55 protein-coding genes and 5 pseudogenes (2 of these 60 only partly in view) are annotated in these 56734 nt (G+C 62.0%); 29 read left to right on the top strand and 31 right to left on the bottom strand.

The genetic code is table 11. From position 1 onward, the window contains the following. From QNJ43_RS11885 to QNJ43_RS11915, 7 genes and pseudogenes are all read left to right on the top strand, one after another. Nucleotides 1–2629 (top strand): annotated as a pseudogene (locus QNJ43_RS11885) (formate dehydrogenase subunit alpha); it begins 227 nt to the left of the window's first position. Between the two features lie 14 nt (nt 2630–2643). Beyond that, nucleotides 2644–3201, top strand: coding sequence for a formate dehydrogenase FDH3 subunit beta (fdh3B, locus tag QNJ43_RS11890; protein ID WP_300470228.1), 558 nt, complete (start codon nt 2644–2646; stop codon nt 3199–3201). Between the two features lie 83 nt (nt 3202–3284). Continuing rightward, entirely contained in the window at nt 3285–3482 is a 198-nt protein-coding gene (locus tag QNJ43_RS11895; protein WP_300470230.1) for a hypothetical protein, read from the top strand. Nucleotides 3483–3532: 50 nt separating this feature from the next. Then, entirely contained in the window at nt 3533–3979 is a 447-nt protein-coding gene (locus tag QNJ43_RS11900; protein WP_300470231.1) for a hypothetical protein, read from the top strand. 27 nt (nt 3980–4006) lie between these two features. Further along, nucleotides 4007–4777, top strand: a complete 771-nt coding sequence (locus QNJ43_RS11905; RefSeq protein ID WP_300470233.1) for a formate dehydrogenase subunit gamma — start codon at nt 4007–4009, stop codon at nt 4775–4777. A 39-nt stretch (nt 4778–4816) separates the two neighbouring features. Next, a complete protein-coding gene (locus tag QNJ43_RS11910; RefSeq protein WP_300470235.1) occupies nt 4817–4981 on the top strand; it encodes a hypothetical protein in 165 nt (54 codons plus the stop codon). A gap of 293 nt (nt 4982–5274) precedes the next feature. After that, nucleotides 5275–6078 (top strand): biotin/lipoate--protein ligase family protein, encoded by an 804-nt coding sequence (locus QNJ43_RS11915; RefSeq protein WP_300470237.1) that lies wholly within the window; start codon nt 5275–5277, stop codon nt 6076–6078. A 164-nt stretch (nt 6079–6242) separates the two neighbouring features. Here the strand turns inward: QNJ43_RS11915 and QNJ43_RS11920 are convergent, their stop codons facing one another. Further along, a complete protein-coding gene (locus QNJ43_RS11920; protein ID WP_346432949.1) occupies nt 6243–6866 on the bottom strand; it encodes an NAD(P)H-binding protein in 624 nt (207 codons plus the stop codon). Nucleotides 6867–7356: 490 nt separating this feature from the next. Here QNJ43_RS11920 and QNJ43_RS11925 point away from each other — a divergent pair, with 490 nt between their 5' ends. From QNJ43_RS11925 to QNJ43_RS11940, 4 genes are all read left to right on the top strand, one after another. Continuing rightward, nucleotides 7357–7800: a helix-turn-helix domain-containing protein gene (locus QNJ43_RS11925; protein WP_300470240.1), complete on the top strand. Its 444-nt coding sequence runs from the start codon at nt 7357–7359 to the stop codon at nt 7798–7800. Between the two features lie 146 nt (nt 7801–7946). After that, on the top strand, nt 7947–8471 hold the full coding sequence (locus QNJ43_RS11930; RefSeq protein ID WP_300470242.1) for a DUF6505 family protein: 525 nt from the start codon (nt 7947–7949) through the stop codon (nt 8469–8471). Then, entirely contained in the window at nt 8435–8737 is a 303-nt protein-coding gene (locus tag QNJ43_RS11935) for a DUF6352 family protein (RefSeq protein WP_300470244.1), read from the top strand. The genes QNJ43_RS11930 and QNJ43_RS11935 overlap by 37 nt, the downstream gene beginning before the upstream one ends. A gap of 11 nt (nt 8738–8748) precedes the next feature. Beyond that, nucleotides 8749–9309, top strand: coding sequence for a DUF6352 family protein (locus QNJ43_RS11940; RefSeq protein ID WP_300470246.1), 561 nt, complete (start codon nt 8749–8751; stop codon nt 9307–9309). Nucleotides 9310–9665: 356 nt separating this feature from the next. Here the strand turns inward: QNJ43_RS11940 and QNJ43_RS11945 are convergent, their stop codons facing one another. Beyond that, entirely contained in the window at nt 9666–9968 is a 303-nt protein-coding gene (locus QNJ43_RS11945; protein WP_300470248.1) for a hypothetical protein, read from the bottom strand. A gap of 4 nt (nt 9969–9972) precedes the next feature. Between QNJ43_RS11945 and QNJ43_RS11950 the strand changes: the two genes are divergently transcribed. The 3 genes from QNJ43_RS11950 to QNJ43_RS11960 all read left to right on the top strand — a co-directional run bounded on the left by QNJ43_RS11950 (nt 9973) and on the right by QNJ43_RS11960 (nt 11693). After that, nucleotides 9973–10176, top strand: coding sequence for a hypothetical protein (locus QNJ43_RS11950; RefSeq protein WP_300470250.1), 204 nt, complete (start codon nt 9973–9975; stop codon nt 10174–10176). Nucleotides 10177–10229: 53 nt separating this feature from the next. After that, nucleotides 10230–10481 carry a hypothetical protein gene (locus QNJ43_RS11955; RefSeq protein ID WP_300470252.1) on the top strand — a complete coding sequence of 84 codons (252 nt, stop codon included), beginning with the start codon at nt 10230–10232 and terminating at the stop codon, nt 10479–10481. 366 nt (nt 10482–10847) lie between these two features. Further along, complete coding sequence (locus QNJ43_RS11960) at nt 10848–11693, top strand: DMT family transporter (RefSeq protein ID WP_300470254.1); 846 nt, start codon at nt 10848–10850, stop codon at nt 11691–11693. Nucleotides 11694–11711: 18 nt separating this feature from the next. Here the strand turns inward: QNJ43_RS11960 and QNJ43_RS11965 are convergent, their stop codons facing one another. The 4 genes from QNJ43_RS11965 to QNJ43_RS11980 form a co-directional block, all read right to left on the bottom strand. Next, nucleotides 11712–13004: a methyl-accepting chemotaxis protein gene (locus QNJ43_RS11965; protein ID WP_300470256.1), complete on the bottom strand. Its 1293-nt coding sequence runs from the start codon at nt 13002–13004 to the stop codon at nt 11712–11714. A 214-nt stretch (nt 13005–13218) separates the two neighbouring features. Next, the gene (locus QNJ43_RS11970) at nt 13219–13407 is read right to left on the bottom strand and encodes a hypothetical protein (RefSeq protein ID WP_300470258.1); all 189 of its coding nucleotides are present in this window, start codon (nt 13405–13407) and stop codon (nt 13219–13221) included. A 248-nt stretch (nt 13408–13655) separates the two neighbouring features. Continuing rightward, on the bottom strand, nt 13656–14948 hold the full coding sequence (locus tag QNJ43_RS11975; RefSeq protein ID WP_300470260.1) for a 4Fe-4S binding protein: 1293 nt from the start codon (nt 14946–14948) through the stop codon (nt 13656–13658). Between the two features lie 3 nt (nt 14949–14951). Further along, nucleotides 14952–15608, bottom strand: coding sequence for a hypothetical protein (locus QNJ43_RS11980; RefSeq protein WP_300470262.1), 657 nt, complete (start codon nt 15606–15608; stop codon nt 14952–14954). Between the two features lie 271 nt (nt 15609–15879). Here QNJ43_RS11980 and QNJ43_RS11985 point away from each other — a divergent pair, with 271 nt between their 5' ends. From QNJ43_RS11985 to QNJ43_RS11995, 3 genes and pseudogenes are all read left to right on the top strand, one after another. Next, nucleotides 15880–16479 carry a DUF3305 domain-containing protein gene (locus QNJ43_RS11985; RefSeq protein WP_300470264.1) on the top strand — a complete coding sequence of 200 codons (600 nt, stop codon included), beginning with the start codon at nt 15880–15882 and terminating at the stop codon, nt 16477–16479. A gap of 16 nt (nt 16480–16495) precedes the next feature. Beyond that, nucleotides 16496–16798: pseudogene (locus QNJ43_RS11990) on the top strand (DUF3306 domain-containing protein); the annotation flags it as partial. A gap of 21 nt (nt 16799–16819) precedes the next feature. After that, the gene (locus QNJ43_RS11995; protein ID WP_300470266.1) at nt 16820–17113 is read left to right on the top strand and encodes a hypothetical protein; all 294 of its coding nucleotides are present in this window, start codon (nt 16820–16822) and stop codon (nt 17111–17113) included. A 225-nt stretch (nt 17114–17338) separates the two neighbouring features. Here QNJ43_RS11995 and QNJ43_RS12000 read toward each other — a convergent pair. The 3 genes and pseudogenes from QNJ43_RS12000 to QNJ43_RS12010 form a co-directional block, all read right to left on the bottom strand. Then, nucleotides 17339–17971: pseudogene (locus QNJ43_RS12000) on the bottom strand (LysE family transporter). A 182-nt stretch (nt 17972–18153) separates the two neighbouring features. Beyond that, entirely contained in the window at nt 18154–18318 is a 165-nt protein-coding gene (locus QNJ43_RS12005) for a hypothetical protein (protein WP_300470267.1), read from the bottom strand. Between the two features lie 107 nt (nt 18319–18425). After that, a complete protein-coding gene (locus tag QNJ43_RS12010) occupies nt 18426–18728 on the bottom strand; it encodes a TetR family transcriptional regulator (protein ID WP_300470269.1) in 303 nt (100 codons plus the stop codon). Nucleotides 18729–18871: 143 nt separating this feature from the next. Here QNJ43_RS12010 and QNJ43_RS12015 point away from each other — a divergent pair, with 143 nt between their 5' ends. Then, entirely contained in the window at nt 18872–19357 is a 486-nt protein-coding gene (locus tag QNJ43_RS12015) for a thioesterase family protein (RefSeq protein WP_300470271.1), read from the top strand. 183 nt (nt 19358–19540) lie between these two features. On the opposite strand, the gene QNJ43_RS12020 is transcribed toward QNJ43_RS12015, so the two are convergent. From QNJ43_RS12020 to QNJ43_RS12055, 8 genes are all read right to left on the bottom strand, one after another. Then, nucleotides 19541–20137, bottom strand: a complete 597-nt coding sequence (locus QNJ43_RS12020) for a L,D-transpeptidase (protein WP_300470274.1) — start codon at nt 20135–20137, stop codon at nt 19541–19543. A gap of 460 nt (nt 20138–20597) precedes the next feature. Then, nucleotides 20598–21959, bottom strand: coding sequence for an AbrB family transcriptional regulator (locus QNJ43_RS12025; protein WP_300470276.1), 1362 nt, complete (start codon nt 21957–21959; stop codon nt 20598–20600). Continuing rightward, nucleotides 21877–22197, bottom strand: coding sequence for an AbrB family transcriptional regulator (locus QNJ43_RS12030; protein WP_300470278.1), 321 nt, complete (start codon nt 22195–22197; stop codon nt 21877–21879). Before QNJ43_RS12030 ends, QNJ43_RS12025 begins: the two co-directional genes overlap by 83 nt. Further along, the gene (locus QNJ43_RS12035; protein ID WP_300470280.1) at nt 22185–22457 is read right to left on the bottom strand and encodes a hypothetical protein; all 273 of its coding nucleotides are present in this window, start codon (nt 22455–22457) and stop codon (nt 22185–22187) included. The genes QNJ43_RS12030 and QNJ43_RS12035 overlap by 13 nt, the downstream gene beginning before the upstream one ends. Nucleotides 22458–22714: 257 nt before the next feature. Then, nucleotides 22715–23218 carry an isochorismatase family protein gene (locus tag QNJ43_RS12040; RefSeq protein WP_300470353.1) on the bottom strand — a complete coding sequence of 168 codons (504 nt, stop codon included), beginning with the start codon at nt 23216–23218 and terminating at the stop codon, nt 22715–22717. Between the two features lie 407 nt (nt 23219–23625). Further along, nucleotides 23626–24552, bottom strand: a complete 927-nt coding sequence (locus QNJ43_RS12045) for a prephenate/arogenate dehydrogenase family protein (protein ID WP_300470282.1) — start codon at nt 24550–24552, stop codon at nt 23626–23628. Between the two features lie 338 nt (nt 24553–24890). After that, nucleotides 24891–26015: a histidinol-phosphate transaminase gene (locus tag QNJ43_RS12050; RefSeq protein ID WP_300470284.1), complete on the bottom strand. Its 1125-nt coding sequence runs from the start codon at nt 26013–26015 to the stop codon at nt 24891–24893. A gap of 87 nt (nt 26016–26102) precedes the next feature. Next, nucleotides 26103–26981, bottom strand: coding sequence for a chorismate mutase (locus tag QNJ43_RS12055; protein WP_300470287.1), 879 nt, complete (start codon nt 26979–26981; stop codon nt 26103–26105). 329 nt (nt 26982–27310) lie between these two features. Between QNJ43_RS12055 and QNJ43_RS12060 the strand changes: the two genes are divergently transcribed. Further along, entirely contained in the window at nt 27311–28528 is a 1218-nt protein-coding gene (locus QNJ43_RS12060; protein ID WP_300470289.1) for a homoserine O-acetyltransferase, read from the top strand. Then, nucleotides 28528–29148: a methionine biosynthesis protein MetW gene (gene metW, locus QNJ43_RS12065; RefSeq protein WP_300470292.1), complete on the top strand. Its 621-nt coding sequence runs from the start codon at nt 28528–28530 to the stop codon at nt 29146–29148. The genes QNJ43_RS12060 and metW overlap by 1 nt, the downstream gene beginning before the upstream one ends. 299 nt (nt 29149–29447) lie before the next feature. On the opposite strand, the gene QNJ43_RS12070 is transcribed toward metW, so the two are convergent. After that, nucleotides 29448–30236: a class I SAM-dependent methyltransferase gene (locus QNJ43_RS12070; RefSeq protein ID WP_300470294.1), complete on the bottom strand. Its 789-nt coding sequence runs from the start codon at nt 30234–30236 to the stop codon at nt 29448–29450. A 462-nt stretch (nt 30237–30698) separates the two neighbouring features. On the opposite strand from QNJ43_RS12070, the gene gloB reads away from it, so the two are divergent. After that, entirely contained in the window at nt 30699–31472 is a 774-nt protein-coding gene (gene gloB / locus QNJ43_RS12075) for a hydroxyacylglutathione hydrolase (protein ID WP_300470297.1), read from the top strand. A gap of 94 nt (nt 31473–31566) precedes the next feature. After that, nucleotides 31567–32003 (top strand): annotated as a pseudogene (locus QNJ43_RS12080) (cupin domain-containing protein). Between the two features lie 262 nt (nt 32004–32265). Here QNJ43_RS12080 and QNJ43_RS12085 read toward each other — a convergent pair. Continuing rightward, on the bottom strand, nt 32266–33804 hold the full coding sequence (locus QNJ43_RS12085) for a glucan biosynthesis protein (RefSeq protein WP_300470299.1): 1539 nt from the start codon (nt 33802–33804) through the stop codon (nt 32266–32268). A 277-nt stretch (nt 33805–34081) separates the two neighbouring features. Between QNJ43_RS12085 and QNJ43_RS12090 the strand changes: the two genes are divergently transcribed. Then, on the top strand, nt 34082–35302 hold the full coding sequence (locus QNJ43_RS12090; protein WP_300470355.1) for an argininosuccinate synthase: 1221 nt from the start codon (nt 34082–34084) through the stop codon (nt 35300–35302). Between the two features lie 308 nt (nt 35303–35610). Here QNJ43_RS12090 and QNJ43_RS12095 read toward each other — a convergent pair whose 3' ends face one another. The 6 genes from QNJ43_RS12095 to htpX form a co-directional block, all read right to left on the bottom strand. Beyond that, on the bottom strand, nt 35611–36321 hold the full coding sequence (locus QNJ43_RS12095) for an outer-membrane lipoprotein carrier protein LolA (protein WP_300470301.1): 711 nt from the start codon (nt 36319–36321) through the stop codon (nt 35611–35613). A 275-nt stretch (nt 36322–36596) separates the two neighbouring features. Continuing rightward, the gene (locus QNJ43_RS12100) at nt 36597–39215 is read right to left on the bottom strand and encodes a DNA translocase FtsK (RefSeq protein WP_300470304.1); all 2619 of its coding nucleotides are present in this window, start codon (nt 39213–39215) and stop codon (nt 36597–36599) included. A gap of 24 nt (nt 39216–39239) precedes the next feature. Further along, the gene (locus QNJ43_RS12105; protein WP_300470307.1) at nt 39240–40430 is read right to left on the bottom strand and encodes an aminotransferase class I/II-fold pyridoxal phosphate-dependent enzyme; all 1191 of its coding nucleotides are present in this window, start codon (nt 40428–40430) and stop codon (nt 39240–39242) included. A gap of 130 nt (nt 40431–40560) precedes the next feature. Next, nucleotides 40561–42336 (bottom strand): heparinase II/III family protein, encoded by a 1776-nt coding sequence (locus tag QNJ43_RS12110; protein WP_300470309.1) that lies wholly within the window; start codon nt 42334–42336, stop codon nt 40561–40563. A gap of 479 nt (nt 42337–42815) precedes the next feature. Beyond that, on the bottom strand, nt 42816–44243 hold the full coding sequence (locus tag QNJ43_RS12115) for a transcription antitermination factor NusB (protein WP_346432950.1): 1428 nt from the start codon (nt 44241–44243) through the stop codon (nt 42816–42818). A gap of 15 nt (nt 44244–44258) precedes the next feature. After that, on the bottom strand, nt 44259–45272 hold the full coding sequence (gene htpX, locus QNJ43_RS12120; RefSeq protein WP_300470312.1) for a zinc metalloprotease HtpX: 1014 nt from the start codon (nt 45270–45272) through the stop codon (nt 44259–44261). A gap of 265 nt (nt 45273–45537) precedes the next feature. Here htpX and QNJ43_RS12125 point away from each other — a divergent pair, with 265 nt between their 5' ends. Beyond that, nucleotides 45538–45753, top strand: coding sequence for a DUF1674 domain-containing protein (locus QNJ43_RS12125; protein ID WP_300470358.1), 216 nt, complete (start codon nt 45538–45540; stop codon nt 45751–45753). 347 nt (nt 45754–46100) lie between these two features. Further along, nucleotides 46101–47714, top strand: a complete 1614-nt coding sequence (gene purH, locus QNJ43_RS12130) for a bifunctional phosphoribosylaminoimidazolecarboxamide formyltransferase/IMP cyclohydrolase (protein ID WP_300470314.1) — start codon at nt 46101–46103, stop codon at nt 47712–47714. Nucleotides 47715–48134: 420 nt separating this feature from the next. Here purH and QNJ43_RS12135 read toward each other — a convergent pair whose 3' ends face one another. The 5 genes and pseudogenes from QNJ43_RS12135 to QNJ43_RS27100 all read right to left on the bottom strand — a co-directional run bounded on the left by QNJ43_RS12135 (nt 48135) and on the right by QNJ43_RS27100 (nt 53226). Then, nucleotides 48135–48401: a hypothetical protein gene (locus QNJ43_RS12135; protein WP_300470316.1), complete on the bottom strand. Its 267-nt coding sequence runs from the start codon at nt 48399–48401 to the stop codon at nt 48135–48137. A gap of 177 nt (nt 48402–48578) precedes the next feature. Beyond that, nucleotides 48579–49451 (bottom strand): annotated as a pseudogene (locus QNJ43_RS12140) (autotransporter outer membrane beta-barrel domain-containing protein). Nucleotides 49452–49713: 262 nt separating this feature from the next. Then, nucleotides 49714–51087, bottom strand: a complete 1374-nt coding sequence (locus tag QNJ43_RS12145) for a hypothetical protein (RefSeq protein ID WP_300470368.1) — start codon at nt 51085–51087, stop codon at nt 49714–49716. A gap of 764 nt (nt 51088–51851) precedes the next feature. After that, a complete protein-coding gene (locus tag QNJ43_RS12150; RefSeq protein ID WP_346432951.1) occupies nt 51852–52925 on the bottom strand; it encodes an MFS transporter in 1074 nt (357 codons plus the stop codon). Between the two features lie 19 nt (nt 52926–52944). Next, complete coding sequence (locus QNJ43_RS27100; RefSeq protein ID WP_346432952.1) at nt 52945–53226, bottom strand: hypothetical protein; 282 nt, start codon at nt 53224–53226, stop codon at nt 52945–52947. Between the two features lie 364 nt (nt 53227–53590). Here QNJ43_RS27100 and QNJ43_RS12155 point away from each other — a divergent pair, with 364 nt between their 5' ends. The 4 genes from QNJ43_RS12155 to QNJ43_RS12170 all read left to right on the top strand — a co-directional run bounded on the left by QNJ43_RS12155 (nt 53591) and on the right by QNJ43_RS12170 (nt 56395). Further along, nucleotides 53591–53899, top strand: coding sequence for a hypothetical protein (locus QNJ43_RS12155; protein ID WP_300470318.1), 309 nt, complete (start codon nt 53591–53593; stop codon nt 53897–53899). 38 nt (nt 53900–53937) lie between these two features. Continuing rightward, nucleotides 53938–54810, top strand: a complete 873-nt coding sequence (locus QNJ43_RS12160) for a hypothetical protein (protein WP_300470320.1) — start codon at nt 53938–53940, stop codon at nt 54808–54810. Between the two features lie 67 nt (nt 54811–54877). Then, nucleotides 54878–55360 carry an ATP-binding protein gene (locus QNJ43_RS12165; protein ID WP_300470323.1) on the top strand — a complete coding sequence of 161 codons (483 nt, stop codon included), beginning with the start codon at nt 54878–54880 and terminating at the stop codon, nt 55358–55360. 258 nt (nt 55361–55618) lie between these two features. After that, nucleotides 55619–56395, top strand: coding sequence for a hypothetical protein (locus QNJ43_RS12170; RefSeq protein ID WP_300470325.1), 777 nt, complete (start codon nt 55619–55621; stop codon nt 56393–56395). 171 nt (nt 56396–56566) lie between these two features. Here the strand turns inward: QNJ43_RS12170 and QNJ43_RS12175 are convergent, their stop codons facing one another. Beyond that, nucleotides 56567–56734: the end of an NAD-glutamate dehydrogenase gene (locus tag QNJ43_RS12175; RefSeq protein WP_300470327.1), read on the bottom strand. It continues 4671 nt past the right edge of the window; the window shows 168 of its 4839 coding nt (coding positions 4672–4839); the start codon falls outside the window, past its right edge — the gene reads right to left on this strand; its stop codon occupies nt 56567–56569.

A 56734-nucleotide genomic window follows, 5' to 3' on the forward strand; every position in this document is an offset into this window, starting at 1 on the left:
CTGTACCCACTGCTCGGTCGGCTGCACCGTTCTGGTGGAAGTGCAGGACGGCGTCTGGATCGGACTGGAGCCTGGCTTCGACAGTCCCTTCAATCTCGGCTCGCACTGCGCCAAAGGCGCCTCGGTGCGCGAGCATGCGCACGGCGAGCGGCGGCTGAAATAGACGACCAAGCTCGTCAACGGCAAATGGGAGCGCGTCTCCTGGGAGCAGGCGATCAACGAGGTCGGCGACAAGCTTCTGGAAATTCGCGAGAAATCCGGCCCCGACAGCGTCTACGGGCTGGGGTCGGCCAAGCACAAAAACGAACAGGCCTATCTCGTCCGCAAGTTCGCTGCCTTCTGGGGAACCAACAACGTGGACCATCAGGCCCGTATCTGCCATTCAACCACGATCGCCGGTGTCGCCAACACCTGGGGCTATGGCGCGATGACGAATTCCTACAATGACATCCACAAGTCGCGCGCCATCTTCCTCATTGGCGGCAACCCGGTCGAGGCCCATCCCGTTTCCCTAATGCACCTTCTGAAGTGCAAGGAACAGAACAACGCCCCATTGATCGTCTGCGACCCGCGCTTCACACGCACGGCTGCGCACGCCACCGAATATGTCCGCTTCCGCCCCGGCTCCGACGTTGCGCTGGTCTGGGGCATTCTCTGGCACATTTTCGAAAACGGCTGGGAAGACAAGGACTTCATCCGTCGGCGTGTGTGGGGCATGGACGAGGTGAAGCAGGAAATCGCCAAGTGGACGCCGGAAGAGACCGAGCGTGTCAACGGCGTTCCCGGCTCCCAGCTCCGGCGCGTCGCCCATACGCTTGCCAACAACCGGTCCGGCACCGTGATTTGGTGCATGGGCGGCACCCAGCACACTAACGGCAACAACAACATTCGCGCCTACTGCATCTTGCAGCTGGCGCTGGGCAACATGGGGCAGGCGGGCGGTGGCACCAACATCTTCCGTGGCCACGACGACGTGCAGGGCGCGACCGATCTGGGCGTCCTGGTCGATACGTTGCCCAGCTATTATGGACTGTCGGATGGCGCCTGGAAGCACTGGGCGCGGGTCTGGGACGTCGACTACGACTATCTCTATGGCCGCTTTTTTGCCAAGATTGGCGAGAAGGATGCCGACGGCAAGGGAACCTCCATGATCAACGAGAAGGGCATGCCGGTTTTGCGCTGGTTCGACGGCGTGCTGGAAGCGAAGGAGGATCTGGAGCAGCCCGACACCGTCAACGGCATGGTCTTCTGGGGGCATGCGCCCAATTCCTAGATGCGCCTTCCAGACATGAAGAAGGCGATGGAAAAGCTCGACATCATGGTGGTGATCGATCCGCATCCGTCGTTCTGTCGGACCGGACCGACGGCGTCTACCTGCTTCCCGCCTCCACCCAGTTCGAAACCCACGGCTCGGTGACGGCGCCGAACCGCTCGCTGCAATGGCGACGAGCCGCTGATCGAGGACGTGACCCGCGAATTCAACCGCGGCATGTGGACCATCGGCTATACCGGCCAGTCGCCGGAGCGGCTGAAGCTGCACATGGAAAACCAGTACACCTTCGACCGCACGACGTTGCGGGCCAACGGCGGACCGTGCGATGGCGATTTCTACGGTCTGCCGTGGCCGTCCTGGGGTACGGCGGAGATGGGTCATCCCGGCACGGCCAATCTCTACGATACCTCCATGCCAGTAACCGAAGGCGGCCTGTGCTTCCGCGCCCGTTTCGGCGTGGAGCGCAGCGGCGACAATCTGCTGGCCGAGGATTCCTGGCCGGTCGGCTCGGAGATCGAGGACGGCTATCCCGAATTCACCATGTCCATGCTGACCAAGCTCGGCTGGGATACGGATCTGACGCCTTATGAGCGCGGCATCATCGAATGGGTTGCCAGTCTGCGGGACGTCCGTCCGGATGACGGCGCCACGTCCCAGGCGCTCGAGCGTGCTGCCGACTACAACGATCGTGTCGGCGGAGTGAACTGGAAGACGGATCTGTCCGGCGGTATTCAGCGCGTTGCGATCAAGCACGGCTGCGCGCCCTTCGGCAACGCCAAGGCGCGTGCGGTGGTGTGGACCTTCCCCGATCCGGTGCCGCTCCACCGCGAGCCACTCTACACCGTGCGCCGCGACCTTCTCGACAAGTACGCGACCTACGACGACAAGACCTTCTGGCGCGTGCCGACGCTCTACAAGTCCATTCAGGAGAAGGACTATTCCAAGAACTTCCCGATCATCCTGACTTCGGGCCGTCTGGTGGAATACGAGGGCGGTGGCGACGAGACCCGCTCTAACCCCTGGCTGGCGGAACTGCAGCAGAACATGTTCTGCGAGATCAATCCGCATGACGCCCACAATCTCGGCATCCGCGACGGCGAGATGATCTGGGTGCACGGGCCGGAGGGCGGCAAGGTCATGGCCATGCTGACGGAACGCGTCGGCCGAGGCGTCGCCTTCATGCCGTTCCACTTCGGCGGCTGGTACTAGGGCAAGGACCTCAGATCCAAATATCCGACCGGCGCCGATCCGTATGTCCTGGGCGAGTCCACCAACACAGCCCAGACCTACGGCTACGACTCCGTCACCCAGATGCAGGAAACCAAGGCCACGCTCTGCCGTATCGAGCGCGCCTGAGGAGGAGCGAACCCATGGCACGGATGAAATTCCTGTATGACGCCGAACGCTGCATCGAGTGCAATACCTGCGTCACCGCCTGCAAGAACGAGAACGAGGTCCCCTGGGGCATTAACCGCCGCCGCGTGGTGACGATTCAGGACGGTCAGCCGGGCGAGCGGTCGATCTCTGTCGCCTGCATGCACTGTTCGGATGCGTCCTGCATGGCGGTCTATCCGGTCGTCTGCTTTTATCACACCGAGGAAGGCGTGGTGCTGCACTCCAAGGATCTGTGCATCGGCTGCGGCTACTGCTTCTACGCCTGTCTCTTCGGCATGCCGCAATATCCCAGAGCCGGAAACTTCGGTTCGCGCGGCAAGATGGACAAGTGCACCTTCTGCGGTGGCGGGCTGGAAGAAGACAATTCGGCCGCCGAATTCCAGAAATACGGCTGCAACTGGTTGGCGGATGGAAAGCTGCCGCTGTGCGCGCAGATGTGTTCCACGAGGGCGCTTTTGGCCGGCGACGGCGACGTGGTGTCGGCAATATACCGCGAGCGCGTGGTCACCCGCGGCTTCGGATCGGGCGCCTAGGGCTGGGGCACCGCCTACGAGAAGAAGGCGGGGCCGCTCTGAGACGGAGCCGAGTGAAGCCACGACAATCGAGAGGTGAGACGGTGCCGCCTGCTTTGACGACTGTCTTGAAGATAGCGGCGCTCGCGGCGATGGCTGCCGGGCTCGCCTCCTGTCGCGACCATGAACAGGGCCGTCCGCTCCACTACGAGCAGGGCACCTACGGCGGCAAGGCGGACACGCCGCTTACCGAGGAACAGCAGCGCGCGCTGAGATTGCGCGGACGCATGCAGGGTATGTGAACGCCAGTCGCCGCGCGCGGACGCGATCGTGGAGATCGGGAGGGGTACGGTTGATCCATCGGATTTGGAATGCATACCGCCGCATCGGCGCGAAGTCCGGATCGGGCAGGGCTGAGGGCTCCGGCCGGGCGCTGAAGCACCTCGCCGCGCTTTGCGTCGTGGTGCTGCTGGCCGGGTTCGTCGGTGCTGTATTCGCGGTCGATCCTGTCGCCGGCCAGAGTTCCATCCGTCCTCCGGTATCGGCAACCTTGCCCAGTTATCCTGGCTCTCCGAGTTCGATCGAGACCCATCCCGACCTGCGCCGGAACCCGACGCAGGGCCATGTGCCGGGCGGGGTTCTGGGCACGTCTTCGGATGCGGATCTGTGGCGGAAGATGCGCAGCGGCGTGTCGGGAACGGTCTCCATTCCGGACAAGAAGGCGGTGATCGTGATCCAGTCCGAGGGCGACAACTGGCGCGCCTTCAGGAACGGCCCGCTATCGACCTACGGCGCCTGAGCGATCTTCGGCACGTTGATCCTGCTGGTGGCGTTCTATGTCTTGCGCGGCCGCGTCATGATCGAGAAGGGCCCCGCTGGCGTCACGACCACCCGCTTCACCTGGATCGAACGCTCCGGCCATTGGCTGATCGCCGTTTCCTTCGTCATGCTCGGCACTACCGGCCTCAACATACTGTACGGGCGCTACGTGCTGAAACCGCTGATCGGCGCCGATGCCTTCGCCGCGATGACTTATTACGGCAAGTACCTGGACCATTTCCTGTTCTTCGCCTTCATGGCGGGGCTCGTCATGATCTTCGTGATGTGGGTCTCCCACAACATTCCGAGCCGCATCGACATCGCCTGGATCATGAAGGCGGGCGCGCTGTTTTCGAAGAACGTTCATTCGGACTCGCGCAAGTTCAACGCGGGCCAGAAGATCGTTTTCTGGGCCGTGATTGCGGGCGGGATCTCGGTCTCGGTGTCCGGCTGGTCGCTGCTGTTTCTCTTCACGATCCATTTCTTTTCCGGCACCTTCGAGATCGTGAACGCCGTTCTCGGCACGCAATTGCCGACCGATCTCGCCCCCATCCACGAACAGCAGCTCGCGCAAGGCTGGCACGCCATCATGGCACTGGGGCTGACTTGCATGGTGCTGACCCATATCTATATCGGCTCAGTCGGCATGGAGGGTGCGTTCGATGCCATGGGCTCCGGCGAGGTCGACCTGAACTGGGCCAAGGAGCATCACAATCTGTGGGTGGAAGAGGTTCAGGCGCGCGAGGTGGAAAGCGGCGCGGGCCAACCCACCGAATGATGGAGCCGACCATGCCGAGGCCAGTGACGGGGAGATTGAATGAAGGCGTTTCTGACGGGTGTCGCACTGTGTGCCGTCTTTGCCGTCGGGGTTTGGCTGATCCTTGACGTGATGCCCGATTTCTCGTCTGCCGCCATCTACCGCACCGATCCGGAAAGCGTCCGTCTCGACCCGGGTATGGGCCAGCGCCACGGCGACCATTAGCGCATCGCAATCGGTATTTTTGAATGTTTTACTATTTTTCTCGAATATCCCTCGAATTCGATTTGAAAATGTCGAACATTCAAATGCGCGCGCGGTTTTGCTGCAACGATGCGCTTCGGGGATAAGTGCTCCGGCCTCATTTTTCGCCGCCCCGACTTATCCCCGCCTCCGATCTCCGACAGACGGTCGGCGTTGAATCGGATCCTGAGGGACTTGAATCAGAACCTGAAGTTCCTGACTCTCTTCTTCAGCCGATGGACGCAAGGGATTTTGCGCATGAGAGAATTCCCGACATGACATTTCCCAGTCCCGCTCTGCCGCCCCTCCTGACCGGCCATCCGGGAACCTCGTCGCGGCGTTCGTTCGACGAGGCATGTCTGGGGGCGGTGTCCGGTCGGTTCGAGGCCGGCGATCTGGTCTGGAAGGTCGGTGGAGGCCGCGTCGAGGCCGCTCTGGTGCTGGAGTCGAGGGTGAAACCGCGCCGGGCGCGCGAGATGCTGTTCGTCGCGACCGTTGCGGCGGGCGATGCGATCGGCGCGCTGATTTCGCCGGAAGTCGCGATCACCTGGGACTGGCCCGCCACCCTGCACGCCAATGACGGGGCGACCGGTCATCTCGCGCTGGAGGTTTCCCGGGAGGTCGACGAACTCGGTGCGCCGAACTGGCTGACGATCGGACTGAGCCTGGCGCTGCGCCCTGCGCCGAACGTGACGGATTCGAGCCTCGATCCCGGCCATGATCCCTGGCGCACTACGCTTTATGACGAAGGTTGCGGCGCGATCCCGTCGGATGCCGTGATCAGCGCTTGGGCGCGATATCTGCTGACCTGGATCGACACCTGGCAGCAGGACGGCTTCGCTCCTGTCCGCGCCGCCTGGGAGTTCCGTGTCCGCGCCCGCGGCGAGGAGGTGGCGGTGTTGCGCAAGGGAGAGGGCCATCGCGGCCGCCTCATCGGACTTGACGATCATGGCGGCCTCGTTCTGGAGGGAGCCGAGGGCACCGTGGTGCTGGAGCCGCAGAACCTGGAAAGAGGCGATCCGGGCCCGGTTGGAGACAATGAGCCGGGCCCGGATCGCGGTCGGACCGTCAGGCCTTGAGGGCCTTGGCGATCGTCTGTGCATAGGGCGTCGTGGGGGCGTCCGAGCAGGGTCGATAGGTCGTGGCTGTCATCGAAGAGGCCGCCCTTGGCCGCACCCACATCGGAATCCGCCAGCATGTCGGCCACGGGCTCCGGTAGACCGACGGAGACGAGCGCTGCGCGTTATTCGGCCTCCGGCAGGCTCTTGTAGGCGATCACCTTGCCCGACTGGCGGGCCGCTTCGGCCACGAATTCCGACAACGTGAAGGGCTCGTCCCCCGCAAGCTCGAAGATCTTGCCCGACGGGACGCTCTTGTCCGCCAGAACCCGGGCTGCGGCCTCGGCATAGTCGGCACGCGGCACGGTGGTGAACTTGCCGTCTCCCGCCGCGCTCGCATAGACGCCGCTCTTGAGCGCGCCGGGCAGGGCGGCGGTGAGGTTTTTCGTGTACCAGCCGTTGCGCAGCAGCGCGTAGGCGAGACCGGAGGAGGCCAGCGCCTTTTCCGTCGTGTTGTGTTCGCCCGACAGGATTTTCAGAAGCCTCTTGTCGGTATTCAGCAAGCTCGTATAGGCGATGAAGCCGACCCCGGCCTTCTTTGCCGCCGCGATCACGTTGAGATGCTGGCTCTCGCGCTGGCCGACCTGGTTGGAGGAGGAGACGAGCAGCAGCCGATCGATCTCGGCAAAGGCGGCTTCCAGCGTCTCCGGCTTGTCGTAATCTGCGATCCGCACCTCGACGCCGAGCGCCTTCAGATCGGCCCCCTTCTCCGGGCTGCGAACGATGACCTCGACCTTGGCGGGCGACACGATCTTGATGAGAGCTTCAACGGCAAGGCGTCCGAGCTGTCCGCTGGCGCCGGTGACGAGATAGTAAGAAGTCTTGAAATGAGGTATGGTCTAAAATACAGACCGATAGGGACGAGCGAAAGAAGGCACTTTTCAGGAACGAGGGAACAGGCATGTGCCCTCTGGGCCGGATGGCCGGGAAATGCTTGGACCGGGGCAGAGGGAACTGCGGATGTCCATCCTTCGAGACGTCCGCTGGCGCGGGCTTTTCAGGATGACGTTATCGTGTTGTTATTGCGATGAAACCAGAAACGCACACAACGTCATCCCGAAGAGCCTTGCAATCCGACAACGTCATCCTGAGGAGCCGTCGCGAGATGGCGTCTCGAAGCATGGGCCTCCGCACCGGGATGACGTCGGAGGGGGACTTTTCCGGTCGGCCGGCCCGTTCAGGTCGACCTTGCCGCTCCGCCACATTGAATAGGGGCGGCCCAGAACGGAGACGGATACGATGAGCGCGAAAACTCCTGAGACCGCGCCTCAGGCAAATGAGACCGCACAGCAGGCGCTGGTGGCGCAGCTTGACGTCTGGGGTGCAGCGGGTGGCGGGCTTGAGCATTGTCCCGTGCGAAATGTGCTGAACCGCATCGGCGACAAGTGGTCGATGCTGATCCTGATGCGTCTTGCCAAGGCGTCGTCCCGCTTTTCCGCCCTCCATCGGCAGGTGCCGGACATTTCCAAGCGTATGCTGACCCTGACTCTTCGAAATCTGGAGCACGACGGCCTGATCTCGCGCACCGTCTTTCCCACCACCCCGCCAAGCGTCGAATATGCGTTGAACCCCCTCGGCCGCTCCATTCTGGGGCCGCTCGACGCGTTGATCCGCTGGGCGGGCGACAGTTTCGACGAGATCCGCGAGAACCGGACGCGCTATGATGAGGCGGCCGAAGGCTGAAAGCCATCCTGTGGGTTCGCGCTCGTCAATAGTCGCGATGCATCCCCGTCTTTGCTAAAGTGCGCGCCTCAGTGCGAAGGCCTGCCGTCGCCTGCATGCTCACTGCGCCGCAATCCTGTTTTGCCGCGCCTGTTCTGAGACCAGATATGCCGCATTTTCTGCGTACAATTCGCTTCGATGCCCCCGACACGCATGTTTTCGAGCGAGCGGCGGAGCCGGTCGAATGGGCGGTGTCCGGCGGATTCGCCTTTTGCGAGCTGGAGCCGGAGGAGATCACGGGCAAGCACCGACAGGCCTTCGCCAACGGGTTCCTCTCGCTTGAAAGTTTCGGTCGGGCCTCGCTGGTGAGCGTGGCGGAGATCGGCGAGAGCGAGATGCAGGGACTGGTGGAGTCCCTGGCGATGCATTTCGTGACCATGTACGGCGCCCCCGACATGGCCGCCGCCCTGCCTGTCGCGTGCGGCGAAATAGCCTTTGCCGGAGATTTGGCGCAAGGCCAGCCTGTCGGCATTCTGCTGGCGGTGGCGCGCGCACGACGAGACCGGCGGTATTCGCGAGAAATTCCGATTGGTGACGCAACCCGCCGTCAAGGACGGCGTGCATGCGCGGATCTGGGATGTGGTGGAAGAAGGCGATGCCTGATTTCTGGAAATCGGCGGACGCACATCTGACAGAGCGTACCGAAAACGGGTGGCTCGCGGTCACCGACGACTATCTGCGCGCCTATTACACGCGGCCCGAGCTTCACCCCGTCGAAGGCTTCTGCGCGGGCGAACACACGCTTTTCGAAAAGCTGATGGCCGCCCCGCGCGTCGAGGTGGACGCCTCCGAGATCGAGGCCATCATCGATGAGGACGCCGCCGACAGCTATCGTTTCATGTGGAAGGGGCCTATGCGGCGCTTTTCACGCGCGAGGCTCCGGCCCTGCCGTCCATGATCTAGGACCAGATGGTCCACCTCATCACGCACAACATCCTGGCTGAGGCGAGTGATCCGATGCGGGTTCGCGCGGGCGAGTTGCTCTTTCGTGAACAGACCGTCTCCACCGAAAACGGCCGGTTGATGCTGGCCGACAGCGAAGTGGTGGAGATACGGGCCCATGCGCAGGGTGCGGAAGGGGGCGGCACGCTGCTCGGCGCATCGGGGCTGGCAGCACTCGGCCTGCCGTTGCAGGATGTGTCGCTCGACATGCTGGATGACGACAACAAGGATCTTTACTGGGAGCGCTCCGACCGTTTCGACACGGCCGTCGATTTCCGCTTTACCCAGCTCGCGCTCGATGCCTTTGCCCGCGTTCTGGAGGCCTGGATCTTCCATTTCCATCGCCTTCGTGTGCGCATCCAGCCGCAGCTCTCGATCCGCGACCGGCACTGGACCTGGCATGTCGGCCTCGATGCCCAGGCAACCCGCCTCCTCAACGCCCTCTACGAGGGCCGCCGCCGGTCCCCGGCGATCTCGACCGCATCGTGGCGCTCTTCCGCCTCGATTTCGAGGATGGTGAGGCGGTGATCGAAACCATGCGCGGCAAGCCCGTCTGGCTCGGCCTCGCAATGACGCCGGACCACCGGGCCAAGGTGAAGCCCCAGAATCTGCTGACGAACCTGCCCCTGAAGCAGAAGGCCTGAAGGGCGTTCCGCGGGAGGTTCGTCTCCGCTCCCACTCCCACCGTCGTCATCCCCCGGCGAAGTCCGGGGGGCAACACGCTCCGCATGCGCCGCAGCCTGCTGGATTGCCCGAACTTCGCCGGGCAATGACGATGGAGAGGGAGGCTTTTTGAGCGGGGTTTGGGGGTGAAGGCGCGCGGTGGTCGCGATTTTCAGTCCGTCCCTGACGGATATCTCTGCGAGCTCCCGCACGCACCATCGTCATCCCCCGGCGAAGTTCGGGGGATCCAGCACGCCCCGCATGCTCTGGCCACCCGTTGGATTGCCCGGATTGCGCTGGGTAATGACGACGGAGAGGAACTCGAGAAAACCGACGCCATCACGCCCGGTTCTGCCTTTCCCCGATAGCTCGATTACGCGCGTAGTCGGGCGGATTTTTGTGGTCTGCTTCTTGCAGTTCAATGACACCAACAACGCCAAGCGCGAGGCGATGCCTACATGTTGCGCGGGGGACGGGACGTCTGAGCCGAAAATTGCCTTCCGATAAGGCAAGCACAGGATCATCGATATGCTCGTCCTCGCGCTCTCGGTCTGCCTCGCGCAATCGCCCGAGATCTGCAAGCAGGTCAACCTGACCTATCTCGCCCAAAACGCCACGCTCATGCAGTGCATGCGTTACGGCCAGCCTGAAATCGCCAAATGGCATCTGAGCCATCCCGATTGGCAAGTGAAGAAATGGCGCTGCGTCCCTGCCGACAAGCTGGGAAAGTAGGCCTGAGCCGGCTCGTTCAACCCTGTTCGTTCAACCGTGTTGAAGAGGTGCCCATGCTGATCCTTGCGCTGTCCGTCTGCCTCGCCCAGGAGCCCGCGACCTGCAAAGTCGTCCAGCTTCCCTTCTTTGCCGAGCACATCCCGGCCTCCGAATGCGCGCGCTACGGAGTACCGGAGGCAAAGCGCTGGCTGGAAAAGAACCCGCAATGGAAGAGGTCAGACGGTCGGCCTGCGTCACCTCCAATGCGCCGGAACAGGACGCCTGAGACATTTCAGGATCCAGGTTGTGCGGCCCATCCTTCGTGATAGCCTGCGGCCTCCTCAGGATGACGTTGTGCATGGTGCGCGCTTCTTTGAAGCCGACAACACGATAACGTCATCCTGAGGAACGCTCGCAAGAGCGCGTCTCGAAGGATGGGCGACACGACGGAGCTGTGCCAAGACTCGCGACACCGCTTTCCTTGACGGGAACACGGATCCTCCGCGATTCCGTCGTTCCGCTCCTTTTCCTCAGATTAGTCTCCGGCGGCACCTTGCCGCCGTCTGCTCATTGCGACTTCCCTTTATCTTTCGTCCCCTATAAAGGTTGGCGCCGGGTTGCCTCGCGGCTGGGGAGGCCGGATTGGGGCGTGCATGAGCGATTTTCGGGATAACGGTCGTGGGATCGCGGCGATGCTGGTGGCATCGGCGGGCTTCATTCTCAACGATTCCATGGTCAAATTCGTTTCCCAGGAATTGCCGCTTGGCCAGATCGTCTTTATGCGCGGGCTTTTCGCCTGCGTCCTGATCGGCACCGTCGCCTGGGTGATCGGCGCGCTTTCGCGTCCCGGCGTTCTGCTCCATCCCGCCGTCCTGCTGCGCGCCACCTCCGAAACCTTTGCCTCGGTCTTCTATCTGGCAGCGCTCGCACACCTGCCGATTGCCAACGCCACTGCCATCCTGCAGGCGCTGCCGCTGATGATCGTCGCGGCTTCCGCGCTGTTTCTGGGCGAGCATGTGGGCTGGCGACGCTGGGGCGCGGTGCTGGTGGGTTTTTGCGGCGTGCTGCTGATCGTGCGGCCGGGCTTTGCGGGTTTCGCCATCTGGTCCCTGTCGGCCATCGTCGGCGTCACCTGTATGTCGGCGCGCGATCTGGTCACCCGCGCGATCCCGGCGGAGGTGAAAACCTTCGCCGCCGCCTTCGCCAGCGTGTTGATGACCACCTTCCTGCTTGGCCCCGCTATGGCGCCTTTTGAAGAATGGGTCGTGCCGACGCCCGGGCTTCTGGCGCTGCTTGCCGGTGCGGCCGTGTTCATGATGGTGGGGTTCGTCTTCATCATCATCGCGGTCAGAACCGGCGACATGGTGGTCGTCGCCCCGTTCCGCTATTCCATCGTGATCTGGGCGATCTGCATCGGGTATCTCGTCTGGGGCGATGTTCCCGACTGGCCGACACTCATCGGCATCGCCATTCTGATCTCGACCGGCATCTACGCCTTCCTGCGCGAACGCGCGCTTGCCGCACGCGGCGCATCCTGAGAAAGGGGCAGGGCCTCCTCAGGCCGCGCGTAGCGTGGTCAGGAAACGGTCCAGTTCTTTGGTCAGAAGGTTCGACTGGGCACCGATGCTTTCAACCGTCGCGCGCACCTGTTCAGCAGACGCGCTTGAATCGGTCGTGCCCTGGCTGACGCCCGTGATGTTGGACGAGATATCGGAAGAGCCGTCGGCCACCTCGCTGGCGTTGCGTGCGATCTTCGCCGTCACCGCGTTCTGCTCTTCCACCGCTGAGGCAATTGCGGCGATCTGCTCGTCGATGGAGGAGATTGCCTTCACCACGCCGATGATGGCCTCCGCCGTCAGATTCGAGCCGGCCTGCATCTGCTGGATATGATTGCCGATATCTTCCGTCGCCTTGCCTGTCTGGGAGGCGAGGTCCTTGACCTCGGACGCGACGACCGCGAAGCCCTTGCCCGCTTCGCCGGCCCGCGCGGCCTCGATGGTGGCGTTCAGCGCGAGGAGGTTCGTCTGGTCGGCGATGTCGGAAATGAGCTTGATGACCTCGTCGATCTTTGCGGCGGAGGCTGACAGCCCCTCGACTGTTTCGTTGGAGGTGCGGGCCTGTTTGGTGGATTCGGCGGAAAGCGACAGCGCCTTGGCGACCTGACGGCTGATCTCCTCGATCGAGGCGGCCAGCTCCTCGGCCGCGGAGGCGCGCTCGCGGGTCTGCGTGGCGTTTTCCGCCATGCCCTTGGCGACGGCTGACAGTTCCTCCACCGCGGAGGAAAGCTGCATCGCGATCTCCTTGACCGTCTGCTCCAGTTCGTCGGCCAGCCGCATCATCGCGTCGCGCTTTTCCTGCTCGACGCGGGCCTCTTCCTCCGCAGCTTGCTTGCGCAGGCGCTCCACCTCGATCATGTTGGTCTTGAAGGTCTCGAATGCCTGCGCCACGCGGCCGACCTCGTCCTGACTGGAAACGTTGACGGTGACCGACGTGTCGCCGCGCGCCAGCTCATCGGAGACCGCGATCAACGGACGCGAAATGCCGCGCTTGGCGAAAAAGAGGGCAAGCGAAACGCTCAGCACGATGGAGAGAGCGGAGATGACGACGAGTTGCCAGAAGACGGAAGTTTCGTGGTCTTCGGCGTTCAGCGTGGCGTTCTTGGTGAATTGCTGAATGGAGACCAGCACCTCGATCAGGCGTTTGTCCAGCGCCTTTTCTTCCGCCTCGATCTGAACGGCGAGGTCTTCGGCTTCCTGCTGACGGCCTTCTTCGATCAGTCTGGTGATCTCCTCGACATGCTCGTCGAAGACCTTGTGGCTTGCTTCGATCTCCTTGAGCTGACCGAGCACTTGGCTGAAGGCGTTGCGAGCCTCCTCTGTGTCGGCCGCCTGCAGCCCCTTCTGCGCGATTTCGTGCCCTGCCGCGATGCCGTATCCACTTTCTTCGCAAGCTGCGAGAAGGACGCCTGGGCCTGCCGGAAATGCTCATCGGAATTCGGCGTTTCGATATGACCGAGACGCAGCATTCACTCCAGGAGAATGGCCTGCTCCAGCTGGCCGACGGTCACTTCGTTGACCGTCTGGGTAGGGGAATGTCGTTTTCCGCGATATGTTCGATCTCACCGCCGATCCGGGACATCTGAAAGACCTCGACCGTGGCCACGATGATGGTGAAGACGGTCACGACCTCCACGATCATCAGGATCTTGGTGGAGACCGACTTCACGGCAAATCCGGAGAGAAGACTGCTCATCAAAACCTCGCGACCGGCTTGAAATCGAAACGAAAGCGTGTGGGACAGTGCTCGCGCATCGACCGGCGTCCGTCAGGAGACGTCAGGATCTGGTCGAGAAGCTCTTAAAATTCTGACGTAAGGATAAAGAAGATAAAAATATAGCAATTAAGGTAGTGTAAAATAGACGGTTGACTTTTATTTTGTAAAATACTGATATATATAAATAAAAATAAAGCCATATATATTCATTTTATATAAAATACATATTAAATGAAAGCCTGGCTTCCTGCTTTCGGAATGCTGTTTCTCAGGCTTAGTTGCGCTTCAGGAAATTGTCGACCGTCAGCCCGGCCTTGTCTGCTTCGAGATAATCGGCGGTGGTGCATAGTTGCGGGCGCTCGCCGGACCGCAGGGGGGCTGTCCGGCATGCTCCACTGCGCGCTTACACGGCAATCGTCACACATGCGGATCAGCTTCATCTGGTCGGCGTTGCGATATATCCAGTGATTGCCCGAGAGCTTCTCGGCGATCCGGTTGATGGTAGATTGCGTGCCAAAGGGCTTGCCGCAGGAAATGCAGAGCGCCGATTCCTCCTCGTTGAGGGTGCGCGGGCTCATCGCCTCCGCCCGCCCGTCATAGCGCGGCTCCAGCGTGATGATCTTTTCCGGGCAGGTATCGGCGCATAGCTCGCATTGAACGCAGGAGCTCTCGGTAAACCGCAGTTGCGGGCGATCGGGATTGTCGGAAAGGGCGCCCGTCGGACAGGCGGAAACGCAGGAGAGGCACAGGGTGCAGCCATCCGTATCGACGACGACCTGTCCGTAAGGCGCGCCGGAGGGCAGGGCGATGACATCCGCCGGATCGCTCCCGGTTTCGCGCAACTGGCCGAGCACCGCATGCGCCATGTCGCGCTTTCCGGAAATGGTGGCAAGCCGCCGGGGCTTTGCGCCGGGCCGGGCGGGCAGACCGTAGAGCATCTCCTCCATCGCATCCGGATCTACGATCTCCAGCACATGCAGACGGCCGATCGCCTCGTGACCGAAACCGGCCAGCAGTGCCTCAGCCAGTTCGATCTGGGCATCGAGCGGGGGGCGTTCCTCCGCCTTGTGCGGATTGGCGAGCCAGACGATGTGCTCCGCGCCGTTCAGGATCGCCGCCAGGGTCGTCTCGTGCCCGGTCTGGAAGATCGAATGCAGCCCGAGCGGCAGGACGTTCGCAGGCAATCCGCGCCCGAACCGCGCGGCGGTGGCGATCAGATCCGCGCCGTGGGTCTCGTCATGCAGCAGTAGAACCGGGTGGGAGCCGTCCGCCTCGCCGTAGATCGTGACGAGCGTCTGGGTGCGCTGGGCGAAATCGGCCCGGCGCGGATAGGCATAGGAAACGGCTCCGGTCGGGCAGGAGGCCGCGCAGGATTCGCAGCCCGCGCAGATGCCGTGATCGTAGGCGACCGCGTCGCCCGCATCGCTCACCGCGCCCGCAGGACAGCGGCCGGAGCGCGAATGGGCGCAGATATTGGCGTCGTAGCTGACATAAAGCGGCTTCTCGAACGTGCCAACCATTTCCTAGGCTTCAAGCAGAATGCGGGTGACAGCGGTCGGGTCCTTCGGATCTGCGCGGAAACAGCCTTCGCGCTTTTCCCAACCTGTCAGGGGCGGCGTGCCGCTCGAGATATCGACCACGATCGCACAGTCCGATTTCGCCCCGTCGCGCGCCATTGCAAACTGCTGTTCGGCCCGCGAGGGCGGCAGGATCGGCGCGTAAGCATCGACGCTTACGCTGAATGCGCCGAGCGAACTGGACAGCGCGCGGATTTGGTCGGAATAGATCGCAACGTCCATCATCGACGGCAGGACGATGTCTGAGGTCTCGCTCAACAGAAGCGTGACGGAGAGTCGGGCATTGAGCATGCGCGCGGCATCAAGTGCCTGCTGGCCTGCGCCGTAGACGAGGCACAAGCCGGAACTCTCGATGGTTTTCAGCCCCGTCGGCTCCGCTTCGATCGTCGCTTCCTCGATCAGGGCGCGGATCTTGGCGTGCGGATCCTGATTGCGGGCAGTCCGGCCCGCGCGCTCGCGGGTGTTGAAGAAGGAAACCCGGTTTTCGGCGCCTGTATCTTGCGCGATTTCACGAAACAGCGGCGCTTCCTGCGTGCAGGCGACAAGAAGCGGCGCGCCGCCGCGGCAAGCGCCTTCTCGTAGGTCCCGATGCCTGCCCGGCATAGATGGCGGTGGATTGTCGGTGCGCCGTTTTCGTCCGCACTGGAGGCTAGTCGTTGGCCGTCCAGCGCCATTGTTCCTTCGCAGTTGCAGATCAGGATTTCGCGATCGCGAATTTTCACGAGAACTTCTTCAACGGGCGCATCAAGCTCGATGGTTGAAGATGTTTTGCGCGCATTCAACCATTATTTGCCGTATCATCCGTTCTAACTGGATGAACCCGCATTGCCAGTTATTTCACAAATATAAGTATTATCTGCAATCAGGTGAGACGATGACGGAACACATGGACGAGGACGGCGTGAAGGCGGAGGTTTCCATTCCCGTCGGCGCTGTCGTGGAGTGCAGGCGCGTCGATCACCCGTGGGCGGACTGGTCGTGGTGCCCGGTCGCCGCCGTCATCGATCCTCCGAAGATGGACGACTGGCACACCATGGTGAGTGAGGGCGATGTCACCCGCTTTCATGCCGGAACGAAGATGGTGACGCTGCACCGCAAGCTGGTGGAATCCTACCGTATCAACCTGGCGCTGGAGACGCCGAGCCTTTGGATCATGCTGGATGCCGTCGAGCCCGGCGAGGCCCAACCCTGGAAACTCTCCGCCATCACCGCCTGTCCCTATGACGCACAGGATCTGGCCGACAGCGGCGAGGGCATTCTGGAACAGGTTCCGACGCCGGAGGATCTGGTCGCCGTGCTGGTCGAGCTCGTCCGCGCCCACCCGCTGCCGGAAGAATTCAGAAAGTGGCGGCGCGACGAGGTGAAGGTGGAGGAACTAAAATTCGGCAAGGAGCCGATCTTCGCTAAGCGACCCGGCACGCCGCCCTCCGCAGGCGAGGCGCGCGGGGAGGGCGACGAGGGCTGCAAGGGCTGAGGAGCGTTTCCTTTCCCGCTGGGCCCGGCGCAAGAACGCGGCCGCGGGCGGGATCGAACAGGACGACGAACCGCTTGCCGAGGTGGAGGTCCCGGACGTCGTCGCCGAGGCCTTGGGCGATGCAGAATCGGTTGCGGACGAGGAGGCGGAGGCCAACCGGCTGGCCGCGGAGGCGGTGGATCTGGAGACCGTCGGCCCGCAGACGGACATGAGAGTTTTTATGAAAAGGGGCGTGCCGTTGGTTCTGAAGGCGGCGGCCTTGCGCAAATTGTGGAGTTCCGACCCGGTCTTTGCCTATCTTGATGGGCTGAACGACTAAGACACAGATTTCACCGGAAAGGTGGAGGCTGGAAAGGCCGTCGTGACCCGTTGGCAGATCGGCAAGGAGTTCGCGGAGTCCGGGAAGGGGAAGCCCGAGAACGCGGAGATGGAAGGCGAAGGGGCCTCGCCCGAGGCGGCAGAGGCAGCGCCGGAGCACCCGCAGGTCGAGCCGGTGCGAGAGGGGCCCGAGCCCGAAGAGGTTCACGACGCGGAAATTGCGGGTGAAGAAGAGGTCGTGCCGGGACGCGTCTCGCTGCGCGGACGACTGGCGCTCGACTGGTCCGATGCGGGGTCGGGGAACGAGGGGAATTGAGCGGGAAGCGCGTTGGGAGGAATGGTGCTTGGGGCCCATCCTTCGAGACGCCGTCTTGCGACGGCTCCTCAGGATGACGTTATCGTGTTGATATGGCGAAGAAGGTTAGCAACACGACAGCATCGTCCGGCCCTTCCACTCGGTAACGTCATCCTGAGGAGGTCGCGGAGCGGCCGTCTCGAAGGATGGGCTCCAGCCACGAACCCCACCGCGCGAGCTCCGTGATCACCCCGCCTTTTCGGCCGCCAGTTTCAGCCCGAAGCCGATGAAGATGGCGCCGCTGGCCCGGTTGATCCATTTGCCCGCGCGCTCAAAGGCTGCGCGCATTTTCGGCACGGTCTAGGACATCCCCACGAACCACGCGATCAGGCACGTCGCCATGACGAGGCCTTAGCACACCTTTACCGCCACCGGGGTCTCGTGACTGATCAGCGTGGAGAGGATCGACAGGAAAAAGAACACCGGCTTCGGGTTCAGCGCATTGGCGAGCAAGCCCAGCAGGAACGCCTTGCCCGCGCTTTGATCCGGACGCATGGCCTTTTCCAGCGCGTTGACGGCGATCACCGTTGTTCCGGCCCTGAGCGACTGGATGCCGATATAGATCAGATAGGCGACGCCGAGCCACTTAATCACGTTGAACAGCAGGATCGACTTGGAGATGATCAGTCCGAGCCCGAGGATCGTGTAGGTGACGTGGAACAGCAGCGACGTGCCGATACCAAAGCTCGTCAGAATGGTGGCGCGGCGCCCGTAAAGCATGGCCTGGCGCATCACCATCGCGGTATCCGCGCCCGGCGCCACGATGGCGAAGGAAAAGACCGCCATCAGCGAGGCAAGTTCGATCAGGTACTGGTGCATGGGACGTATCCGGCAAGAGGGTACCCTGGCACTCTAGGGCGGCATGTCTCGGAAGGGAAGCGGAAGGCGCGCTGCGCCTGCTTGTTGCGCTGGATTCCGGATTGGGCCATGCAGCTTTGCTGCAGGCCGTCCGGAATCCAGCGCAATGGACTGCGGTGAAGCCGCTCCGTTTCCGCTTCCCCTCACGCCTCCGACGGACACATCAGCGCCAGCAACGCATCGGTATCGGCTCTCAGCCGCGCCTCGTCGCCGTAGATTCTGTCGATGACCGCGAGTCCGCGGGTGAAGGTGACGATCAGCCGAGCCATCGCCGGAGCGGGCAACCGGCTTCCTTCTCTCTCGCACAAGGATTCAAGTCCCTCGACGAGGATTGTCTCCAACTCTGCGAGCAGATGTTTGAGCCCTGCGCGGGTCCTCTCCTGGTGCGCGTGATCCTCCAGTGCCATGCGGGTGGTCAGGCAGCCGCGTCGTTCTGCAATGCCGCGAATGCTGCGGCAAACACACCTTCCAGTGCATCTCTCAATGTCGATCTGTCCAGCGCCTGGCGGAAGCGGGCCAGCACCTCACGCGTGTAGTTCTCGAACGCCAGAATGTAGATCTCGTCCTTGTCGCCATAGGCGTTGTAGAGCGAGCCGCGCTGAACGCTGGTGGCCTGCGTCAGATCGCCCATCGTCGTGCCCGCAAGGCCCCGATCCGAGAACAGGCGCAACGCCTCTCTGATGACCTGCGTCTCGTCGAATTGTCGGATCCCGACCATGTGCGATTCCCTAGCGGCAGTTTTATCTTGACGATGATGTCAAATTTGATAGCCTCATCAAAGATGAGAGATTTTCTTGAAGATTTCACACGGCAAATGTCCGAGAATGTGCGGTTTTCGCGGTATCCGGAAAGGGTGGTGGCATGACGGAAGGGGCGGATAGTCTGACTGCTGAGACCGCCCGTGACTGTGCCTCCGGCGTCAATGCTGATCGCGAGCCGGGTGAACACGCCCGCAAGTGTTACGCCACCACAGACAAAATCCGCTATGGCGACACCGACCGGCAGGGCCACGTCAACAACGCCGTCTTTTCCACCTTTCTGGAGACGGGGCGTGCCGAGATCCTCTATGCGGAGGAGGCGCGCAGGCATTGTCAGGGCGCATCCTTCGTCATCGCCACCCTGACGCTGGAATATCTGAGCCCGCTGTTCTGGCCGGGCACGGTCACCATCGAAACCATCGTGATGCGGGTCGGTACCAGCTCGATCGAACTGTCTCAGCGGATTTTGCAGGACGGCACCCATGCCGCCAGCGGCCGCACCGTCATCGTTCAGGTGGATGATGCCACCGAGAAGGGCAAACCCCTTTCAGACGAGATGAAAGCATTTCTGAAACAGTACCAGACTTGATGACCATCAAAGAATTCAAGAGCCGGTAGAACCGCCGCTGCCATTGCTGCACGTTCCCAGTTCGACTTCGTGAAAGCAGGAACGGCGCCCATACCCCGACACCTCCGGGCTAGAAACGAAGAAGCCGCGGGGCCCGACCGTGATCGGAGTCCACGGCTTTCAACAAACCGGAGTGAGGCGCGCTCAGTGCTTGATGATCACCTTGGCGCCGGCCTCGACGCGGTCGTAAAGGTCGATGACGTCGTCATTGGCCATGCGGATGCAGCCCGAGGAGACGGCCTGACCGATGGTCCAGGGCTCGTTAGACCGGTGGATGCGGTAAAGCGAGCCGCCCAGATACATGGCGCGCGCGCCGAGCGGGTTGTTCGGTCCACCTTCCATGTAGGCCGGCAGCTTGCGGCCCTTGCGGTGTTCGCGCGCCACCATCTGCCGCGGCGGGTTCCAGCCCGGCCATTCCGCCTTGCGCGCGACATGCTTGATGCCCGCCCACTGGAAGCCCTCGCGGCCGAAGTCGATGCCGTATTTCATGGCGCGCCCTTTATCCATCACGTAGTAGAGCCGGCGCTCGCCCGTATCGATGATGATCGTGCCGGGCTTCTGGTGGCCGTAATAGGAAACGACCTTCTTGCGGATCGGCGACTTGCCGCTATGAGCACCCGGTCCGATTTCCATCCACGTCTTCGTCGCCGGATCGAAGATCTTCGTATTCGCCGCACTTGAAGACGCCGCCGCAAGGCTGCCAATCATCAAAGCTGCCGTAATCGCGAGAAGCTTGCGCATCCCAATCCCTTTCACGTTCGTCCATCACCGCCTTGCCGTCGGATGATCTTGCCTCAATCATCATCGAACGGCAGGAATTCACACCCGCTCCCCGGCCAAGGGCATCCGGTCGAAATGTACGTCTGTGCTCAGGTCGCACCGTACCGAATGTTTCATCCCAAGAGACACAGGTCTCCGTTTCGTGCCCGAGCTCTCGATCCGGATCGGAAAGGGGCGGCCCGAAATACGCGACTAACTCAACTCAAACGGATGAAACGACGCTAGGCCGTGTCAGGTTGCGATGATGTTAACGTTCTCGCGCCTTAGCAAGCCGTGATGCGGGTCACGTTCCTGCGGATTGGCGGGAAACCGCGCTCCTGTTTTCGTCCCCCCACATGGAACGCAGGCGAAGCTACGTAGTATCACGCGATGGCGAGGGATTTCGCGGCCGCGAAGTTCTCAGCGAACTCTATCCGGGAGGTCAAGCCCATCTGCTCCAGAATCGCATGCGGCTGCTGCTGGATGCCAGAGATGAGCACCCTCGTGCGCCGCGCGCCGCGCAGCGCTCCACGAACTGCGCCAGCGCTCCCACACCGCTGGAATCGATCAGCCGCACCTCGCGCATGCGTAGGATGAAGATCGGCGGTGTCGGTCCCGCCCGCTCCAGAACCCCGCCGAGCCGCGAGACCGCGCCGAAGAACAATGGTCCGCGAAGCTGGAAGAGCTCCACTCCTCCGGGAAGTTCCAAACGCTGGTCGTCGGTGGGAAGGGGGCTTGCGAAATCGTCCACCTCCTCCTCGATTGCCTGAATGCCGAGCCGGACCGCGACCGCTTGCGACATGCGGTGCATGAAGGCCATGGCGGCCATCACCACGCCGACCTCGATGGTGGCGGTCAGATTGACGATCACGGTCAGCGCCAGGGTGACCAGCAGGATGATGCGTTCGTCGAAAGGCGCGCGCAGGAGCTGCCGCATCTTGTCGATCTTGCTCATGTTCCACGCGACGATGACGAGAATGGCGGCGAGAGAGGCGAGCGGAATGAAATCGGCCAGCGGCGCCAGAAACAGCATGAAGGCCAGTACGAACACCGTGTGCAGAATGCCGGAGACGGGCGAGCGGGCGCCGGTGCGGATGTTGGTGGCGGTGCGTGCGATGGCGCCGGTGGCGAGCAGTCCGCCGAAGAAAGCGGACCGGGTGCTCATAGCGGCAAGTCGCCGATCCGCAAGAAGGTCGTTTCCTATGATGGCCACCAGAAGCCCGGCACGATCAGCACGAAGCGGGCGATCTGCATCGACATGATGAAGGGCACGTCGATATTGGTCGGCCCGGAGGCTGCGATGATGGCGATGGTGTCGGCTCCGCTGGGGCTGGTGGCGAGATAGGCTGTTAGCGGGTCCACCCCGGTCGTTACCACCAGGATTGCTGCTATCCCGCCGCACAAGGCCGACGAGACAGAAGATGGAAACGAGAATGCGTGGTGTGGCGCGCGCGGCGTGCTTGAGCACCGCCACGTCGAAGCGCAGGCCGATCGCCCAGCCGATCGCGACATAGGCGGCGGTCAGCAGAAGCGGCGGCAGCTCGATGGTCACCAGTCCCACATCCTGCACGAGCGTGCCGAAGACCATCGGAAAGACGAAGGAAAGAGAGGGCAGGCGCACGAACCGGTGCACGACGAGCGTGGCAACGACGAGCAGCGGCGTCAGTCCGAATTGCGGCCAGTCGGGCGCGGTGAACATGTGCGTCGCGCCGGTCGCGTTTTCACCGAGATCCGCCCAGATGCGCGCAACGGCTGCCGCGCAACCGGCAACGATGATGACGCGCGTGTACTGTATGAACGCCACCAGCCGGATGTCGGCATTGAAATCCTCCGATATTGATGGTCATCACCTGCGCTGCCCCGGGAGAGGGTCCCCAGATGGCGGTGGCGCCGGGCAGAACGCCGAGCCGGGCAACCGACCAGCCGAGCAGCGCCGCGATTACGATCACCGAGATCACACCGCCCGCAAAGACCGGCCAGTCGGAGGCGACTTCGTGCAAAACGGGCAGCGTCAGCGAGCGGGCGATCATCAGTCCGACCACGGCCTGCGCCGCCAGATAGGGTAGCGGGGAACGGCGAGCCGCGCATTCCTGAGCGCCACGACGATGGCCGCCAGCATGGCGCCCAGCAGCATAGCCGCGGGCAGGCCGACCGCCTCCAGCAAGGCGATGATGACAAGCGACAGCAATGCCAGCCACAGCCAGTTGATGGGCCGTCCGGAGGGAGAGGGATCCGGTTGCCGCTCCACAGCGGATGCGGAAAGGTCATCCGCCGGATCGCCTTGGCCGTGTTTATTCAGCATGTATGTATTGGCTTCTCTGGTAGGTGTCCGTGTGGCGCCCGACTGTCATGGGGTAGGTGGCAGCGTGGGAGGGACGGAATGCGGGGCCCATCCTACGAGATGGGCCTGATGGTTCCCTCAAGATGATGTCGTGCATGTTGCATGTTTTTTAAAATATAACAACACGATAACGTCATCTTGAGAAGGTCGCGCCGGCGGCGGCCGCGAAGGATGAGACCTCCGTTGTGACCTGCCCTAGCGAGACCTTAGAGGCCTCGTTACACGAGCTGTGCGATGATTTCCGCACTCGTGCTGGTTTCCGCCAGACGCGGAAAGATGCGCGTGATGCTGTTTTCGTGCGCTTCGAGGCTGGTGTCAGTCATGGCGTCGGTGGCGATCGTCACGTTGAGCCCGGCCTCGTGTGCCTGTCGTGCGGTCGATTCCACGCCCGTGGAGGTGGCGATGCCCGCGATCACCACCTGGATGACGCCGATGGCATTGAGATAGTCGCCAAGCCCGGTGCCGGTAAAGGCGCCCCAAGTCTTCTTGCTGACCTTGTGGTCGCTGGACTGAACGTTGAGTTCGGGCGTGACCTCGGCCCAGTCGGCCGGCGGCGTGGCGGAAGAGAGCTTCTGATCGGTGCGGCCCGACGCGCGGTCGGTCACGGTGACGATCACCACCGGTAGATCGCGGGTGCGGAAGGCATCGGCGAGTGTCACCACGGGACCGGTCGGGTGCACTGTGTCGAGGGCGAGAATGCCCTTCTGCAGGTCAATGAGAATGAGAGCGGTGTTCTTTTGTCGAGTGTCGTGATGGACGTGACGCGAGCCTTTCGAAGGTCGTCTTCGAGTGCGTGTCAGGTCGTATGACGGAGGTCCGCCCTGGCGCCCCGCTTGTCGATGGTCCGCATGACGTGATCGAGAGCGGACGCGACCGGGCGTGGGCGGGAAGTTCCGCGCGAAAAGGCGAGGCAACGTTCTTCGTGGGAGGCACGATGGCCGCGAAGGACGGGAGGCGGAGAGACAGGAAGGAAAACGCGACGCAGCCTGACGGAGATTGTGAACTCGCCTGCGTAGTTAGGCGTCGCATCGGGGGCGGTCAAGGTCGCGAATCTGCCAAGGGGCGGGGGCGATCCGGCGGTTTCCCGCCGCCGGATCGCATTGTTTTGCGGTAAATTGCGCGTGTGCGCCTACTCGCCCGCATCTTTTACGTGGCGGCCGAAATCGGGCTCTGCCGTTTCCTGACCGGCCTCGATGATGTTGCGCCGGATATAGCGGGTGCGTTCGAACGCCTTGTAAAGCGCTTCTCCGTCACCCCACCGGATCGCACGCTGAAGAGCGGCAAGCTCTTCGGAAAAGCGGCCCAGCATTTCCAGAACGGCGTCCTTGTTGTTGAGAAAGACGTCGCGCCACATGGTCGGATCGGAAGCCGCCAGGCGGGTGGAATCGCGGAAACCACCGGCGGAGAACTTGATCACTTCCCTCTGCGTCACCGTTTCGAGGTCGTGGGCGGTCCCCACCAGATTGTAAGCGATCAGATGTGGCAGGTGCGAGGTGATGGCGAGTACGCGGTCGTGACGATGTGCATCCATTTCCTCAACGTTGGAGCCGAGCGCGGTCCAGAACTCGTGGATCCGGGCGACCGCCTGCTCGTCGCTGCCCGGAAGGGGCGTCAGCAGGCACCAGCGGTTTTCGAACAGCTCCGCAAAGCCCGCATCGGGGCCGGAATGCTCCGTGCCGGCGATGGGGTGGGCGGGCACGAAATGGACGGTGTCGGGCAGATGCGGCTGCATCGCATTGATCACGACCTCCTTGACCGAGCCGACGTCGGAGACGATGGCGCCGGGCGCAAGGGAGGGAGCAATCCATTTGGTGACGGCCTCGCACGCGCCCACCGGCACGCACAGGATGACCAGATCCGCGCCTTCCACGGCTTCGCCCGCATCCAGATAATATCGGTCGCCGAGTTCCAGTTCGCGGGCGCGCTGCAGCGTCGCCTCTGTGCGTGTGGAGATGACGATCTCTTCCGCCAGTTCCTTGCGGTGAGCCGCAAGCGCGATGGAGGAACCGATCAGGCCGATACCGATCAGGGTGAGACGTTTGAAACGCAGTGTCATGGGTCCGTTCGTTCGTGTTGATGTGACACCCGCACGGCGGCGGGCATGGGGGGCCTTAAACGTTGCGGCGGCATCTGGCTAGGATAAGTTGTGCCGGACGCTAGGGAGGGTGAACGGAAGGGATGAGGGAGGCGCTTTAGTGCCTGCTTGTTGCGCTGGATTCCGGATCAGCGTTCGGCTTTGCCTCACTTGTCCGGAATGAGGGAGTATGAAGCTGAGTTGTAACCACACGCCAACGCCGCATGCCGCTCACACACCAGTTGCGTGTGCTTACAACTCTCCCCTTGGCCCTCATTCCGGGCGGTCTGCGGCGAAGCCGCGCCTCGTTTCTTCGACGCTCAGCGCCCGAAGAATTCCTTCAGCACGTCTACGACGACGCGGTTGGCTTCTTCGGTGCCGATGGTCATGCGCAGCGCGTTCGGCAGGCCGTAATTTTCGACCCGACGCAGCACGCAGCCGCGTGACAACAGGAAGCGATCCGCATCGGCCGCGCGCTTTCCCTCCTCGTCGGGGAAATGGATCAGCACGAAGTTGCAAACGCTCGGCGTCACCGTCAGCCCCAGCGCTTCCATTTCCTTGGTCACCCAAGGCAGCCACGTCTCGTTATGTGCGGCGGCGCCTTCCATGTAGGCCTGGTCTTCCACCGCCGCGATGCCCGCCAGTATGGCGGATTCAGTGACGTTGAAGGGGCCGCAGATGCGGTTCAGCGCATCGATGATCGCCTCCGGGCCTAAGCCCCAGCCAAGCCGCAGCGCCGCCAGACCGTAGATCTTGGAGAAGGTGCGCGTCATCACGACGTTGTTCGAGGTCGCGGCCAGTTCCATGCCCGCGGCGTAGTCGTTGCGGCGCACATATTCCGAATAGGCGCCGTCGAGCACCAGAACCACGTTGCCCGGAAGCCCGGCATGCAGCCGCCGGATCTCGTCGAAGGGCACATAGGTGCCGGTCGGGTTGGCCGGATTGGTCAGGAAAACCATGCGGGTGCGGTCCGTCACCGCCGCCAGAATGGCGTCCACGTCGACGGTCAGGTTCTTCTCCGGCGCCACGACGGGCACCGCACCGCAGGACCTGATGGCAATCGGATAGACCAGAAAGCCGTGCTCGGGATAGATCGCCTCGTCGCTGTCGGAGAGATAGGCGCGCGCAAGCAGGTTCAGGATCTCGTTCGAGCCCGCGCCGCAAATGATGCGGTCGGGATTGATGCCATGCACGCGGCCGATCGCCTCGCGCAGCGCGGTCGACGCACCGTCGGGATAGATCTCCAGGTGGTCGGCGCCCGACCGGTAGGCCTCGATCGCCATCGGGCTCGGGCCCAGCGGCGTCTCGTTGGAGGAAAGTTTGTAGGTCTTGCCGCCGTTCGTGCCTTTGTGCTTGCCGGGAACGTAGGGGGCAATGTCGAGAACGCCCGCACGCGGGGTGGGGCGAAGGGAAGCCGGCTCGGTCTTGATGTCCGCAGTCGTCATGATGGTGTCTTGCTCCGGATGGCGCCGCTCAACAAGCGGCCCGTCGCCTGACAGTCGGGCTGAAAAGCCGGATCTGCCGGATCAATGTCAGAAATCGTCGTCTTCGCTCTCTTCGAGATCGAGGGCCGCGGCATAGCCGCCGACCTCGCGGAGCGGACCAGATTCAACGCTCGCTCCTTCCAGAAGGCTTGCGACGGCCTTGGAATCCATGTCTCCGGGCACCGCGATCAGCGCATCGGTGCCCTCGCCGGTATGTTGTGCCAGGATCTCGATCCCGGCCTCCGGCAATGCCGCATCCGGCCGTCCACCTGCCGCCCATTGAGCGGAAAAGACGCGGATGTCCGGCTCGCCCGGCTCGCTGACCGGGGGCGAGACCACCAGGGCGGGAAGATCCGCCGGCCGTCCCGGCACCAGCAGGAAGGGCAAGCGGGTCAGGATATGCGGGCCGTCACCGCCGAGCGCCCGCCACCACGGCGAGTCCGCTGCGCGATTGAGGGCGATCACGCCGAGATCGGTGGTGGAATCCGCCACCGCCGCGACCACGGCATCCGGATCGTCTTCGTCCACCAGATCGAGTGTGAAGCCGAAATAGAACCGTGCCGCATCGCGCATGACGATCGGGTCGGCGCCGCCGTCCAGATGGACCACGTAGTCGGCCTGAAGGCGCGTGAAGGTGGAAATGATCTCGCGCCAGATGTGTTCCACGGTGGTGATCGGCAGCGAGCTTGCGTGGCGCTCCACCAGGCGGCGCATCATGTCCGCCTCGCGCAACGGGCGGAAGGCGACGCCCGACGGCGTGGCCGAACCGTTCGTCTGCGTGCCCTTGAGCTTGATCAGGGCATCGATGATGCCCGAGCGCTCCATCAGCAACTCATGCATCTGCTCATCGATCGTGTCGATGTGGGACCTGAGTTCGGCGAGCCGGTCTGTCGCGAGCGTCGGCGCGTCGAACGAGAAGATGGGCATGGGGCGTTCCGGTTTCATTGTCGGGAGTTTCGATTGTCTGTCCGGCCCGCCGTCCAGCGGCGTGTCGGGCCGGGGCTGCGATATCTCGCGCCTATCGACGGCTCTTTCATAGGCAAGGCGGGCGGCGAAATCAAAAGGAAAACGGCAAAGCTTCGCCGAGCGGGCAGTGTAGGACGCTCATCGGCGCCACGTCGTCCCCGGGGTGACCATAGGAGGTGATCCTTGTTGACACCGCGCACCACCCATCCTACCTAAGCGACCGCTTTTTTTTCGGGACGTCTTCCCAAGGGACGGGCCTGACCTTTCGTAACGCGGGGTCCTGTACCACGATGACATCGCATGACGGCGACGACCTCACTGCCGCGGCCAGGCTGCGCGAGGCCGACGAACCGTCGAGTCCGGTCATACGTTTTGGCAAGGACCGACCGCTCAGGCTCGATGCGGGCGTCGATCTCGCCCCCTGGCAGATCGCCTACCAGACCTACGGCACGCTCAACGCCGACAAATCCAACGCCATTCTCGTCTGTCACGCGCTGACGGGGGACCAGCACGTCGCCTCCAAAAATCCGCTGACCGGCAAGTCGGGCTGGTGGTCGATGATGGTCGGGCCGGGTCGACCACTCGATACCGACCGCTTCTTAGTCATCTGCGCCAACGTTCTGGGCGGCTGCATGGGCACCACCGGGCCCGCCTCCACCAATCCGGAGACCGGCAAGCCCTACGCACTCGACATGCCGCTGGTGACCATCCGCGACATGGTGCGTTCGCAGGCCATGCTGGTCGACGAACTGGACATCGACACGCTGTTTGCTGTCGTCGGCGGCTCCATGGGCGGCATGCAGGTGCTGCAATGGGTGGCGAGCTATCCGGACCGGCTGTTTTCGACCGCCGTCCTGTGCGCCGGCGCGCGCCATTCCTCGCAGAACATTGCCTTCCACGAAGTCGGTCGGCAGGCTGTGATGGCCGACCCCAACTGGTGCAACGGCAAGTATCTGGAATTCGACGTCCGTCCCTCCAAGGGGCTGGCGGTTGCGCGCATGGCCGCGCACGTCACCTACATGTCGGACGAGTCGCTGCACCGCAAATTCGGCCGCTCCCTGCAGAACCGCGACCACGTCACCTTCGGTTTCGACGCCGATTTCCAGATCGAGAGCTACCTGCGCCACCAGGGCATGACCTTCGTCGACCGCTTCGACGCCAATTCCTATCTCTATGTCACGCGAGCGATGGACTATTTCGATCTGGCTGCGGAATACGGCGGGGTGCTGGCCCATGCCTTCCAGGGCTCCAAGACGCGGTTCTGCATCGCCTCGGTCAATTCCGACTGGTTGTTTCCGACCTCGGAAAGCCGGGTGGTGGTGCATGCTCTGAATGCGGCGGGCGCCAACGTCTCCTTCGTGGAGATTGACAGCCCGCGCGGTCACGATGCGTTTCTGCTGAACGAGCCGGAGCTTTTCACCATGATACGCGGCTTCCTGACGGGAGCTGCGGGTGTGCGCGGTATTCTGCCGCCGGCACTTGCTGACGACTGGGAGGCGCACGTCTGATGTCCGATGCTCCCATGACCGAAATCCGTATCGATCACAAGGTGATCGCGGAACTGGTGGAACTCAATTCGCGGGTGCTCGATGTCGGCTGCGGCGACGGCGAGCTGCTGCAGCTTCTGGCGACTCAGAAGGGAGCCGATGCGCGCGGCATCGAGATCTCGCAGATCGGCGTGAACTTCTGCGTGGCGCGCGGCCTCTCCGTGATCCAGGGCGATGCGAACGAGGATCTCGCCGCCTATCCCGACGGCGCTTTCGACTACGTGGTCCTCAGCCAGACGCTGCAGGCGACCTGGGACCCGAAAGAGGTGATGACCCGGCTCCTGCGCATCGGGGAGCACGTGATCGTCTCCATTCCGAATTTCGGCTACTGGCAGAACCGGCTGCACCTGATGTTCAAGGGCCGCATGCCGGTGACCGACTACCTGCCGCATTCCTGGTACAACACGCCGAACATCCACTTCTGTACGTTGCGCGATTTCGTGGACCTGACGAAGGAAGTGGGCTGCACGGTGGACAAGGCCGTGGTGCTCAACGGCATCGGCCAGCGCATCCCCATCCAGGCGCCGTGGTGGCTGTGGAACTTGTTTGGCGAACAGGCCGTGTTCCTGCTGAAGGAGTAGCTGTCCGGGGAAGCGGAGGTGGAGGCGCTTTCGCGCCGCTTCTTGCGCTGGATTCCGGATCAGCGCTCGGCTTTGCCTCACTTGTCCGGAATGAGGGAGGTCGGGCTGAATTGTAAGCACACGCTCGCACCGAATGCTGCGCGTACAACAGTTGCGTGTGGTTACAAGTCGCCCCTTGCTCGTCATTCCGGACGGTCTGCGGCGAAGCTGCATGGCCAGATCTGGAATCCAGAAATCAGTGCGGCAAGGCCGCTCCTTCTCCCTCTCCGCTCTTCCCCACAGCTTTGCGCCGCGATGTCTCAGCCGTACCGCGCGGCGGGCCGGCCGTCGGTGACGAAGACGGGGCGGAACAGGCGGGTGGCAGCCTTTCCCGGTTCCTTCGGGGTGGTCTGGTAGACCTGCTTTTCCGCCTCCACCACCAGAACGCTGGCAAAGGCCGGCCAGAGTCGGTGACCGACGCGCTCCCAGCCGCTTGCGGAGCGGATCAGCAGGTGCGAGCGGAAGGGCGGGACGTAGAGCGCGCCTTCGGCCGCCGTCGGCTTGAAGCGGGCCTCGCGCAGGAAGGCGGAAAGCTGTCCGCGCGAAAACGGGCGGCCGTAGCCGAAGGGCGATGTTTCGAACTGCGCCCAGAGCGAACGCCGGTTCGGCACCACCGCCAGCATCCGTCCCCCCGGAGCCAGCACCCGCCATACCTCGCGCAGCACCGCCAGCGAGTCGTTGGACTGATCGAGCGTGTGGACGAGCAGGGCGCGGTCGATGCAGGCATCGGGAAGCGGCAGATTGTATTCGTCGACCAGCGTGGCCCTGTTGGGCCCCTCCGGCGGCCAGACCATCACGCCCTGCTGTGCGGGCATGGCGGCGATGACGCGTTCGGCCTGGTTGAGATAGGGGCTCAGATACGGTGTCGTGAAGCCCAGCGATAGCACGCGCATGCCCGACAGGTTCGGCCACTGCGCATGAATTCGCTGACCGACCAGCGTGCGCACGACCAGCCCCAGTCGCTGTTCGTAGAACCGCTTCATGTCGAGCACGTCGAGATACATCGTATCCCCCGCTAGCGCTTCCCGCGTTCCCGTGAACGCGAACAAGATGCTCCAGAACCGAGAGGTTGGGCAACGTTTCCTTCCCCGGATGGTTCCATCCGAAGCCCGGTCGCCCCCAGGCGATTTCGACGGTCCGGGCCGGTTGCGGCGCGACGGATGCGCCCCGGCCGGATCATCACGCGCGCCGGACAGGTGATTCTGCTTCCCGGCCGCGACGGCGACGATTGAAACGGCTTGCGCGCGCACATGCAATCATCTCCTGACCGCGGCAAGGCGGGAAGCGGAACGGGGGCAGGATTGCGCGCTCCGTCGCCCGTGCGACAACTTTTCCGTGCTTTGCGCATTTGGTCCGGTAGACGGCGGCGCCTGCCCCCGGTTCGCCCTAACGTTAAGAGGGAGGTCGCCAGGGGTGTTCGACGTCGTTATTTCCTGCATAATGCCGATTCTGCATCATACCGGGGCGGGCCCGGCTAATATACGTCATGCGTCAAACTAGGGAGAGCGGACATGAGCGATCTGGAAATCCGCCAGTTCATGTGTCTCAACGACAATTTCGGCGTGTTGGTGTACGACCCCGCAAGCGAAGCGACCCTGGCAGTCGACGTCCCCGATGCCGAAACGGTGGACGGGGAGCTTGAAAAGGCGGGGTGGACGCTGAGCCACATCCTCATCACTCACCATCATGCCGATCACGTCCAGGGGCTGAAGGCGCTCAAGGACAAGACCGGCGCGCAGGTGATCGGGCCGGTGAAGTCGGCTGCCCAGATCGGTGACATCGACGAAAGCGTCGATGACGGCGCCACGGTGAGCTTCGGCGACTATGAAATCCGTTGCATCGCAACGCCCGGCCATACGCTCGACCAGATTTCCTACTGGATCCCCGAAGGCGGCGTGGCCTTCACCGGCGACACGCTTTTTGCCATGGGCTGCGGGCGCCTGTTCGAAAGCTCGCCCGCGATAATGTGGTCCTCGATGCAGAAGCTGATGAACCAGCTTCCGCCGGAGACCCGGATCTATTGCGGACACGAATATACGTTCGCCAATGCGCGTTTTGCGGTGAGCGTCGATCCCGCCAATTCCGCACTCGCCGATCGGTTGGTGGAAGTGGAGAGGCTGCGCGCTGCCGACAAGCCGACCCTGCCCACCACCATGGCACTGGAGTTGCAGACGAACCCCTTCCTGCGCGTCGAAGATGCAGGCATTCGCGAAACCGTTGGACTGGTCGGCGCTCCAGCGGCCGAGGTTTTTGCGGAAGTGCGTCGCAGGAAAGACAGCTTCTGAGGCGATCTTGCGGGAGTGTCTCTCTCCCGCTTCCACTTAAGTGCTGCGGTGCCCGGTAAGGCCCGCATTCGTGCGCAACGGAGGTAAGACGCAGATGCTCGAACCGTATCTGGGATTGAGTGCGGAGGAGGTGGTCAAACGCCTCCGCCTGACGCCGCATCCCGAAGGCGGTTATTTCCGCGAAACCTTCCGCGATCAGGCCAAAGCGGGTGGCCGGGCGCGCTCCACCGCAATCTATTTATTTCCTGCTGCCTGCGGGCGTCGTCTCCGCCTGGCACAGGGTGGGTGCGGTGGAGATCTGGCACCACTACGCCGGAGCGCCGCTGACGCTGTCGAACGGCGAGGGCAAGCAGGACATCATCCTCGACCCCAACATCCTGACCGGCCAAGCAACCGCAGGCCGTGGTGCCGGAGGGCGTCTGGCAATCGGCGGAGTCGCTGGGAAGTTGGACGTTGGCGGGGAGCACCGTGGCGCCGGGCTTCGAGTTCTCCGGCTTCGAAATGGCCATGGAAGGCTGGGAGTCGGGCTGAGGCGCGGGCTGTCGCTGGAAGGGTAAGGAAGGGCAAGCGGAGCGGCTCCGCCGCAGCTTGTTGCGCTGGATTTCGGGGCTGGCCGTGCCGCCTTGCGGCAGACAGCCCGGAATAAGGCGCGCGGGGAGGGGAACCACACGCCAACGCCAAACTCCCTCATTGCGGACAAGTGAGGCGCCGACCGAGCGCTGATCCGGAATCCGGAAATCAGCGGCGCGTCAGCGCCTCCCTTGGTTCTTCGCCCTATTTCTGCTCCACCAGATTATGCGTAAAGCTGGCCGAGCCACGTCTCGCTCAGGACGTAGTAGCCGCGCTTAAGATAGACGCGTGCCTCCACGGGGCCGTCCGAGGACGTCTTGGCGTCGAAGATGAGCCGCCAGCGGTCGGTGCCCACCACGGGCAGGGCGTAGGGATTGGTCGCCTTGTCCTTCGAAAGCTTCACCACCGGCTTCACGCCGGACTGCTGCGTCAGGCCTTTCAGCGCCGGGCCTTCGAAATCGATGACCACCTTGATCTGGTCCTTGGGGCGCGGCTGGCTGGGAACTCCGCCCTGGCCGACGCGGGTGGCGACCACCTGCGAATTCGTGTCCGGGATCGGATGATGGTCGGCCCAGGTCATGCGATAGGAGAAATTGCGTTCATCGCCCGCCTTGGGCTGAACCTTCGGCGTCCAGTAGGCGACGATATTGTCGAAGATCTCGTCGTCGGTGGGTATCTCCACAAGCTGCACCGAGCCGGGGCCGAAGGGCTTGCGCGGTTCGATCCAGACCGAGGGACACTTGTTGTAGAAGATGCCGTCGTCCTGGTAGTCCTCGAACTTGTGGTCGCGCTGGGCGAGGCCGAAGCCCTTGACGTCCGGAGCGGCGAAGGTGGAGGTGCGCACCGTGTCGGGATTGTTGAGCGGGTGCCAGATGTGCTCGCCCGTGCCCGACAGGATCGCGAGACTGTCCGTGTCATGCACCTCCGGGCGCCAGTCGAGCGCGGTGGAACGGTTCGTCTCCAAATACCAGTACATCGAGGTCAGCGGCCCGACGCCGAGACGCTCCACCGCCTTGCGGAAGAACAGGCGGCTGTCGACGTCGATGATCTGGCCTTTGCCGTCCTTGTTTGTGAGCGCCATCTTGTAGGCGCCGGTCACCGAGGGAGAGCGCATCAGCGCATAGATGATCAGCGTCTGGCCCTCATGTTCGGGCGGAGCGAGCCAGAAATCGGAAAAGCGGGGGAATTCCTCCGGCGTGGAAAGCCCGGTATCGATCTCGAGCCCGCGGGCCGACAATCCGTACTGGCGCGACTGGCCGTCGGTGCGGAAATAGCTGGCGCCCAGGTAGGAAATCCAGTCGGTCTTGAGGTCGGCGCGCATCACGCGGAGACCGGCAAAGCCGATATCGTGAGGCAGCGTCTTTGCCGGGCTGTCGTCGGGCATCTCGAAGGCGTCCGGTGAATAGAGAATCTCGCGTGCCTTGCCGTCCTTGACGGAATACATACGCACCGGATCCTTGAAATAGCGCCCCATGTGAAAGAACTGGATAGGCGCATCCTTGCCGATGGTGATCGTTTCCGACGGCCCGAACTTGATCTTCCAGTGGGCGTCGTAGTCGATCTTTTCTAGGGTATCGGCGGTGCGCACCGGTTCTGCCATGTAGGGCTGGGCAGCCAGAGCGCGGGCACGCTCGATCACCGTGTTGAAATCGAAAGGCTGGAGCGTGCCGAGTTTCGGCGCTGGTTCGCTCGTTTGAGCGTAAGCGACAGGGGCCGCCGCGGCGGCGATGAAAAAGGCAAGGCCGGAGAGAATGCGAAGCATGAAAAGGGTTTCTGTCCTGTTCGCGGAAAGGGAACGGCGGCATAGGAACCGGGCCATCATGGCCGCAGCAAGGCGAAGCTGCGTACTTCGTTACCGATAGCACTTTCTGGCCCGCTCCTGATCCCTCCAAACGTACGGGGAGGGACTTGGTTCCGGCCGCGGCGTTTTTTGCCGCATGACATCACCCTCTTGCACCATCGCCACGCTCGGCTACAGTGCGGCCGATTTTCTCAAGTCTGGGGCGGACACAGCGCCCTCATCAGATCGGACGAACTTCATGGCGCATGGCGACATCAAGAAGGTTGTGCTGGCCTATTCCGGCGGGCTCGATACTTCCATCATCCTGAAATGGCTTCAGACCGAATACGGCTGCGAGGTGGTGACCTTCACCGCGAACCTCGGACAGGGCGAAGAGCTGGAGCCGGCACGAGCCAAGGCCGAGATGCTCGGCATCAAGGAAATCTACATCGACGACCGGCGTGAGGAGTTCATCTCCGATTTCGTCTTCCCGATGTTCCGCGCCAATGCCCTTTACGAAGGCGTCTACCTGCTCGGCACCTCCATCGCCCGTCCGCTGATCTCCAAGCGGCTGATCGAGATCGCGCACGAGACCGGCGCCGATGCGATCGCCCACGGCGCCACCGGCAAGGGCAACGACCAGGTGCGCTTCGAGCTGTCGGCCTATGCGCTCGACCCGGACATCAAGGTCATCGCCCCGTGGCGCGACTGGACCTTCAAATCGCGCTCCGATCTGATCGAATTCGCCGAGAAGTACCAGATCCCGGTTCCGCACGATAAGCGCGGCGAGGCGCCGTTCTCCGTCGACGCCAACATGCTGCACTCCTCTTCCGAGGGTAAGGTTCTGGAAGACCCGGCCGAGGAGCCGCCCGCCTACGTCTACCAGTGCACCGTCTCTCCGATGGAGGCGCCCGACGAGGCGACCGAGATCGAGATCGGCTTCGAGAAGGGCGACGCGGTTTCGCTGAACGGCGAGAAGATGTCGGCTGCGACGCTCTTCGCCAAGCTCAACGACTACGGCCGCGACAACGGCATCGGCCGTATAGATCTGGTGGAAAACCGCTTCGTCGGCATGAAGAGCCGCGGCGTCTACGAGACCCCGGGCGGCACGATCCTTCTGCAGGCGCACCGCGCGATGGAATCGATCACGCTCGATCGCGGCGCCGGCCACCTGAAGGACGAGCTGATGCCGCGCTACGCCGAGCTGATCTACAACGGCTTCTGGTTCTCGCCGGAGCGCGAGATGCTGCAGGCCGCCATTGATCTGAGCCAGCAGAAGGTGACGGGCACGGTCAAGCTGAAGCTCTACAAGGGCAACGTGATCGTCGTCGGCCGCGCTTCGCCGTATTCGCTCTATTCGGAGGAACTGGTGACCTTCGAGGACGACCAGGGCGCCTACGACCAGAAGGACGCCGCAGGCTTAATCAAGCTGAACGCCCTGCGCCTGCGCACGCTTGCCAAACGCGACCGGATCAAGTAACGCACGGATCACGTGTCGAGATTTGGAAAGGGCGGTCGAAAGGTCACCCTTTTTTGTTTGAAGGGAAGGGGAGGAAGGGGAATGGAGCGGCTTTGCCTCACTTGTCCGGAATGAGGAGGGTGGGCTGAGCTGAAACCAGACGCTGGTGCCGATGTGGGCGCAACACACTCAACATCAGGCGTGTACTTACAGCTCTCCACTTGCGCGTCATTCCGGGCCGATCTGCCGCAAAGCGGCATGGCCAGACTCGGAATCCAGCGCAACGAGCGGCGCGCAAGCGCCACCTTTTCCGTTCATTGAGATAAAGCCTAGCGCCCGCTCTTCTGCCGCGTATTGGCCAGATAGTCGATGACGAACATCTTGTTGTTCAGCGCCACGTCGTCCTTGACGTTGTAGATGGCGACGGAGGTGTCGAGCCCCTGTTCGTCGGTGACGGTCCACTGCTTCAGTTCCTGGGTCTGCGCATCGAAGATCAGCGTCAGCTTGCCCTGAACGAAGGTGCCGTCCTCGGTGATGATCACGGTGACGAGATCCGGTTCCACGGACACGCTGGTCACGTTGGCATCGCTCGTCAGGTCGATCTTGTTGGACAGCAGGAAGCGCAGCGGCGTCTTCGACAGCGGCCAGATATCCTGGGTCTGCAGCTTGCAGTCCTTCACCGAGATCGACTGGCCGTCGGCGATGATGTCGATGCGGGCCGGCGGCTGGTAGTGGAAGCGGATCTTGCCCGGTCGCGAGAGATAGAACTGACCTTCCGCGCGCTCGCCGTTGGGACCAAACTCAACGAAATCGCCTTCCATGGTGTAGATGGAATTGAAGTAGTCGTTGATCTTGGCAAGCGTGGTCTGCTGCTTGTCGGTTAGCTGCGTCTTGGCCTCGGTCGTCGGCGCGCCGGGCATTCCCAACAGCGCGAACGCAACCGCTCCCGCCAGGAAGGCCAGGCCCGATCTGCGCGTGAAATGCCCCGGCTTCGTCTGCTTGGGTTGGGTCCGTGGTGACCGGAATGCCCACGATGTCATGAATGTTCTCTCCATCTGCGTCGATCTTCAGGACGCACATTCAAGGCCGCTAGCAACGGCCTGTGGCGAATCTGCGGCGGGACGCCGATTGTGCCGCCTGACCACGCGTCTGTCGCGTGTAAACGGATCGGCGCGGCGAAGGGTTCCGAAAGGACGAAAGTCGCGCCGCGGCCGACATGGTGGCGGGGGAGCGAGTCCATAGTGTGGTGAGGGCGCTAGGGGAGGTGTTCTGCGAAGGATGGGCATCCCGAAGAACACCCATCCCAAACTTTGCCTCAGATTTCTTCTTCGCCGGGAAGCAGGACCTCGCGCTTGCCCGCGTGGTTGGCTTCGCTGATCACGCCTTCCTGCTCCATGCGCTCGATGAGCGAGGCGGCGCGGTTGTAACCAATCGACAGGCGGCGCTGGATGTAGCTGGTGGAGGCCTTCTTGTCCCGGATCACGATGGCCACGGCCTTGTCGTAAATATCGTTGCTCTCGTCGCCGGACCCGCCGCCGAACATGTCGCCCGAGCCGCCCTCGCCATCGCCGTCATCCTCGGTGATGTTGTCGAGGTATTTCGGCGTGCCTTGCGTCTTCAGATGCGCGACGATCTCTTCCACCTCGCCGTCGGAGACGAACGGCCCGTGCACGCGCTGGATGCGCCCACCGCCGGCCATGTAGAGCATGTCGCCCATGCCGAGGAGCTGTTCGGCGCCCTGTTCGCCCAGGATCGTGCGACTGTCGATCTTCGACGTCACCTGGAAGGAGATGCGGGTGGGGAAGTTCGCCTTGATCGTGCCGGTGATGACGTCCACGGAGGGGCGCTGCGTCGCCATGATGAGGTGGATACCCGCCGCACGCGCCATCTGCGCAAGCCGCTGGATCGCGCCCTCAATGTCCTTGCCCGCGACCATCATCAGGTCGGCCATCTCGTCGACCACGACGATGATGTAGGGCATCGGCTCCAGGTTCAGCTCTTCCTCCTCGAAGATCGCCTCGCCGGTCTCGCGGTCGAACCCGGTCTGCACCGTGCGCCGGATGACTTCGCCCTTATTGGCGGCCTGCGCCACGCGGGTGTTGAAGCCGTCGATGTTGCGCACGCTGACCTTCGACATGTTCTTGTAGCGCTGTTCCATCTCGCGAACGGTCCATTTTAGCGCCACGACGGCCTTCTTCGGATCGGTCACAACCGGGGTCAGCAGGTGCGGAATGCCGTCATAGACGGAGAGTTCCAGCATCTTCGGGTCGATCATGATCAGCTTGCACTGCTCGGGATTGAGCTTGTAGAGCAGCGACAGGATCATGGTGTTGATGGCGACCGACTTGCCCGAACCGGTGGTGCCCGCAACGAGCAGGTGCGGCATGCGGGCAAGATCGGCGATCACCGGCTCGCCGCCGATGGTCTTGCCGAGCGTCAGGCCGAGCTTGGCCTTCGTCGTCTCGTAATCGTGCGAGGCGAGCAACTCGCGCAGGAAGACCGTCTCGCGGCGCTGGTTCGGCAATTCGATGCCGATGGCGTTCTTGCCGGGAATGACCGCAACGCGCGCGGAAATCGCCGATATGGAGCGGGCGATATCGTCCGCCAGTCCGATGACGCGCGAGGACTTGATGCCCGGTGCGGGCTCCAGCTCGTAAAGCGTGACGACCGGGCCGGGGCGCACGTGGATGATCTCGCCGCGCACGCCGAAATCCTCCAGCACACCTTCCAGGATACGGGCGTTCTGTTCCAGCGCATCGCTTGAAATGGTCTGGTTGCGGCCGGGGGCCTTGGGCTCGGTCAGAAGCGCCCGCGGCGGTAATTCGTAGGCTTCGAGACCGAGGAAGGAGGTCTGCGCCTCGCGCACCACCCGCTTGCCCGGACGAGGGCGCGGAGCAGGAGCTGCAACGCGCTGGTGCGTCTCCGGCGCAGAACCAGGGCCAGCAATGCCCACCGGCGTGTGCCCGACAGTCGCCGCATCCGGCTCGTCCGCCTTGTAGTCGTAGCCGTCATCCTCGTCGTCGAAGGCGGCATCGGCGCGCGCCAGCGCCTCGCTCAGGCCCCCGCGCGGCTCGTGGCGATCGTCATAGGCGTAGATATCGTCTTCCTCGCTCAGGATCTTGTCGGCAAGCCAGCGACGGAAGGAGCGGCGCGGACGGGCGTCCTCATAAGCTTCTTCTTCATAGAGGATTTGTTCCTGATGCGCATGACGCCGGCGGCCGGATAGGCGGCGGAACGCGGCATCCATCATGTAGCCCCAATGGGCCACGTGACCGAAGAACGTCGCGAAACGCCCGTCGCCGTCGTCCTCATCCTCGTAGTCGTCTTCCTCGTCCTCATAGAGGGGAGCGGCGACATCCGTCTCGAACTGGTTTTTGCCGCGCCGCCGGTCGATCCAGCCCGCTGCATGCAGCATGAGGAGAACGGCGGGGATGCCGAAGCCGAAGGCGCCGACGAGACCCTGAAGGCCGGGCGAAAGGAAACCGGACAAGGCAGCGGGTAGGGCGCCCAGCAGATCGCCGAAGACGCCGCCGAGACCGGTCGGCAGCGGCCAGGTGGAGGGAACTGGCAGGGAGGCGAGCGCACCGGCGGCGCACAGCGTGCCGATGAACCACGTCAGAACCCGCTTGCGGCGGATGCCGAGGCTCTTGCCGGCCACCAGCCGCCAGCCCCAAAGAACGACGGGAAACAGGAAAATGGCGGAGGAAAGCCCGATCACCTGCATGATCAGATCGGCCACGACCGCGCCCGGCGCGCCGAGTGCATTGCGCACGGGGGCATCGGTTGCGTGCGACAGGCTCGGATCTTCCACCGACCATGTGGCGAGTGCTGCAGCAAGTGCGGCGGTGACCGCGATCAGGATGAGCCCGCCCGCGCCCGCAATATTGCGTTTCAGGAGCCGCCGGATACGGTCCTCAGGTTCGACGAATCCCATTGTGGCTCGCGTCGTTCGCATGCGCTATTCCCCTGCGACGTCCGGTACGCCGGCTGTGTTGGACCCCGCCATCGCGGCAATGCGCGACAGGGCGCGCCGCGTCGTGTCGATATCTTCAACCATGGCAATGCGGATGAAATTCGTTCCCGGATTGGTGCCGTCGGCGTGCGTTCGGGCGAGATAGGTCCCCGGCACCACCTTGACGCCCATCTCCAGCCACAACCGCCTGGCCACTTCCACACCGTCGCCCCAGCGCGAGACGTCCAGCCAGACGAAGAAGCCGCCATCGGGCCGCTTGTAGTGGAAGGACGGCCCCAGAATGACTTCCGCCGCATCGAACTTGGCGTTGTAGAGGCGACGGTTCTCCTCCACGTGCGTCTCGTCGGAAAGGGCGGCGACGGCCACGGCCTGCGTGGGCATCGGCACCTGCGGCGCGGCCGAATTGCGGAATGTCGTCCATTCCGCAATGAAGGCCGGGTCTCCGGCTGCAAACCCGCAGCGCAGGCCCGCCAGATTGGAGCGCTTGGACAGCGAATTGAAGGCGATGATGTTGGAGATATCCCCGCCAAGCCCGCGTGCCGCCTGCAAAACGCCCGGCGGCGGGGTGTCGCGATAGATCTCCGAATAGCATTTGCCCGCAAAGACATAGAAGCGATGCTTCCGGGCTAGCTCGATCAGCTTGCACCAGTAGTCGAGCGGCGCGACCGCCCCTTGCGGGTTGGCGGGCGAGGCGAAATAGAACGCGACCGTTCGATCGAGCAGCTCAGGAGCGAGCGCATCGAGATCGGGCAGGAAGCCTGTTTCGGCCGGCGCGCCCAGATAAACGACCTCGGCCTTCGCTTTCGCCGCTCCCAGCGAATAGGGGTGGTAGTAGGGATTGGGCAGCAGGATCGCCGGATTGTCCTTGGCTATCGGCAGGATACATGTGTCGGGATCGATCATCCCGCCCAGCCGATAGCGCCGGTTGAGCCATTGGGCCGCGGCCTTGCGGAAATCTTCGGTTCCGCGAATGGGCGGATAGCGTCGGAAATCGTCCAGATTGGCGTTGAGCACCGGCCCGACGAAGGGCCGCAGCGCATGTCGCGACTCGCCGACGGTGAGCACGATCGACTCCTGACCGGGGTCTAAACTGGCAAGAAGGGCATTGAGGCGCTGAAAGGCGGTGGCCGATTCGGGATCGCGCGTGCGCGAGGACGTGGCCTTTGCTGGTTTCATGGATGAACCGGGACGCAAGTGTTGAACGATAGGCCCAACGCTAGCCCGGAGTGGTTAAACCCGCATTAACCGAGGGCGAGAGCGGGAGGGAGATGGAGCGGCTTGGCTCCCATTTCCCTTCCCCCACAACCTAAAGCAACGTCTCCACATCACCTTCTCCCTCACTCCCGCGGCGGCGTTGGGGCTTGGCGGTGGCAGTGCGGCGGAAGGCCCAGGTGACGTCGGCGCGGTGGCGCAGGCGTTCGTGGATGACGATCTGTTCGGTGTGGCGATGGCCGTGCACGTCGGAGAGGTATATCGATTCCTCCAGCGAAACCTGACAGTCCGGCGCGGTGAATTCCCACGCCTCGCCGTCCGCGCACATCACAAGAACCGCTCCACCGCCACGCACGAGGCTTGCCTTGACGGCCGGGTGCAGATGAAAGCGCACAACGTAGCGGTCCTGATCGCTGGCAGGCGGCGTGCCGACGGGCTCCAGCTTGTCGCGTCCCTCCAGCACGGAGCCGTCCCGCGATAGGCGAATGCCGCGTTCATGGCGCACGTGCTGGGCCGCGTAGCCGTTGTGGCTGGCGTTGATGTGAATGCCGCCATCATCCTCTTCGCGCATCACCGGCACGACCGTCGGACCGGAGACGATCAGCGGCCCGAGCCAGTGGGCGAACGGGTCGCCAGCCAAGAAGCGGCAGGAGGAGGTGGAATTGAATTCCAGCGTGGAGTGAGCGGCGGTGGATCGCGCCACCCTGCGCCAGGTTTCGTGCCCCTTGCCCGATACCCCGCAATTGACCACCAGCAGGTTGCGTCCCGACGACATCTCTAAGCTCAGGCACCCCGCATGGGCCGACTGGCTGAGGGAAGGGGGCGGTGAATGGCCGGTATCCATCACCACAAGCGTGTCTTCGGCAACCAGGCGCTGATAACCGGAATGGGCGGCATCGGAGGGCGGTGTGCCGCGCGCATCGTCATAGGCAAGAACGGTTGCCACCAGATCGCCGGAGGTGGCGCCCATGCCGTTGAAATGGGCGAACGAGCCGCCTCCCATCCGGAAAAACCGGATCATCGGCATCATCCGGTCGACAGCATCCATCATCGCCTGGCTGGGCGGCAGACCCTGGCTGGTGAAGGTCTGGCGAACGGGCAGAAGATCGGCCAGAACTTCCAGAACCGCTCCCGGATTGCGCGAGATATGACCGCCGTCGGGCAGAATCTGGCGAGTCAGTTCGTGGTCCAGCTTCTTCAGGCTGTGGCGGGCAAAACGGCCCTGACCCGACATGGAAATGGACGCGGCCGCCACGGCCATGGTGGCGAGCAGGCGGGGCATGCCGTCCGGCGTCTCGTTCACCGTCTTGCGCAGGTAGCGCACCTGACGGGCGAGCGATTTCAGAAACCGGCGGTAGAAGTCGCGGTCGCAGTTTTCCAGCAGAAGCGGCGACTGGGAAAGCCAGGACAGCACGCGACGTGCGACAACGCCCGACTCCCACGCGATCGGATGCCGTCGTCCGACGAGACGGATCCATTCGTCGATCAGCGCGCGCGCATTGGAGCGCGCCATGGCGGTTTCCGCGGCGCGCAGATGGCACAGCCAGCCGAAACCGTGCAGAGCACGCGCCCAGTCCGGCGAGGGCGGCGTGATCTCGAAGGGCGATTGCCCGCCCACTTCCACGAAATGTCCGGAGAAAACGAAACGGCCTGCGTAAATATCGACGGCGATGGTCGGATCAGCGGTGTGCAGGTCCTGCGGTGCGATCAGCAGGCGCGTGGGCACCGCATTGAAAGGCGCGAGCGCTGAGGCCGGGCCTCCATGCACCCAGCGCAAAAACGCGCACCAGCCATGGGAGGCCACCAGCCGCCACATCCGTGCTTGATCGGACATGGATTCAAGCGCCATCATCGAGCCGCCTCCAGCCACCTTCTCCAACAATGCCGGTATTCCATGCGATTCTGCGACGCTTCCGCCAGTACTGCCGTAGGGAATACAATCGAGTAGCCGCTACCGCCATTGTTTAAAAGTAAAGTCATCACATTAAATTACACTTAACCATATCGGGTGTTGAGGCGCGCAAGGGCACGGTGGAAAAGAAGCGGGAGGTGCGGGGCGAACGGGAGAGGGAGCGGCTACGCCGCAGACCACCCCGAATGAGCAGCAAGGGGAGAGTTGTAACCACACGCCAATATCGAGCGAGGGTCGCTCGGTGCCCACGTTTGGTTACAAGCTTGCCAAGAGTTCCCTCATTCCGGAAAAGTGAGGCGCAAGCCGAACGCTGGTCCGGAATTCAGAAATCAGTGGCGCAAAAGCGCCGTCGTTTTTCTTCCGACTTTCTACTCCATCCGACGCAGCCGACAGGCGAAGAACCCGTCGAGCCCGCCCATGCGCGGTGTCTCGGAGAGTCAGTGGCAGGGCAGGGTGCGAAGATCTCCGGCCGGTGTCACCAGCCCGTCGAGCTCGGTAATCTCATCGGCGGCGATCGGCACGCGTTCCACGCTGGGCACGTCCGTCAGCAGAGCCTCGATCTGGCGTTCGCCCCCTTCCGGCTCCAGCGAGCAGGTGCAATAGACCATCACTCCGCCGGGCTTCAGCCAGCCGAGCGCACGGCGCAGGAAACGGGCCTGAATCTCGGAAAGCGTGACGATATCCGCCTCGCGTTCCGACCAGGGCATGTCCGGGTGACAGCGCGCGGTGCCGGTTGCCGAGCACGGCGCATCGAGCAGGATCGAGTCGAACGTCTCGCCCTGTTCCCAGACGCCGAGATCGGCGGTGCGCACCTCCATCGAAAGCCCGAGCCGCTCCATGTTCTGAGAGACACGCTTCAGTCTGTTCGGCGAGATGTCGACCGCAGTCACCTTCGCGCCCGCTGCAGCCAGTTGCGCGGTCTTGCCGCCCGGCGTAGCACAGAGATCGGCAACGTTGAGACCTGCCACATCGCCCAGAAGTTGGGTGGGAAGGGCGGCGGCTGCATCCTGCACCCACCAGGCGCCTGTCTCGAAACCGGCGAGATCTTCCACCCGGCCCGCTTCCGCAATCCGCAGCGAGCCCGTCGGCAAAACCGTGGCGCCGAGCTTTTCCGCCCAGGCAGCAGCATCCTCGGCGGGCTTCAGGGTGATATCGAGCCCTGGCTCGGCCATATGGGCGGCGGCGATGGCGCGGGCCGTCTCCTCGCCGTAGGCCGCGCTCCAGCGCGCAAACAGCCAGTCGAGCGCATTGAGGCGAACCGCATCCTGAGGGGCTAGAAACGCCTCGCGTTCACGGATCAGACGGTGCAGCACGGCATTGATCAGCCCCTTGTAGGGCTGCGCCTTGCGCTCAGCGCTTGCTTCGTCCACCGCCAGCGAGACGGCGGCATGGCCGGCGACATCCAGAAATAGGATCTCCACGATGGCGACGTGGAGAATGTCCTCCACCCGGTCGGTCTTTTCCGGAATGGGACGGTCGAGCAGCCGGGTCAGCATCTCGGCGATCTGCCCGCGATGGTGCAGCGCCACGCCGACGATGGCGCGCACCAGCGCCCGGTCATTGGCCGCAAGCTCGCGGTAAAAGTTGTTGCCGTGCTCGGTGTCGAATTCGGCCGCCAGCATGCGGCGCGAATGGACCACCTTGCCAAGAATATCGACGGCTGCACGCCGCGTCGCCAGACCCGGCACCGGCTTGCGGGCTGGCCTGCCTTGCGGCGCACCCGTTTTGCGGTCGCCAGTCTTGCCCGAGTGGCGAGCCTGCTTCGGCTTGCCGGAAGAGGAGTTCTTGTTTTCGGCGCGCGCGTTCCTGTTCGGGCGGGCGCCGTTTCCGGAATTGTTAGTCGTCCGGCCGTTCCGGCCGCTCACTTGGCCATGTTCGTTTTATTGTCCGTAGCTTGTCTCGTCTCTCAGCCCCAAGGGCTTGCGCGGGCGATCGTCCGTGTCATCCGGCAGACGGCCCCAGGGGCCCGGCATGCCGCCGCCGCTCTTGCGGGGGCGGCTGTCGCGCGAGGCGGTGAAGCCCGCAGGCGCCATCGGCTTCACGCCGCCGTGGCGGCCCATCTCGCGGTCGATTTCGCGTAGCGCCGCAATGCGGTTCTCCGTCGAGGGGTGAGTTGCAAAGAGGTCGTCCATCTTCTCGCCCGATAGCGGGTTGATGATGAACATGTGCGCGGTCGCCGGTGTCGCCTCGGCTTCTGGATTGCGCACATGTACCACACCGTTCGAGATCTTGGAAAGGGCGGAGGCGAGCGCCATCGGCTTGCCGCTGATTTCCGCACCTCCCCGGTCGGCCGCGTATTCGCGCGTTCGGCTGATCGCCATCTGCACCATCATGGCCGCCAGAGGCGCAACGATTATCGCCACCAGAACGCCGACGAAACCGAACGGGTTGTTGCGGTTGCTGCCGAAGAAGAAGGCGAAGTTGCCGAGCATCGAGATCGCACCGGCAAAGGTCGCGGTGATGGTCATGGTCAGCGTGTCGCGCTTCTTCACATGCGTCAGCTCGTGCGCCATAACGCCCGCGACTTCGTCCGCGTTCAGCATGCGCAGCAGGCCGGTTGTTGCGGCGACGGCGGCGTTTTGAGGATTGCGGCCGGTGGCAAAGGCGTTCGGCTGCTGATTGTTGATGATGTAGACCTTCGGCATCGGCAGATTGGCGTTGCGCGCCAGCTGTTCCACGATCCGGTAGAACTTCGGTGCGGTGCGCGCATCCACCTCCTGCGCGTTGTGCATGCGCAAAACCATCTTGTCGGCGTTCCAGTAGCCGAAGGCGTTCATGGCGAGCGCGATTATGAAGGCGATCGTCATGCCGCCGGTGCCTCCGATCACGAATCCCACGCCCATGAACAGTGCCGTCATGCCGGCAAGCAGCATCGCGGTGCGGATATAGTTCATCGTTTCGGGTTTCCGAATTGTTGCATGGATGCCGGTGGCAGGAGGCTGCAACCGGCATGAACCTACGCTATATAATGGGAACGCGACCGCGCCGCCGCAAGTCTGGCAGTGCTCCCGCATAAGCGGAAAGCCGAGCCAAGGAAAGCCGTTTTCGACGATGAGCGACCAGAAATCCAACGCTTCTGGCGCCCCCGACGCCCCCCAGAACGCCACGCTTGAGAATGATGTCGCAGGCGTGGACGAAATCGGAAACTGCGCCACGGAAATTCGCAAGGCCGGAGATTGGGAGGGCGAAAGGCAAGCCCCGCGCCGCCGCTTCGAGGACCTGCCTCCCGCCGCCCAGCGCGCCCTGATGGAGGCGGAGGAACGCCGCCACAACGCCAAGCCGCTGAACCTGCCCAAGGAGATCAACGGCCGCAAGGGCCCGGAACCCACCCGCTACGGCGACTGGGAAAAGAAGGGCATCGCGAGCGATTTCTGAGGGGAGCAGGCGAGAGCCGGAGTCGGTCGGGGGGCACGTTTTGCCCGAGAATGTTATCCCCGCGCAGGCGGGGATCCAGTAACCCCAGGATCGGGTTGTCGCGCACAAACCGCATACGCCTCTGGAATGCTGGATCCCCGCCTGCGCGGGGATGACAACCGGTGCAATTGGCGCAAAGTACGGGCAATCGGATTGAAAGGCCGTGATGCCAGGTTGCGCCCCTCCGAGCCCCCCATTTTAACGCCATCGTCGCAAAGCCCGTAAAGCTGCCTTCCGGACTCAGCGCATTCGTGTTAGAGCGCGGCCAATCCCGTTCCCGCAGTACTCTTTATCACGAGGCTTCTTTCATGACCGTCGTGTCCAAAACCGTTCCCGTTCCTGAACTGGTGAACGTCAAGTGCGCGCTTCTTTCCGTCTCCGACAAGACCGGGTTGATCGATTTCGCCCGAGCGCTGTCGCAAAAGGGTATCGAACTCGTCTCAACCGGTGGAACGCGCAAGGCGATCGCCGAGGCCGGTATCCCGGTCATCGATATCTCGGAAGTGACTGGTTTTCCCGAGATCATGGACGGTCGCGTGAAGACGCTGCACCCGAAGGTCCACGGCGGTCTGCTCGCCATTCGCGACGACGCCGACCACGCCAAGGCGATGACGGATCACGGCATCGAGGGCATCGACCTGCTGGTCGTCAACCTCTATCCCTTCGAGGAGACTGTGGCGGCAGGTGCCGATGCGGCGACCGTGATCGAGAACATCGATATTGGCGGCCCGGCCATGATCCGCGCCGGTGCCAAGAACCAAGCCTACGTTTCGGTCGTGGTCGATCCTGCCGACTATTCCAAGGTGCTGGAAGCGCTTGAGGCCAATGGCGGACAGATGCCTCTGGCCGTTCGCCGCAAGCTCGCCGCCAAGGCCTATGCCCGCACCGGTGCCTATGACGCAGCCGTTTCCGGCTGGTTCGCCGAGCAGCTCGACGACGTGACCCCTGACTACCGCGTCTTCGGTGGCAAGCTGGCGGAGATCATGCGCTACGGCGAGAACCCGCACCAGAAGGCGGGCTTCTACAAGACCGGCGACAACCGTCCCGGCGTCGCCACCGCCCGTCAGCTTCAGGGCAAGCAGCTCTCCTACAACAACATCAACGACACCGACGCCGCTTTCGAGATGGTGGCGGAGTTCGATCCCGCTCGCACCGCGGCCGTTGCCATCATCAAGCACGCCAACCCCTGCGGCGTGGCGGAGGGCTCCTCGCTGGTTGACGCCTACAAGAAGGCGCTGGCCTGCGATCCGGTCTCCGCTTTCGGTGGCATTGTCGCGCTGAACGGCAAGCTGGGCGAGGCCGCCGCCGCCGAGATCACCAAGATCTTCACCGAGGTGATCATCGCCCCCGATGCGGACGAGGCGGCGATCGAGCTGGTCAAGAAGAAGAACCTGCGCCTGCTGCTGACCGGCGGTCTGCTGGATCCGAAGGCGGCCGGGGTGTTCTTCAAGTCGGTTTCCGGCGGTCTGCTGGTGCAGGCCCGCGATAATGGCAGCGTCGACGACGTCGACCTGAAGGTCGTCACCAAGCGTGCGCCCACCGAGCAGGAACTGGCCGATCTGAAGTTCGCCTTCCGCGTCGCCAAGCACGTCAAGTCGAACGCCATCGTCTACGTCAAGGACGGGGCAACGGTCGGCGTCGGTGCAGGCCAGATGAGCCGGGTGGACTCAACCCGCATCGCCGCGTACAAGGCCGAGGACGCGGCCAAGGCAGCCGGGCTCGCCGAGCCGCTCACCAAGGGCTGCGTGGTGGCCTCGGACGCCTTCTTCCCCTTCGCCGACGGCTTGCTGTCTGCGGCGGAAGCCGGTGCCACGGCCGTGATCCAGCCGGGCGGCTCGATCCGCGACGATGAGGTCATCAAGGCTGCCGACGAGGCGGACCTTGCCATGGTGCTGACGGGCATGCGCCACTTCCGCCACTGATCGACGGTACAGCGCTAATGAAAAGAAAGGGTCGGCTTGTCCGGCCCTTTTTCTTTGCTTGGCCCATCCTTCGAGATGCCCGCTAACGCGGGCTTCTCAGTACCTGGCCAGGAAATGGTATAGGGTTGTGTGTCCTTGAATTCTCCCAGTCATCCCGGGCTCCGACCCGGGATCCATGCCGCGATGCATCCATGCGGGAGGAGGTTGAAACGGCGAAAGAACTTACCCCTCCCGTGCTGATGGATCACGGCATGGATTGCCGGTCGGAGCCGGTAATGACGCGGAGAGTTCAGACCAAAGAACAGACGACCATTCCGGGCGAGACACTGAAGAGTCGTCGCGGACGCCGTTTCGGAGGATGGGCTTCATCGCGAAACCGCGCCACTCATTCAACAACGCGGCCCCGAAACAAGAGTAAGGTCAGTTCGGGCAAAGATGTCCCGTCTTGGCAAGGCATTTCTGCTGGCGGGCGGGCTCGCCCCAGAAAGCCTTGTGGAACGGTAGGTTCGGGTTGTAGTGGACCTTAGCCGTGGCGCGCCCGTCCGGTGTGTTGTAGTTACCGGCCTTCTTCGCCTTTTCGCACCGTTCGCGCTGCTCTGGCTTTGAGGGCTTTGCGGCTTCGGCGGGCACGTTGTGAACAGCGGTGGAGGCGATCATGATCGCTGCAATCAGGCGGACGGTTCGCACGGCAAATCCCTTCACGGAATCAAAAAATATAGTGCGATGAAGCGTGTTCGGTAAATGACGTAAAGTCAAATCGGATGTCCGGGCGTGGGCGGAACGGAGAATATCCGGACAACAAAGCCGCCGACCTCACGGTCGGCGGCTTTGTTGTTTCAAATCGAATGAACGGCTTCGCCTGTCTCAGAACTTGTAGGAGAAGCGGGCCGAACCTTCGTTCTGCATCGCGTTTGCGGAGAACTGACAGGAATAGTCGATGCTGAGCGAGGTGTCTTCGGTGAGCTTGAAGTCGATGCCCGCGCCCACCAGCGCCACGTCCTCGTCGATTGGTGCGCCGTCGACCTGGAAGGCCGTGCCGCCCGAAAGACTGTTGGTCGTCACCGGGGTGGTGTCGCCGAAGGCATGCCACCAGCCGGCCATGGCCGACAACCGCAGAGCCTTGCCTTGGATATCGACGTTCGTGGAGGCTCGAAGCCCCAGCGTCGTGTAGGTGAGCTCGGAGGTCGCATCCTCAACGGTCAGGGCAGCCGCCCCACCGCTCTCGGTGTAGCCGTCGGTGTCGAGGTTGATGTAGTTGATGTCGGCATAGGGCATCAGCTCCACGGCCTTTTCCTTCATCTTCAGATCGAACGCATAACCGAGTTCGCCGAAGAACTGATAGGAGCGGGCGTCCGTGTCGCCGGAAAGATGCTCGGAAAAGGCGCCGAAGGCGACGTTGCGGTCGGTGTCGATGTCATGCCAGGCAAAGCCGCCGCCGCCCGACAGCCGGAAGACGCGGAACTGGGTGCCTGCATAGGCGCCGATCTAGTAGGCGTCGTCGGAAGAAGACGACCCGACGCTGTCGGCATTGTATTCGCCGTGCTGGTAGCCCGCGAAGACGCCGAAGCAGGTCTCGCCCATGGCCGCGTCCGCACCGACCATCACATCGGCAGCAGAGGTGTCGAGCGAGGCCGTGTTGGCGGTTGTGTCGACGGAACCGACCGAGCCATAGGCTCGCATCCAGGTGGTGTAGTAGATGGCAATCTCAGCCGCCGCGCCGTGGGTGGCGATCTGCATGCTGGGCAGGATCTCGCCGGAGGCGTCGAACGCCTGGTTGACGCGGCCTTCGATGGTGGCGCCGACGAGGGTGGCGTTCTGCGAGATGGCACCCTGCGTGGAGGCGGCGTGCTCGCCGTCGACCTGATTGTAGGCGTTGCGCGCTCCGCTCTCGCTGAGCGTCAGGATGGCGGCATAGACGTCGTTGTCATGATCGCTGTAGTCAAGCGCGGTCGCGACCGACTTCTGGTTCTTCGTGTTCGCCACATCCTCGAGGGTCGTGTCATTGCGCGACACGTTGAGCACGACGGAGCTGGAGCTGGAGTAGTCGAGCGAAAGATCGAGGAAGGCGTAGAGGCTCTCGGAGATCGAGGAGATATCGTCGAACGTTCCGGTATATCCACCCGTTGCGGTCAGGATGGTGAAGTCCAGCGAGGTCCCGTTCTCGAAGCCGCTTTCGGTCAGGGTGTCGCCGTCGAGGTAGATCACGGGCATGACCGTACCAGACAGCGAGGCAGTGCCCGTAACCGAGATCAGAGAAGACGTCCAGTCGATGTCGCTGGTCTGCTGATTGGTCGTGCCGACCACGTAGACCTGCAGGGTGCTTCCGCTTTCCAGAGTTAAGGTTGCCGGTGATCGACAGGGTGTGGCCGCTGGAAAAATCCGAGAGATCCTCGAAGATAGCGGAAAAGAGGGCGTGGTCTTCGACCGTCACATCGCCGGTAATTGTCGCATCGCCATAGGAGCTCAATACGCCAAATGAGCCGACGGTGACGCCGCTTGTCGCGACAAGTGTGGCGCCATCCTTAAGAAAAAGCTCCGAATAGCCGTTGCCGTTCGAGGAAACCGAAATCGTGCCGGCCGAAGTGCTGGTGTTGCTGCCAAGGTAGACAATGGCGCCGTATTCCACGGCGAGGGACAATAGGGTGCTTGATGTGCCGCCGTTGAGATCGATCTCGCCTTTGCCTGTCACGGTCAGGCCGCCGGTGCCGGTGATGGTACTGGAAATCGTGACGGTCGAGCTGTAATTGCCGCCGGACGTGAAGTCGATCGTGGAGGATGTACCTGTCGTGACGTTGACGGTGTTCGGCCAGGTGAGGTCAATGTCGTTTCTGACCTTGAGTGTGTCCCCTGACAGGGTGAGGGTGGACGACGTGTCGCCAAGCGACGTGGCGGAGGTGATTGCCACGGTGCCGGACGTCAGCGTGACGCCGCCGGTGAAGGAGTTGTCGCCCGAAAGCGTCACCGTGTGGCCGTCGGAATCGATCTCCAGCGCACCGTCGCCGGTGAGAGTGGAGCCTGATGCTGAGTCGAGCGTCGTCGTGCCGGTCTCCACGTCGATTGCATAGCCGGTGACGGTTGTGCCGTCACTGTCATAGCCGCCCGAGATCGTGCCGTTATTGGTGATCGTGATGGTGCCGTTGGCCAGAATGCCGGCACCGCCTGTTCCGTCTGAGCCGTCGTCGGCTGAATTCGGAGTACGCGGGGCCGCCGTGTTGCCGTCAATACTCACACTTAAGGTGGAGCCGTCGTCGCCGTCGGTGCCGGCTTCGCCTCCTGCAAAGGCCGGGACGGCGGCGAGCGTCAGTGCCAAGACGGCGGCACTGGCGAGCAGCGCGCTACGGCGCAGGCTTCCGGTCCAGCGCGTGATCGACAAAGCCGCGGCTCGCTTGTGAAAGATGAAGGTGTGCGGTGAACTGTCACGTGCCTGCTTCCCCAGCAGGGCCGTTTTTCGGCGATCACGAAGGGTGGCATGCGCGTTTCCTGTAGCCGGACACCCGCAGGGCGCCGGCCTGGTAATTCAGTCCCCTCAACGTGATCGCTCATTTGGACCTGGCGCCGAATACTTCGCTCGCAAATTTGGCCCGAGGTTGAATCGACTACGTATGACTTAATTCCAAAAAATCTCTAAAACTTCAATTTGAAATATTATATTTTCAAAATAAATATCGAATAAATTGAACAAAATATAAGATATTTCAAATAATATATATTTTATTTATATAATTAATATTTTAAGATAATAGGGGAATGAAAATATATAATATATAATATAATAAATTAGCTGTTTAATTATGATGTATTGGCCGGTTAGGTCGACCAAATAAGAAGCCGAAATAGTCGGCTTTCAGGGGCTTGTCGTCGGTAGAACAAGGTGCTTCATCCGTCTGTTACGGATCTTGCGGTCCCGGGGCGCCTTTAACGCGGCGTTATTCCTTAAGGGCACGGGATTGGCGGCGCTCGTGTCATTGCGGCAAATTCAGCCGGTATCACACCGCCGCTAAACTGCGGCGCTGTTGGAGGAAATCAAGATGTAAGATCTTACATCTGGCCCGAGAGCGCTGATTACTTTCTGTTGCTGAATCTCGGATCCGGCGAACCGGGCTGCGGGGTGTTGAGACCGCGCCCGTGATTTGCGCATCACTCGCCCGTTGCCCGCATGGCAGGGACTTTCGCCAGAAGCAGCGCTCCCAGTGCGAACAACACGATGATCGCCGAGATGCCGACGCGCTGACTGCCCGAAAACGCGGTGAGCGCGGCAACCGTCAACGGCTCGACAAAGCTCGTCGCCTTGCCCGCCAGCGCATAGAGATCGAAGATTTCAGTGATCCTGCAGGGTGGGCTCAGATTAATGAGCAATGTGCACGAGGCCGTCTGCAAGGGCACCGCGGCCGCCCCGATAAAGCCGCCGAGCACCAGATAGAGCAGCTCCGGCACGGAGCCGAACAGCGCCCCCGGAGCGGGCGGTGCGACGTCGATCACGAACAGGATCGTGTCGCGGTCGATGGAAACGATGGCCGCGCAGCACATCGACAGGATGGCGATGGCCCCGATCAGCACCGGCCGTGGGCCGAACCTGTCATCGAGAAATCCGCCCACGAGCGCCCCGGCCGTTCCCGTCACCGTCAGCAGGATGCCGAAAAGTTCGATTTGCAAGGCCTGCCAGCCGAGTTGCCCGGCCGCGAAAGTGCCGCCGAAGGCAAAAAGCGCGGTCAGCGCACCGCGATAGGCCATGGAGGCTGCGAGAAAAAGCCAGATGGTCTTTTCCTTGCGCGCATGGGCGAGGCTTTTGCGCAGGGAGGAAAGCCCCAATCCCACAGCGCGCGTAACCTGCATCTTGCGTGACGTGTCGGGGACGAAGACGAAGGGCGGCAGCACGAAGACGAGATACCAGATTGTGGTCATCGGTCCGGAGGACCGATCGCCTGCATGCGTTGCGGGATCAAGCCCGAGAATGGGCGCAAATCCGAGGATCGTGCGCCCCGTCTGCGTGTCGGCTGCCAGAAATCCCAGCACGACGACGAGACTGACGAACCCGCCCAGATAGTCCATTGCCCAGCCGATGCCGGAAAGTTGTCCGAGCTGCTTGGGGCTCATGAGATCGGGCATCATGGCGTTGGTGAAGACGGTTGCGAATTCAGCCCCGAGCGTTGCCAGCCCATAGGCCGCGAGTGCGATGGAAACAGCGCCGGTGTTTCGGGAGCCGCCAACCATAGGGCGCCCGCGCCCGCAATCAGCATGAGAGAAAAGACGGCGATCCAGGGTTCCGACGCCCCGCCGCATCGGCCATTGCCCCAAGCATGGGCGAGGCGAGCGCAATGACGAGCCCCACGCCGCCTGCCGCATATCCCCAAAGGCTCTGGCCCTGTGCCGGGTCGGCGGCCAGATGGCTCGCGAAATAGGGCGCAAAGACGAAGGTGGTGATCAGCGTGAAATAGGGCTGCGCCGCCCAGTCGAACAACACCCACGAGACGAGGGCGGCGAAGGAGGCGGTTCGGGCGGGAGGGCGAGGCACTGGCGGAATGACGGTCAGGGCGCGGGCTCCGGAACAGGATCACGTAACAATATTCCTCAACGTTGTGTAAGTGCGAGGAAAGGAACGTGAATGGACTTCTTAGGGGTGGAAAAGAGAGGATTTATATAATATATAAAATATTTTGTATAAATACGATGTATATTTTTTTAAGGAATGGTTGAAAGTGGTATTTTTCTGTAATTAAAGCGTTGACCGACCTTTGGTCGGAGTTTCGGTAAATCCTGAGGAGCTATTTTAAAAAGAAATTGGAGGAGAAATCGATATGACGGGCTCGAGCAGTTATTCGAAATGGTCGATCTCCTGTAAGTCCGGAAGTTCCGGAAGTCCGGGGACTGCCCATGTCATGGTCGATGATTCCGACATGACAAGTGGGGCGGAAAAATTCTTTGCCAAGGGTGTTGCCTACAGCCCTATTCCTGCCGGGAGCAGCACCTATCTGTCGCAACTGGGCGACTGGTTTTACGACGTGCCCGGTATCACGGGGGCCTGGAGTCAGATCTGGGAACGCGACCTCCCCAAGATGAAGGCGACGGGCCTCAATGTCCTGAAAACCTATTTCTTCTGGCCGAAGGATCCGCCGTCATCCGACCAGATGACGAACTGGAAAACGATCGTCGGAGCGGAAAAGATCGCGAGTACGATGACTTTCTGAAGGCGGCGCGGAAGACCGGGCTCTACGTTCTGATCGGAGTGGCGCTCGATGCAGGAAACATCTTCGACAATGCCTCTCCCTCCAGCGCCAAGGACTATTACCTGTGGGTGTGTCAGGAGTTGGCGAAGCGATACGGCAGCAATCCGGCGGTGATGGGGTTCGTGCTGGGCAATGAGATGAACAACCCGACCCGGCTCCAGAGCGAGACTTTCTGGAGCATCAACGTCGAGTTCGTGAAGGAGGTCCGCAAGCATGCTCCCGGCAAGCTCATTTTGCAGGCGATGCAGAATGATGGCGACCTGTTCACCTACACTGTCGGGATCGGGAAGAATTCCGAGGCCTTGATCAAGAAATATGCGGATCACTACGACCTTTGGGTTGTGAATATCTTCGAAGGTAATAGCTTCGATACGTTCCTAGAACGCTTCAAGAAGCAGGTCTCGGAAAATGATTACATCCTCCCGATCATGTTTACCGAATACGGTGTTCCCGCCAGTGAAAACAAGACGGTGAACGGAGGTGAGACCGTCGTTGAGCTGAAGGACAACGCGAAGATCGTCGGGACGTATCTCTCCGAACTCTATACCAGCATGACCCAGAAAAAGTATCTGGGCTATTATTGCGGTGGGACCTATTTCGAATATTGCGACGAATGGTGGAAAGGCAACGGGACGGGGATCTGCGATCACACGACGCCATCCCAGAATGCTGCGCCCGATTTCCCGGGAGGCTCCTGGGAGTCTGCATGGTGGGGGCTTTATTCGATCGTCCCGACCGGAAGGACCTGCACTGACGGTCCTTGGGACGCCAGCACGAATGCTCCCTATCCTGCGGACACATTGGCTAACCGGCATGCTGTAACGGTCATGATGGGTCTGACCATTCCTTTCGGATACGTGGGCGGTTCCTGAGACGTGACCTCTGCATGAGGCGATCTTCCTCTCCCCGTTCCGGACAGGAGATCGGGGAGAGGCGGCGATGTTGAGGCGAAAAATGCCAGGAAAAGATATTAAATTATTTTTTAATCGACCTGATAGGTCTGTAAATTCAGGACGAATATATGGAATAAAGAGTGAGTCATATAGTAATTATTGTGATATATATGATTCTAGTGATGAATTGCTCGATGAATTACATGAGATTTTTAATAAGTCGGAGATGTCAGTATCGATATCTGTGCCAAGCTCAGAGGCTTTGCAACCAATAGCCAATGGGCCAATCGCTGAGAAAACGCTTCTAGATATGTTCGAAAAAGGTGCCGATGGTATCTGGCGCTTCAGGCATGGTGAAAGTGAAAAGCATGAATGCAAGGAAGTCTTTGGTTTCAAATATGCTGAAAAGTGGCTTCGGGCGGTAGCTGCACTTGCTAACAACGAGGGCGGCTATGTGGTGTTTGGGGTGACGGACAAAAAGTCAACGGTGGTAAGATCGATCCCGATATCCTTAGAGTTGTTGGTCTAACCAAGCTTGATTTTGAAAATGCGGACCCCGCAGACTTCAAAAAGCTAATCAAATCAACTTTTGATCCAACTCCTAAAGTCGAAACTGCTTTGGTTACTATCGAAGGTACTAAAGTCGGAATTATGTATGTTCACCAGCATGGTTCGCGTCCAATTATTGCAATAAAGGGCAATGGTGACCAAATCAAAGAAGGAGATATTTTTTTCCGTTATCCGGGGCAATCAGCTCGAATAAAATACAGTGATCTTCGCTCACTCCTTGACGAACGAGATCTCAGCTAGAGAGCAGATTCTCCCGATGGTGGAAAAGCTGCTTCGACTAGGGCCTCGTGATGCAATGATCGCGGACCTCGCAGGTGGCGTTCTGAGTGGGGAAAAGCATTCTATTGTCATTGGTGAAGATCTTCTGGACCGAATAAAATTTATTCGCGAGGGTGAGTTCAGTGAAAAATCAGGTGAAACCACCCTCAAGTTAGTTGGCGAAGTGCAAGCTATTAATGCTGCGACTGCTGTTCTGTATAAGGGATTCGCGACGACGGCCGATCTAAGCGCCGATTTTCTAGAGGAACGTTCGCCCTACGATCCCAAGGACTATATCCGATGTGCAGTCGAGGTCGGCAATGGGGCTTGGCTCCCGATGCACTTCTATGCCCAAAAAGCTAGTCTTAACCGTAAAGGTTTTGCAAACTTCATTAAATCGACAAAGGTAACCGCGAAAAGAAAAGAAACTTACGTGGCTCGTGCGCTTGGAACGAGCAGTGCTTTTCACAAGGCCAGCGGCGGTGCGCTTCCGGCGCTGGAGGAACTTAAAGGCGGGAAAATTCCATCTTTAGTCAACATTGACGAAGCCGCGAATGTAGATCGCGCGATTAGAAATCTCGAAACTAAGCCGCATATACCTTTAAAGAATCTCTTGAGTTTACTAAAGGATTGTTGGTCTGTCGTCGAGACAATAAAGCCGAACATTCTGGGTGTTTTAATAAAAGCCATAACCCAAGTCGATGAGTTGTATTTTTCGAGTAAAATTGAGGATTAGAGGTATAATAACATTATCTCTTACATCAAGTATGGGTTGTATATTATACGTAATATATATTCGGAATTTTGAGGTTTTTTTCTAAGTTTTAAATTATATTTAAAGGTGATCTGTTTGAATGTGACAAGTAGAAGAGATGTGGGCGCCAAGAAAATATCCGCCCCCTCCCCATCACCCCCGCGCCAAATCCGCCAGCAAGCTGGCTGCCACTGAAAACTTCGACACCGTCAGCGTGTCCGTTTCGGTGATTTCGGTCACCGCGCGGGTGGTGCGGTTGACGTCTTCACGTCTGGAGGCGACCCAGTGGTCCATTGCGCCTTCGATCTTGCCGTCGGCCGA

The organism is Breoghania sp., assembly GCF_030066895.1.
In the GTDB taxonomy this organism is placed as follows: domain Bacteria; phylum Pseudomonadota; class Alphaproteobacteria; order Rhizobiales; family Stappiaceae; genus Breoghania.

Excerpts from the sequence above, each read along its gene's own strand:
- fdh3B (WP_300470228.1), top strand. The coding sequence starts at position 2,644 with ATGGCACGGATGAAATTCCTGTATGACGCCGAACGCTGCATCGAGTGC.
- QNJ43_RS11910 (WP_300470235.1), top strand. The coding sequence starts at position 4,817 with ATGAAGGCGTTTCTGACGGGTGTCGCACTGTGTGCCGTCTTTGCCGTC.
- QNJ43_RS11915 (WP_300470237.1), top strand. The coding sequence starts at position 5,275 with ATGACATTTCCCAGTCCCGCTCTGCCGCCCCTCCTGACCGGCCATCCG.
- QNJ43_RS11925 (WP_300470240.1), top strand. The coding sequence starts at position 7,357 with ATGAGCGCGAAAACTCCTGAGACCGCGCCTCAGGCAAATGAGACCGCA.
- QNJ43_RS11930 (WP_300470242.1), top strand. The coding sequence starts at position 7,947 with ATGCCGCATTTTCTGCGTACAATTCGCTTCGATGCCCCCGACACGCAT.
- QNJ43_RS11935 (WP_300470244.1), top strand. The coding sequence starts at position 8,435 with ATGCCTGATTTCTGGAAATCGGCGGACGCACATCTGACAGAGCGTACC.
- QNJ43_RS11940 (WP_300470246.1), top strand. The coding sequence starts at position 8,749 with ATGGTCCACCTCATCACGCACAACATCCTGGCTGAGGCGAGTGATCCG.
- QNJ43_RS11945 (WP_300470248.1), bottom strand. The coding sequence starts at position 9,968 with ATGATCCTGTGCTTGCCTTATCGGAAGGCAATTTTCGGCTCAGACGTC.
- QNJ43_RS11950 (WP_300470250.1), top strand. The coding sequence starts at position 9,973 with ATGCTCGTCCTCGCGCTCTCGGTCTGCCTCGCGCAATCGCCCGAGATC.
- QNJ43_RS11955 (WP_300470252.1), top strand. The coding sequence starts at position 10,230 with ATGCTGATCCTTGCGCTGTCCGTCTGCCTCGCCCAGGAGCCCGCGACC.
- QNJ43_RS11960 (WP_300470254.1), top strand. The coding sequence starts at position 10,848 with ATGCTGGTGGCATCGGCGGGCTTCATTCTCAACGATTCCATGGTCAAA.
- QNJ43_RS11970 (WP_300470258.1), bottom strand. The coding sequence starts at position 13,407 with ATGAGCAGTCTTCTCTCCGGATTTGCCGTGAAGTCGGTCTCCACCAAG.
- QNJ43_RS11975 (WP_300470260.1), bottom strand. The coding sequence starts at position 14,948 with ATGGTTGGCACGTTCGAGAAGCCGCTTTATGTCAGCTACGACGCCAAT.
- QNJ43_RS11980 (WP_300470262.1), bottom strand. The coding sequence starts at position 15,608 with ATGCCGGGCAGGCATCGGGACCTACGAGAAGGCGCTTGCCGCGGCGGC.
- QNJ43_RS11985 (WP_300470264.1), top strand. The coding sequence starts at position 15,880 with ATGACGGAACACATGGACGAGGACGGCGTGAAGGCGGAGGTTTCCATT.
- QNJ43_RS12010 (WP_300470269.1), bottom strand. The coding sequence starts at position 18,728 with ATGGTCGGGATCCGACAATTCGACGAGACGCAGGTCATCAGAGAGGCG.
- QNJ43_RS12015 (WP_300470271.1), top strand. The coding sequence starts at position 18,872 with ATGACGGAAGGGGCGGATAGTCTGACTGCTGAGACCGCCCGTGACTGT.
- QNJ43_RS12020 (WP_300470274.1), bottom strand. The coding sequence starts at position 20,137 with ATGCGCAAGCTTCTCGCGATTACGGCAGCTTTGATGATTGGCAGCCTT.
- QNJ43_RS12035 (WP_300470280.1), bottom strand. The coding sequence starts at position 22,457 with ATGCTGAATAAACACGGCCAAGGCGATCCGGCGGATGACCTTTCCGCA.
- QNJ43_RS12045 (WP_300470282.1), bottom strand. The coding sequence starts at position 24,552 with ATGACACTGCGTTTCAAACGTCTCACCCTGATCGGTATCGGCCTGATC.
- QNJ43_RS12050 (WP_300470284.1), bottom strand. The coding sequence starts at position 26,015 with ATGACGACTGCGGACATCAAGACCGAGCCGGCTTCCCTTCGCCCCACC.
- QNJ43_RS12055 (WP_300470287.1), bottom strand. The coding sequence starts at position 26,981 with ATGCCCATCTTCTCGTTCGACGCGCCGACGCTCGCGACAGACCGGCTC.
- QNJ43_RS12060 (WP_300470289.1), top strand. The coding sequence starts at position 27,311 with ATGACATCGCATGACGGCGACGACCTCACTGCCGCGGCCAGGCTGCGC.
- metW (WP_300470292.1), top strand. The coding sequence starts at position 28,528 with ATGTCCGATGCTCCCATGACCGAAATCCGTATCGATCACAAGGTGATC.
- gloB (WP_300470297.1), top strand. The coding sequence starts at position 30,699 with ATGAGCGATCTGGAAATCCGCCAGTTCATGTGTCTCAACGACAATTTC.
- QNJ43_RS12085 (WP_300470299.1), bottom strand. The coding sequence starts at position 33,804 with ATGCTTCGCATTCTCTCCGGCCTTGCCTTTTTCATCGCCGCCGCGGCG.
- QNJ43_RS12090 (WP_300470355.1), top strand. The coding sequence starts at position 34,082 with ATGGCGCATGGCGACATCAAGAAGGTTGTGCTGGCCTATTCCGGCGGG.
- QNJ43_RS12095 (WP_300470301.1), bottom strand. The coding sequence starts at position 36,321 with ATGACATCGTGGGCATTCCGGTCACCACGGACCCAACCCAAGCAGACG.
- QNJ43_RS12100 (WP_300470304.1), bottom strand. The coding sequence starts at position 39,215 with ATGGGATTCGTCGAACCTGAGGACCGTATCCGGCGGCTCCTGAAACGC.
- QNJ43_RS12105 (WP_300470307.1), bottom strand. The coding sequence starts at position 40,430 with ATGAAACCAGCAAAGGCCACGTCCTCGCGCACGCGCGATCCCGAATCG.
- htpX (WP_300470312.1), bottom strand. The coding sequence starts at position 45,272 with ATGAACTATATCCGCACCGCGATGCTGCTTGCCGGCATGACGGCACTG.
- purH (WP_300470314.1), top strand. The coding sequence starts at position 46,101 with ATGACCGTCGTGTCCAAAACCGTTCCCGTTCCTGAACTGGTGAACGTC.
- QNJ43_RS12150 (WP_346432951.1), bottom strand. The coding sequence starts at position 52,925 with ATGGTTGGCGGCTCCCGAAACACCGGCGCTGTTTCCATCGCACTCGCG.
- QNJ43_RS12155 (WP_300470318.1), top strand. The coding sequence starts at position 53,591 with ATGGTCGATGATTCCGACATGACAAGTGGGGCGGAAAAATTCTTTGCC.
- QNJ43_RS12165 (WP_300470323.1), top strand. The coding sequence starts at position 54,878 with ATGTTGAGGCGAAAAATGCCAGGAAAAGATATTAAATTATTTTTTAAT.